This window comes from Burkholderia sp. LMU1-1-1.1 (assembly GCF_040675865.1).
In the GTDB taxonomy this organism is placed as follows: domain Bacteria; phylum Pseudomonadota; class Gammaproteobacteria; order Burkholderiales; family Burkholderiaceae_D; genus Rugamonas.
Map to the genome: position 1 here is coordinate 171,305 of NZ_JBEGHG010000067.1, position 57,671 is coordinate 228,975.

43 protein-coding genes and 1 pseudogene (2 of these 44 running past the window's edge) are annotated in these 57,671 nt (G+C 66.5%); 15 read left to right on the forward strand and 29 right to left on the reverse strand.

Annotated features, from left to right (window positions below; all coding sequences use genetic code 11):
* The 3 genes in view from MRBLMU1_RS28415 to MRBLMU1_RS28425 are tightly spaced (each overlapping or abutting the next) and all read left to right on the forward strand, a layout consistent with a single transcriptional unit that may run on beyond the window.
* Positions 1-763 carry the 3' portion of a formyltransferase gene (locus MRBLMU1_RS28415; RefSeq protein ID WP_363509105.1) on the forward strand. 191 nt of this gene lie to the left of the window's left edge, so 763 of the gene's 954 nt are visible here — the last part of the coding sequence; the start codon falls outside the window, past its left edge; it ends in the stop codon at positions 761-763.
* Positions 760-1,812: a bifunctional UDP-4-keto-pentose/UDP-xylose synthase gene (locus tag MRBLMU1_RS28420; RefSeq protein WP_363509108.1), complete on the forward strand. Its 1,053-nt coding sequence runs from the start codon at positions 760-762 to the stop codon at positions 1,810-1,812. Before MRBLMU1_RS28415 ends, MRBLMU1_RS28420 begins: the two co-directional genes overlap by 4 nt.
* Positions 1,812-2,774: a xylanase gene (locus tag MRBLMU1_RS28425; RefSeq protein ID WP_363509111.1), complete on the forward strand. Its 963-nt coding sequence runs from the start codon at positions 1,812-1,814 to the stop codon at positions 2,772-2,774. The genes MRBLMU1_RS28420 and MRBLMU1_RS28425 overlap by 1 nt, the downstream gene beginning before the upstream one ends.
* A 29-nt stretch (positions 2,775-2,803) precedes the next feature.
* Here the strand turns inward: MRBLMU1_RS28425 and MRBLMU1_RS28430 are convergent, their stop codons facing one another.
* Genes MRBLMU1_RS28430 through MRBLMU1_RS28440 form a run of 3 tightly spaced genes read right to left on the reverse strand, consistent with a single transcriptional unit; the run spans position 2,804 to position 5,656 of the window.
* Positions 2,804-4,189: a sensor histidine kinase gene (locus tag MRBLMU1_RS28430; RefSeq protein WP_363509113.1), complete on the reverse strand. Its 1,386-nt coding sequence runs from the start codon at positions 4,187-4,189 to the stop codon at positions 2,804-2,806.
* Entirely contained in the window at positions 4,158-4,844 is a 687-nt protein-coding gene (locus MRBLMU1_RS28435) for a response regulator transcription factor (protein ID WP_363509116.1), read from the reverse strand. The genes MRBLMU1_RS28430 and MRBLMU1_RS28435 overlap by 32 nt, the downstream gene beginning before the upstream one ends.
* Entirely contained in the window at positions 4,844-5,656 is an 813-nt protein-coding gene (locus MRBLMU1_RS28440; RefSeq protein WP_363509119.1) for a MipA/OmpV family protein, read from the reverse strand. The genes MRBLMU1_RS28435 and MRBLMU1_RS28440 overlap by 1 nt, the downstream gene beginning before the upstream one ends.
* 158 nt (positions 5,657-5,814) lie before the next feature.
* Here MRBLMU1_RS28440 and MRBLMU1_RS28445 point away from each other — a divergent pair, with 158 nt between their 5' ends.
* Genes MRBLMU1_RS28445 through MRBLMU1_RS28455 form a run of 3 tightly spaced genes read left to right on the forward strand, consistent with a single transcriptional unit; the run spans position 5,815 to position 11,608 of the window.
* A complete protein-coding gene (locus MRBLMU1_RS28445) occupies positions 5,815-7,326 on the forward strand; it encodes an efflux transporter outer membrane subunit (RefSeq protein WP_363509122.1) in 1,512 nt (503 codons plus the stop codon).
* Between the two features lie 15 nt (positions 7,327-7,341).
* The gene (locus tag MRBLMU1_RS28450) at positions 7,342-8,481 is read left to right on the forward strand and encodes an efflux RND transporter periplasmic adaptor subunit (protein WP_363509125.1); all 1,140 of its coding nucleotides are present in this window, start codon (positions 7,342-7,344) and stop codon (positions 8,479-8,481) included.
* A gap of 13 nt (positions 8,482-8,494) precedes the next feature.
* Complete coding sequence (locus MRBLMU1_RS28455; protein WP_363509128.1) at positions 8,495-11,608, forward strand: efflux RND transporter permease subunit; 3,114 nt, start codon at positions 8,495-8,497, stop codon at positions 11,606-11,608.
* Here the strand turns inward: MRBLMU1_RS28455 and MRBLMU1_RS28460 are convergent.
* From MRBLMU1_RS28460 to MRBLMU1_RS28470, 3 genes are all read right to left on the reverse strand, one after another.
* A complete protein-coding gene (locus tag MRBLMU1_RS28460; RefSeq protein WP_363509131.1) occupies positions 11,577-14,111 on the reverse strand; it encodes an ATP-binding protein in 2,535 nt (844 codons plus the stop codon). The genes MRBLMU1_RS28455 and MRBLMU1_RS28460 overlap by 32 nt on opposite strands.
* Positions 14,112-14,238: 127 nt before the next feature.
* Positions 14,239-14,466: a 4-oxalocrotonate tautomerase family protein gene (locus MRBLMU1_RS28465; protein WP_363509134.1), complete on the reverse strand. Its 228-nt coding sequence runs from the start codon at positions 14,464-14,466 to the stop codon at positions 14,239-14,241.
* Between the two features lie 34 nt (positions 14,467-14,500).
* Positions 14,501-15,241 (reverse strand): SDR family NAD(P)-dependent oxidoreductase, encoded by a 741-nt coding sequence (locus MRBLMU1_RS28470; RefSeq protein ID WP_363509137.1) that lies wholly within the window; start codon positions 15,239-15,241, stop codon positions 14,501-14,503.
* A 170-nt stretch (positions 15,242-15,411) separates the two neighbouring features.
* Here MRBLMU1_RS28470 and MRBLMU1_RS28475 point away from each other — a divergent pair, with 170 nt between their 5' ends.
* Positions 15,412-16,341 carry a LysR family transcriptional regulator gene (locus tag MRBLMU1_RS28475; protein WP_363509140.1) on the forward strand — a complete coding sequence of 310 codons (930 nt, stop codon included), beginning with the start codon at positions 15,412-15,414 and terminating at the stop codon, positions 16,339-16,341.
* A gap of 73 nt (positions 16,342-16,414) precedes the next feature.
* Here the strand turns inward: MRBLMU1_RS28475 and MRBLMU1_RS28480 are convergent, their stop codons facing one another.
* The 6 genes from MRBLMU1_RS28480 to MRBLMU1_RS28505 all read right to left on the reverse strand — a co-directional run bounded on the left by MRBLMU1_RS28480 (position 16,415) and on the right by MRBLMU1_RS28505 (position 25,999).
* Positions 16,415-17,260 carry an REP-associated tyrosine transposase gene (locus MRBLMU1_RS28480; protein WP_363509143.1) on the reverse strand — a complete coding sequence of 282 codons (846 nt, stop codon included), beginning with the start codon at positions 17,258-17,260 and terminating at the stop codon, positions 16,415-16,417.
* Between the two features lie 173 nt (positions 17,261-17,433).
* A complete protein-coding gene (locus MRBLMU1_RS28485) occupies positions 17,434-18,705 on the reverse strand; it encodes an aminotransferase class V-fold PLP-dependent enzyme (RefSeq protein WP_363509146.1) in 1,272 nt (423 codons plus the stop codon).
* Positions 18,706-18,759: 54 nt separating this feature from the next.
* Entirely contained in the window at positions 18,760-21,054 is a 2,295-nt protein-coding gene (locus MRBLMU1_RS28490; protein ID WP_363509149.1) for a TonB-dependent receptor, read from the reverse strand.
* A gap of 91 nt (positions 21,055-21,145) precedes the next feature.
* Positions 21,146-22,360, reverse strand: coding sequence for a phosphatidylinositol-specific phospholipase C1-like protein (locus MRBLMU1_RS28495; protein ID WP_363509152.1), 1,215 nt, complete (start codon positions 22,358-22,360; stop codon positions 21,146-21,148).
* Positions 22,361-22,369: 9 nt separating this feature from the next.
* Positions 22,370-24,634 (reverse strand): TonB-dependent receptor, encoded by a 2,265-nt coding sequence (locus MRBLMU1_RS28500; protein ID WP_363509155.1) that lies wholly within the window; start codon positions 24,632-24,634, stop codon positions 22,370-22,372.
* Between the two features lie 123 nt (positions 24,635-24,757).
* The gene (locus MRBLMU1_RS28505; RefSeq protein WP_363509158.1) at positions 24,758-25,999 is read right to left on the reverse strand and encodes a TetR family transcriptional regulator; all 1,242 of its coding nucleotides are present in this window, start codon (positions 25,997-25,999) and stop codon (positions 24,758-24,760) included.
* Between the two features lie 131 nt (positions 26,000-26,130).
* Here MRBLMU1_RS28505 and MRBLMU1_RS28510 point away from each other — a divergent pair, with 131 nt between their 5' ends.
* Positions 26,131-28,251 (forward strand): LamG-like jellyroll fold domain-containing protein, encoded by a 2,121-nt coding sequence (locus MRBLMU1_RS28510; RefSeq protein ID WP_363509161.1) that lies wholly within the window; start codon positions 26,131-26,133, stop codon positions 28,249-28,251.
* Positions 28,252-28,314: 63 nt separating this feature from the next.
* Here MRBLMU1_RS28510 and MRBLMU1_RS28515 read toward each other — a convergent pair.
* Positions 28,315-29,503: pseudogene (locus tag MRBLMU1_RS28515) on the reverse strand (cryptochrome/photolyase family protein).
* Positions 29,504-29,637: 134 nt separating this feature from the next.
* On the opposite strand from MRBLMU1_RS28515, the gene MRBLMU1_RS28520 reads away from it, so the two are divergent.
* Positions 29,638-29,859, forward strand: a complete 222-nt coding sequence (locus MRBLMU1_RS28520) for a TIGR02450 family Trp-rich protein (RefSeq protein ID WP_363509164.1) — start codon at positions 29,638-29,640, stop codon at positions 29,857-29,859.
* Positions 29,860-30,020: 161 nt separating this feature from the next.
* On the opposite strand, the gene MRBLMU1_RS28525 is transcribed toward MRBLMU1_RS28520, so the two are convergent.
* The 3 genes from MRBLMU1_RS28525 to MRBLMU1_RS28535 are packed head-to-tail and all read right to left on the reverse strand — an operon-like array spanning position 30,021 to position 32,193.
* Positions 30,021-30,446, reverse strand: coding sequence for a BLUF domain-containing protein (locus MRBLMU1_RS28525; protein ID WP_363509167.1), 426 nt, complete (start codon positions 30,444-30,446; stop codon positions 30,021-30,023).
* 19 nt (positions 30,447-30,465) lie between these two features.
* Positions 30,466-31,173 carry a GTP cyclohydrolase I gene (gene folE, locus MRBLMU1_RS28530; protein ID WP_090320107.1) on the reverse strand — a complete coding sequence of 236 codons (708 nt, stop codon included), beginning with the start codon at positions 31,171-31,173 and terminating at the stop codon, positions 30,466-30,468.
* 54 nt (positions 31,174-31,227) lie between these two features.
* Entirely contained in the window at positions 31,228-32,193 is a 966-nt protein-coding gene (locus MRBLMU1_RS28535; protein WP_363509171.1) for a MerR family transcriptional regulator, read from the reverse strand.
* A 154-nt stretch (positions 32,194-32,347) separates the two neighbouring features.
* Here MRBLMU1_RS28535 and MRBLMU1_RS28540 point away from each other — a divergent pair, with 154 nt between their 5' ends.
* The gene (locus MRBLMU1_RS28540; protein ID WP_363509174.1) at positions 32,348-33,340 is read left to right on the forward strand and encodes an NAD(P)/FAD-dependent oxidoreductase; all 993 of its coding nucleotides are present in this window, start codon (positions 32,348-32,350) and stop codon (positions 33,338-33,340) included.
* Here the strand turns inward: MRBLMU1_RS28540 and MRBLMU1_RS28545 are convergent.
* From MRBLMU1_RS28545 to MRBLMU1_RS28560, 4 genes are all read right to left on the reverse strand, one after another.
* Positions 33,318-35,480, reverse strand: a complete 2,163-nt coding sequence (locus MRBLMU1_RS28545; RefSeq protein ID WP_363509177.1) for a TonB-dependent receptor — start codon at positions 35,478-35,480, stop codon at positions 33,318-33,320. The two genes, MRBLMU1_RS28540 and MRBLMU1_RS28545, sit on opposite strands and share 23 nt — an antisense overlap.
* A 65-nt stretch (positions 35,481-35,545) precedes the next feature.
* Positions 35,546-36,850 carry a M20/M25/M40 family metallo-hydrolase gene (locus MRBLMU1_RS28550; protein ID WP_363509180.1) on the reverse strand — a complete coding sequence of 435 codons (1,305 nt, stop codon included), beginning with the start codon at positions 36,848-36,850 and terminating at the stop codon, positions 35,546-35,548.
* 18 nt (positions 36,851-36,868) lie between these two features.
* Positions 36,869-39,073 carry an ATP-binding protein gene (locus MRBLMU1_RS28555; RefSeq protein WP_363509183.1) on the reverse strand — a complete coding sequence of 735 codons (2,205 nt, stop codon included), beginning with the start codon at positions 39,071-39,073 and terminating at the stop codon, positions 36,869-36,871.
* Positions 39,074-39,079: 6 nt separating this feature from the next.
* Complete coding sequence (locus tag MRBLMU1_RS28560) at positions 39,080-40,231, reverse strand: pyridoxal phosphate-dependent aminotransferase (RefSeq protein ID WP_363509186.1); 1,152 nt, start codon at positions 40,229-40,231, stop codon at positions 39,080-39,082.
* Between the two features lie 123 nt (positions 40,232-40,354).
* Between MRBLMU1_RS28560 and MRBLMU1_RS28565 the strand changes: the two genes are divergently transcribed.
* The gene (locus tag MRBLMU1_RS28565; protein ID WP_363509189.1) at positions 40,355-41,533 is read left to right on the forward strand and encodes a branched-chain amino acid ABC transporter substrate-binding protein; all 1,179 of its coding nucleotides are present in this window, start codon (positions 40,355-40,357) and stop codon (positions 41,531-41,533) included.
* A 160-nt stretch (positions 41,534-41,693) separates the two neighbouring features.
* On the opposite strand, the gene MRBLMU1_RS28570 is transcribed toward MRBLMU1_RS28565, so the two are convergent.
* Positions 41,694-43,976, reverse strand: a complete 2,283-nt coding sequence (locus MRBLMU1_RS28570) for a TonB-dependent receptor domain-containing protein (RefSeq protein WP_363509192.1) — start codon at positions 43,974-43,976, stop codon at positions 41,694-41,696.
* A gap of 311 nt (positions 43,977-44,287) precedes the next feature.
* On the opposite strand from MRBLMU1_RS28570, the gene MRBLMU1_RS28575 reads away from it, so the two are divergent.
* The 4 genes from MRBLMU1_RS28575 to MRBLMU1_RS28590 all read left to right on the forward strand — a co-directional run bounded on the left by MRBLMU1_RS28575 (position 44,288) and on the right by MRBLMU1_RS28590 (position 48,358).
* Entirely contained in the window at positions 44,288-44,677 is a 390-nt protein-coding gene (locus tag MRBLMU1_RS28575) for an OsmC family protein (protein ID WP_363509195.1), read from the forward strand.
* 144 nt (positions 44,678-44,821) lie between these two features.
* On the forward strand, positions 44,822-45,253 hold the full coding sequence (locus tag MRBLMU1_RS28580; protein ID WP_363509198.1) for a post-PEP-CTERM-1 domain-containing protein: 432 nt from the start codon (positions 44,822-44,824) through the stop codon (positions 45,251-45,253).
* Complete coding sequence (locus MRBLMU1_RS28585) at positions 45,243-46,655, forward strand: PA domain-containing protein (RefSeq protein ID WP_363509201.1); 1,413 nt, start codon at positions 45,243-45,245, stop codon at positions 46,653-46,655. The genes MRBLMU1_RS28580 and MRBLMU1_RS28585 overlap by 11 nt, the downstream gene beginning before the upstream one ends.
* Positions 46,656-46,777: 122 nt before the next feature.
* Positions 46,778-48,358 (forward strand): RecQ family ATP-dependent DNA helicase, encoded by a 1,581-nt coding sequence (locus MRBLMU1_RS28590; RefSeq protein WP_363509204.1) that lies wholly within the window; start codon positions 46,778-46,780, stop codon positions 48,356-48,358.
* Here MRBLMU1_RS28590 and MRBLMU1_RS28595 read toward each other — a convergent pair.
* From MRBLMU1_RS28595 to MRBLMU1_RS28630, 8 genes are all read right to left on the reverse strand, one after another.
* Positions 48,324-49,490, reverse strand: coding sequence for an esterase-like activity of phytase family protein (locus MRBLMU1_RS28595; RefSeq protein WP_363509207.1), 1,167 nt, complete (start codon positions 49,488-49,490; stop codon positions 48,324-48,326). The two genes, MRBLMU1_RS28590 and MRBLMU1_RS28595, sit on opposite strands and share 35 nt — an antisense overlap.
* 47 nt (positions 49,491-49,537) lie before the next feature.
* Complete coding sequence (locus MRBLMU1_RS28600) at positions 49,538-51,031, reverse strand: DUF3526 domain-containing protein (protein ID WP_363509210.1); 1,494 nt, start codon at positions 51,029-51,031, stop codon at positions 49,538-49,540.
* Positions 51,028-52,539: a DUF3526 domain-containing protein gene (locus MRBLMU1_RS28605; protein ID WP_363509213.1), complete on the reverse strand. Its 1,512-nt coding sequence runs from the start codon at positions 52,537-52,539 to the stop codon at positions 51,028-51,030. The genes MRBLMU1_RS28600 and MRBLMU1_RS28605 overlap by 4 nt, the downstream gene beginning before the upstream one ends.
* Positions 52,487-53,191, reverse strand: coding sequence for an ABC transporter ATP-binding protein (locus MRBLMU1_RS28610; protein WP_363509216.1), 705 nt, complete (start codon positions 53,189-53,191; stop codon positions 52,487-52,489). Before MRBLMU1_RS28610 ends, MRBLMU1_RS28605 begins: the two co-directional genes overlap by 53 nt.
* 19 nt (positions 53,192-53,210) lie before the next feature.
* Positions 53,211-55,505, reverse strand: a complete 2,295-nt coding sequence (locus MRBLMU1_RS28615) for a TonB-dependent receptor (protein WP_363509219.1) — start codon at positions 55,503-55,505, stop codon at positions 53,211-53,213.
* Between the two features lie 21 nt (positions 55,506-55,526).
* Positions 55,527-56,798, reverse strand: a complete 1,272-nt coding sequence (locus MRBLMU1_RS28620) for a GTP-binding protein (RefSeq protein WP_363509222.1) — start codon at positions 56,796-56,798, stop codon at positions 55,527-55,529.
* Positions 56,799-56,915: 117 nt separating this feature from the next.
* Positions 56,916-57,347, reverse strand: coding sequence for a Fur family transcriptional regulator (locus MRBLMU1_RS28625; RefSeq protein ID WP_363509225.1), 432 nt, complete (start codon positions 57,345-57,347; stop codon positions 56,916-56,918).
* A 60-nt stretch (positions 57,348-57,407) separates the two neighbouring features.
* A protein-coding gene (locus MRBLMU1_RS28630) for an ABC transporter ATP-binding protein (RefSeq protein ID WP_363509228.1) crosses the window boundary here: on the reverse strand, positions 57,408-57,671 show its final stretch. It continues 477 nt past the right edge of the window; 264 of the gene's 741 nt are visible here — the last part of the coding sequence; its start codon lies off the right edge, out of view; it ends in the stop codon at positions 57,408-57,410.

Genomic DNA, 57,671 nt, shown 5'->3' on the forward strand with positions numbered 1-57,671 from the left:
CGTCCACCCCGATCCGGCCGATCCGGCGCTGCTGGCCGCCGTGCGCGCGGCCGCGCCGGATTTTCTGTTCAGTTTTTATTACCGTCACATGCTGCCGGCCGCCGTGCTGGAGGTGGCGCCGGCGTACAACATGCATGGTTCGCTGCTGCCGAAGTTTCGGGGCCGCGCGCCGGTCAACTGGGCCGTGCTGCATGGCGCCGACCGCACCGGCGCCACCTTGCACGAGATGACCGTCAAGCCGGACGCCGGCGCCATCGTGGCGCAGACGGCGGTGCCCATCCTGCCCGACGACACGGCCTTCGAGGTGTTCGCCAAGGTCACCGTGGCGGCCGAGCAGACCTTGTGGGGCGTGCTACCGGCGCTGCTGGCGGGCGACGCGCCGCGCCGCCACAACGACCTGCGGCAGGGCAGTTACTTCGGCGGGCGCACGCCGGCCGACGGCCGCATCGACTGGTGCGCCGACGCGCAGACGGTCTACAACCTTTACCGCGCGGTGGCGCCGCCGTATCCGGGCGCCCACACGCAGGTGGGCGGCGTGTCGCTGACGCTGGCGCGCGCGCGCCTGCTGCCGGGCTGTCTGGCGTCCGGCATGGCGCCCGGCCTGGCCGTGCTAGACGGCGGGATCGTCGGCGTGTGCGGCGACGGCCGCATGCTGGCCATCTCCTCGTTGCTGCACGGAGCGGCGGAAGTATCGCCACAACAGTTACAAACCATGCTGGCCAGTTCGGCGGCGCAGATCGACATCACCCGAGTACACCCATGAAAAAAGTCCTTATCCTTGGCGTCAACGGCTTTATCGGCCACCACCTGTCCAAGCGCATCCTCGAAACCACCGACTGGGAGGTGTTCGGCATGGACATGCACACCGACCGCATCACGGCCCTGCTGGAGAACCCGGCCTACAAGGCGCGCATGCATTTCTACGAGGGCGACATCACGATCAACAAGGAGTGGATCGAATACCACGTCAAGAAATGCGACGTGATCGTGCCGCTGGTGGCCATCGCCACGCCGTCGACCTACGTCAAGCAGCCGTTGCGCGTGTTCGAACTCGATTTCGAGGCCAACCTGCCGATCGTGCGTTCGGCCGCCAAATACGGCAAGCACCTGGTGTTCCCGTCGACGTCGGAGGTGTACGGCATGTGCCACGACGAGGAGTTCGATCCGGAACAGTCCGAACTGGTATGCGGGCCGATCAACAAGCCGCGCTGGATCTATTCCAACGCCAAGCAGTTGATGGACCGGGTGATCTGGGGCTACGGCATGGAGGGACTGAACTTCACGCTGTTCCGTCCCTTTAACTGGATCGGCGCCGGGCTCGACTCGATCCACACCGCCAAGGAGGGCTCGTCGCGCGTGGTGACGCAGTTCTTTGGCCACATCGTGCGCGGCGAGGCCATCTCGCTGGTCGACGGCGGCGCGCAAAAACGCGCCTTCACCTACATCGACGACGGCATCGACGCGCTGGTGCGCATCATCGCCAACGCCGGCGGCGTCGCCAGCGGCAAGATCTACAATATCGGCAATCCGGTCAACAATTACTCGATCCGCGAACTGGCCCACATGATGCTGGAGTTGGCCGCCGACTACCCGGAGTACGCGGAGGCGGTGCGGCGGGTGAGGATCGTCGAGACCACGTCAGGCGCCTATTACGGCGACGGCTACCAGGACGTGCAGAACCGCGTGCCGAAGATCACCAACACCAGCGCGGACCTGGGCTGGAAGCCGATCACCGGCATGGCCGACGCGCTGCGGCGCATCTTCGACGCCTATCGCGGCCAGGTCGCGCAGGCGCGGGCGCTGATCGACTGATGGCGGCGACATCACCGCTGCTGACGCTCAAGATCGACGTCGACACCTATCGCGGCACCCGGCTGGGTGTGGGCAACCTGGTGCGCATGCTGCGCGCGCACGGCGCCAACGCCACGTTCCTGTTTTCGCTCGGTCCGGACCACACCGGATGGGCCTTGCGGCGCGCGCTGCGGCCCGGTTTTTTCAGCAAGGTCGCGCGCACGTCGGTGTTGGAGCATTACGGCTTGAAGACGCTGATGTACGGCGCCTTGCTGCCCGGTCCCGACATCGGCCGTCGCTGCGCGTCAGAGCTGCGCGCGGTGCGCGACGCCGGCTTCGAATGCGGCATCCACACGTGGGACCACGTGCTGTGGCAGGACAAAGTGGCTGCGCGCGACGAGGCCTGGACGCGCGAGATGATGCGCAAGGCCGCGCGGCGCCATATCGCGGTGTTCGGCGTGGCGCCACACACCCATGGCGCGGCCGGCTGGCAGATGAATGCCGCCGCCTTCGCCGAGCACGACGCGGCCGGCTACCTCTACGCCTCGGACGGCCGCGTCCGGCTAGACGATCGGGGCGCGCTGATCGACCCGTCCAGCGGACCGCACCGGGTGGTGGCCGGCGGCCGCCTGATCGATTGCGTCCAGTTGCCCACCACGCTGCCCACGCTCGACGAACTGCTCGGGCGCGCGATCGACGGTACGACGATCACGGTGGACAACGTCGCGGCGCACCTGTTGTCGCTGACCGCCAGCGCCCCGCGCGACCATGTCTACACGCTGCACGCCGAACTGGAGGGACAAAAGCTGGCGCCAGTGTTCGAGCAGTTGCTGCTCGGCTGGCGCGCGCAGGGCTACCGGTTCGGCGCGATGGCGGACTACTACGACAAAGTCAGGCACGCGCCGCTGCCGACGTCGCCGTTGGGCTGGGGCGAGCTGCCCGGGCGTTCCGGGCGCGTGATCATGCAGGACGGGGCGCCGTAAGCAGGTGCCGGCCTTGCGCCGCACCGGTTTCAAGCATCCGGCGCCGGTCGGGTCGTCAGCCGGAACAGCAGACCCGGCTCCATCCGCTGCGCCGCCAGCGTCCAGCCATGCGCCCGCGCGATTTCCTGGCAGATCGAGAGGCCTAGTCCGGCGCCATGGTCGCGGCGATGCGCGCCACGCCAGAAGCGCTCGAACATTCGCGCCATCTGTTCCGGTGCCACCCCGGGGCCGCTGTCGCGCACCTGCAGCGCCTCGGCGCCGATCGTCACGCACACCTCGGTGCCTTCGGGGGCATGCTGGATGGCGTTTTCCAGCAGGTTTTTCAGCAAGGTGAACAGCGTCGCCGGGTCTGCCCGCCATGGCCGCACCGGACCGTCGTCGCGCAGCGTCAGGCGCACGTTCGCCGCGTCGGCCATGCGCCGCAGATAGCCGACCGCCTCGGCGCCGACGTCGCGCGGATCGACCACGGCGAAAATGTAATTCTGCTCCTCGCTCGCTTCGGCCAGCAGCAGCAACTGCTGCACCTGGCGCGTCATGTGCTGGATGTCGCTGAGCAGCGACTCGCGTTCACCGCCTTTTTCCGTCAGTTCGATTTGCGCGCGGATCAGGGCGAGCGGCGTCTTCAACTCATGCGCGGCCGTCGCCAGAAAACCTTGCTGGACGCGATAACCCTGTTCCAGGCGCTCCAGCACGCGGTTGAAACTGTCGACCAGCGGCGCGATCTCGGCCGGCACCGCGTTGACCCGCAGCCGCGCGTGCAGCGCGCGCGGGGAAATCGCCGCGGCCGACTCCGACACCTCGCGCAGCGGCTTGAGCGTGTAGCGCAGCGTGATGAGCGCGCAGGCGCCGAAGACGAACAACATGACCAGACTGAACAACACGATGCCGGCGCCCATGAACGGCAGCGCGAACTCGGTCTGGAACAGCTCGACTATCCGCTTGCTGGCGGCGAACTGCACATACCAGCGCTTGCCCTCATGCTCGACGGCGGCGGTGCCGGCGTACATCGGCACGCCGGCGAAATCGAAGGTGAAGGGGCCGGGGGTCAGCCGGCGCGTCGCCGGTGTCGACGGCCATGCCGTCCCGGGGCCGGTGGCGGACGCCAGCGCGACGTCGCCGGCCGCGTCCAGCACGCGGTACGAGATCTCGCGCCGGAGACTGTCGTACGTCCAGGGATGACTGTCTTCGCTGTCCAGGAAGCCGACCGGCCGTCCGGCGCTATCGAAGAGCAGCGCCTCGCCCATTTCCTCCGCGCGTTCCGCCACGTCCATGCTCGGCAAAATCTCGCTTCTCGTCGTGATGAGGTAAAAAACGGCCGCCAGCAGCAGGCCGATGCTGAGCACCATGCCGGCCACGTAGGCGAGCAGGACTTTGACGCCCAGGCTATTGAGCCACGTCGGTTGCGCGAAGCGCATAGCCCAGTCCCCTGACATTGACGATCCGTTGGCGCGAGCCGATGGCCAGCAGTTTGCGGCGTATCCGGTGCAGCGCCACGTCCAGCGCGTTCGGCGTGACGGCCTCGCTCAGCCCCCAGGCGGCGGCCTCCAGCGCGCTGCGGCGCACCACCTCGGCATGGCGGTGCACCAGCATCAGCATGATCTGCATCTCCGCCGGAGCGAGGCTGACGCTTTCCTCCGCGCAGCAGACCAGGCCCTCGCCGGGGCGCAGGGTCAGATCGTCGTGGCTGGGGTCGAGCGGACGGAAATCGGCGGGGCGGCGCAGCAAGGCCCGCACGCGTGCGACCATCTCGTCCATGGCGAACGGCTTGGGCAGATAGTCGTCGGCGCCGGCCTCCAGGCCCGCGACGCGGTCGTGCAGCGCGTCGCGCGCGGTCAGCACCAGGCAGGGCACGTGCAGCCCGGCGCCGCGCACGCGCTGCAACAGCGACAGCCCGTCGCCGTCCGGCAAGCCCCGATCGAGGATGATCGCCTGGTAGGGCAGTTGCCCGATGGCGGTCCACGCGGTGTCGATGCGGTCGATGACGTCGACCGCGATGCCGGCGGCCGCCAGCGCCTTGCACATCAGCTGGGCAAGGCGGTCGTGGTCTTCGATTAGTAGAATGCGATTCATCAGAAGCGGTACAGGTATCCCAGGCCGACGCGGCTCTCGGTCGCGCGGTCGACCAGAGGGCTATCCTTGATCTTTTTGGAAAGCTTGCTCACCCCCAGATCAAGAAACATGGAGTGGTGTGCATCGAAAACGTAGGTGCTGCGCAAGCCCAGTTCGGCGTTGACGCCGGATTTGCCCTCGTAAGCGGCCCGGCCGGCGCGCGCCTCGTCGGCGGCGACGCCATAGTAGTAATCGACGTATTTCTTGTCGACCCAGCTGGCGCCTGCGCGGGGTGTCAATATAACATGCTGGCCGATGCGCCAGTTCTTTTCCAGGCCGAGGTTGAAGCGGCGGCCCTTGCTGTTGCCCGAGGCGTCGGCCAGCAGTTCGGCGCTGACATCGACCACGCCGGTCTGCCATTTCACCTTGCCGCCCGCCCAGAAGCCGCTTTTGCGCTCGCGCATGCCGTTCAGGATGGTCGCGTCGCCGGCCTCATAGCCGCTGAAGTCGTATTTGCCGATCACGCGCAGGTCGAGGCGCTGACCACCGCCGAGGTCGAGGCTATACGCCTTGAATTCGGCGACCGGGCCGAACACGCGCACATACTGGTTCTCGTAGGAGATCAGCGGCAGCACACGGTTTTCCCGGTCGATGCCGGTGTAGGGCTGCTGCTCGGTGAACGCGGCGATGCCCAGGCCCCAGGAGGAAGCCCCGTCGCCCGGGGCGGCGCCGGCCACGCCAGAGGCGCCCAGCCCGAGTGCGAGGGCCGAGGTGACCGCCACGCGGTGGATTGCCGAAGGGGGGGGCGAGGTGAAGATGCGCGGAAACTGCATGGTGGTTTCTCCGAATGTTGAATGTGAAACCACATGGTCGGCGAAGTCGTCTTACTGAATACTTACCCGAAAAAAACATCAAAACCCGTCCTTCCCGGTAAGTATCCGGAAAGGCGCGCTACCCGATAGTGACGCTTTGTTAAAGCCAAGGGCATCGCATGCGTTCACCCGCCAACTTCCATTTACTCTTCCGCCGGCCGCTGTCGCGTGCGCCGTGGCTGGCCGCCGCCGTGTTATTGGCCGGCTGCGCGACGACCGTTCCCGGGCCGACACCCGGCGGTCCGGCGGCGCCGGTGGCCGCGCAATGGCACGCGCCGCTGCCGCACGGCGGCCAGCTTGCCGACCTGGGTCTCTGGTGGGGACGGTTCGACGATCCGCTGGTGCCGCGCCTGATCGCGGCCGGGCAGGACGCCAGCCCGACGCTGGCGGAGGCCGTGGCCCGCATCGCCGACGCCCGCGCGGCCAGCGTGTCCAGCGGCGCCGCCTTGATGCCGAACCTGGCCGCCAATGCCAGTGCCAGCCGTGCCCGCTCGGAGATCGCAGCGCCGGTCGGCAAGGCCGCGTCGCTCGGGCTGCGGGCCGGCTGGGAGTTGGACCTGTTCGGCGCCAACCGCGCCGGCGCCGACGCCGCCCAGGCGGTGTTGGAATCCAGCCAGGCCGGCTGGCATGTGGCGCGGGTGTCGCTGGCCGCCGAGATCGCCAATGCCTACCTTGGCTTGCGCGCCTGCGAGGCGCAATTGGTGCGGACCGAACTCGACGCCCGCTCGCGCGCCCGGACCTCCGAACTGACCACCCTGGCGGCGGGCGCCGGCTTCCGCGCGCCGGCCACGGCCGATCTGGCGCGCGCCAGCGCCGCGCAGGCGAACGCCGCCTTGATCCAGCAGCGCGCGCAATGCGATCTGTCGGTCAAGGCGCTGGTCGCGCTCACCGCGCTGGATGAGACGGCGCTGCGTGGCGAGCTCGCCGCCGGAAGCGCCCGTTTGCCGCAGCCGCCCGAACTGACCGTGGCCGCCGTGCCGGCCGCCGTCCTGGCGCAGCGGCCCGATATTTACGCCGCCGCGCGCGACGTCGTGGCCGCCAGCGCGCGAGCCGACCAGTCGCAGGCGCAACGCTGGCCGCGCGTCACGCTGGCCGGCAGCATCGGCGCCAACCGCGTGCGCGGCGGCGGCATCGGCACCAACGGCAGCGTCTGGAGCGTGGGGCCGGTCGCCGTGACCTTGCCGTTGTTCGACGGCGGCGCGCTGCGCGCCAACGCGCAGGCGGCGCGCGTGCGCTACGAGAGCGCCACCACCGTCTACGCGGCGCGCCTGCGCGAGGCGGTGCGCGACGTGGAAGCGGCGCTGGTCACGCTACAAAGCACGGCCGCGCGCGGCGCCGACACCGACGCGGCGGCAGCCGGATTCGAGCGCTCCTACCTTGCGACGGAAGCGAGCTACCAGGCCGGCACCGCCAGCCTGTTCGAACTGGAGGACGCCCGCCGCAGCATGCTCTCGGCGCAGGTCGCCGTGATCGAGCTGCGCCGCGAACGCGTGGCCGCCTGGATCGCCCTGTACCGCGAGCTCGGTGGCGGCTGGTCCGACGCCGGCGCGCCGGCGATGGCCTCGGCCGCCGTCGATGCGCCCGAACCACCCATCGCCAGCATCGGCCCGCGCGCCGCGCCGGCCCGCTAAGAACCAAGGAAACCAATGATGAAAAATATACGCCACCATCTCTTTTATCTCGCAGCGGCGCTGGCCGCCGCGCTGGCCTTCGGCACCATCGCAGTGGCCATGCCGGAGTCCGCCAAACCGCCGGCGGCCGCTCCCAGGAGCGCGCTGACGGTCGAGGTCGCGACGCCGCAACCGGCCGTGCTGCCGCTCCGGCTGGCCGCCAACGGCAATATCACGGCGTGGCAGGAAGCCAGCATCGGCGCCGAGGCCAACGGCTTACGCCTGGCCGAGGTCAAGGTCAACGTCGGTGACCTGGTCCGGCGCGGCCAGGTGCTGGCCACGTTCGCCTCCGCCACCGTGGGCGCCGAACTGGCCCAAAGCCGCGCCGCCGCCGCCGAGGCCGAGGCGGCGCTGGCCGAGGCCGACGCCAACGCACAGCGCGCCCGCCAACTGCAAACCACCGGCGCCTTGTCGGCCCAGCAAATCCAGCAATATCTGACCGCCGAGCGCACCGCGCAGGCCCGGCTGGACGCGTTGCGGGCCGCCGAAAACACCCAGCAACTGCGCATGGCGCAGACCCGCGTGCTGGCCCCGGACGATGGCGTGATCTCGGCGCGCGGCGCGACGGTCGGCGCGGTGCCGCCGGCAGGGCAGGAGCTATTCCGCCTGATCCTGCGCGGCCGGCTCGAATGGCGCGCCGAGGTCGCGGCATCCGACCTGTCCCAGCTGAAGCCCGGCCAGACAGCGCTGGTGACGCCGGTCGGCGGCAAACCGATCAAGGGCAGGCTGCGGATGGTCGCGCCGGTGGTCGACACGCTTTCGCGCAACGGGCTGGTGTACGTGGACTTGCCGCCGGACAGCCCGGCGCGCGCCGGCATGTTCGCGCGCGGCGAGTTCGACACCGGCAGTGCGCGGATGGTGACCTTGCCGCAAAGCGCGGTGCTGATGCGCGACGGCTTCAGCTACGTGCTGCGCGTGGGCGCCGATTCGCGCGTGGCGCGGACCAAGGTGACAGTGGGCCGGCGCGCGGGCGACAGGATAGAGATCGTCGACGGCATCGCCGCGCCGGCGCGGGTGGTGGTGGCCGGCGGCGCCTTCCTGGGCCACGGCGACTTGGTCTCGGTGGCCGGCACGGCACCGGCGGCGCCGGCCGCCGTCGTCGCCGATATCAATTAATCGAAAGAGCGCCATGCATTTCAATATATCCTCCTGGTCGATCCGCAATCCGACCCCGGCGATCCTGCTGTTCATCCTGCTGACGCTCGGTGGCCTGATGGGTTTTCGCGCGATGAAGGTGCAGAACTTTCCCGACATCGAGCTGCCGACGGTCATCGTCAGCGCCGAGTTGCCCGGCGCCTCGCCGGCGCAGCTGGAGACCGACGTCGCCCGCAAGATCGAGGACGCGCTGGCCACCGTGCAGGGCGTCAAGCACATCCGCAGCAGCCTGACCGATGGCAACGCCAACATCACGATCGAGTTCCACCTGGAAAAGCCGGCGCGGGAGGCCGTCGAGGACGTGCGCGACGCCGTCTCCCGCGTCCGCGCCGATCTGCCGGCCGACCTGCGCGACCCGGTGATCCGCAAGGTGGAACTGGCCGGCGCGCCCATCCTGACCTACACCGTCGCCTCCCGCCACATGGACGCCGAAGCGCTGTCCTGGTTCGTCGACAACGAGGTCGGCAAGACGCTGCTGGCGGTGCCGGGCGTGGGCGCGGTCACCCGGGTCGGCGGCGTGGACCGGGAGGTGCGCGTCGCGCTGGACCCGGCGCGGCTGCTGGCATTGAACACGACGGCGGCGGACCTGTCGCGCCAGCTGCGCCAGATCCAGCGCGAGTCGCCCGGCGGCCGGGTCCACCTGGGCGGCGCCGAGCAATCGGTGCGCACCATCGCCACCGTGCAATCGGCCGCCGAGGTGGCCACGCTGGAGGTGACGCTCGGCGATGGCCGGCGGGTCCGGCTCGACCGGGTGGCGACGGTCGGCGACACCGTCGCCGAACCGCGCTCGGCCGCGCTGCTGAACGGCGCGCCGGTGGTCGGCTTCGAGATCACGCGCGCGCGCGGCGCCGGCGAGATCGAGGTCGCCCAAGGCGTCCAAAACGCGCTGGAGCGCCTCAAGGCGATACATCCGGACATCGTCGTCACCGAGGCCTTCAACTTCGTCGACGCGGTGCGCGAGAACTACGACGGCTCGATGCGGCTGCTGTACGAGGGCGCGGCGCTGGCGGTGCTGGTGGTGTTCCTGTTCCTGCGCGACTGGCGCGCCACCCTGATCGCGGCGGTGGCGCTGCCGCTGTCGGCCATCCCGACCTTCGCGCTGATGCACTGGATGGGTTTCACGGTCAACACGGTCAGCCTGCTGTCGCTGTCGCTGGTGATCGGCGTGCTGGTCGACGACGCCATCGTCGAGATCGAAAACATCGAACGCCATCTGTTGATGGGCAAGACGCCGTTCCAGGCGGCGATGGAGGCGGCCGACGAGATCGGCCTGGCGGTGGTGTCCACCACTTTCACGCTGATCGCCGTGTTCCTGCCGACGGCCTTCATGGGCGGCACGGTCGGCAAGTTCTTCGTCCAGTTCGGCTGGACGGCGGCCATCGCGGTGTTTTTCTCGCTGGTGGTGGCGCGCATGCTCACGCCGATGATGTCGGCCTATCTGTTGCGCGCACCCAAGGCAAAGCCGCCGCCGGCGCCGCGCTGGCTGGACGCCTATCTGTCCTGCGCGCGCTGGTGCCTGCGCCACCGGGCGCCGACGGTTGCCGCCGCCGCCGCGTTCTTCGCCGGCGGGCTGATGCTCGCGGCCTCGCTGCCGGGCACCTTCGTCCCGCCCGACGACGACTGGCAGACCCAGGTGACGGTGACGCTGGCGCCCGGCGCCAGGCTGGGCGACACGCTCGCGCTGGCCGAACGCGCGCGCGGCATCGTCATGGGCAACCGGCATGTCAAGCTGGTGTATTCGGCGGTCGGCGGCGGCAGCGCCGGCGCCGACCCGGCCGGCTCGTCCGGTGGCGCCGTCGCCGACGTGCGCACCGCCGTGCTCACGCTCAACCTGACGCGCCGCGACGAGCGGCCGGGCCTGACCAAGCAGGGGATCGAGTCGCAGTTGCGGGCCGCGCTGGCCGCCTTGCCCGGCGCCCGCGTCAAGGTCGGCATGGGGGAGTCGGAAAACTACGTGCTGGTGCTCGCCGGCGAGGACGGCGCCGCGCTGGCCCGCCACGCGCTGCTGGTGGAAAACGAGCTGGGCGGCATCGCCGGCATCGGCGCGGTCACTTCCACGGCCAGTCTGCTGCGCCCCGAGCTGATCGTGCGGCCGGACTTCGACCGCGCGGCCGATCTGGGCGTGACCTCGGCGGACATCGCCGACACGCTGCGGGTGGCCACCACCGGCGACTACGACCAGGAACTGGCCAAGCTCAACCTGAGCGAGCGGCAGGTGCCGGTCGTCGTGCGGCTGGCCGACGACGCCCGCGATGACATCGGGACGCTCAAGCGCCTGCCGGTGCCCGGCGCGCGCGGGCCGGTGTCGCTGGAGAGCGTCGCCACGCTGTCGATCGGCAGCGGGCCGTCGGAGATAGCGCGCTACGACCGGCAGCGCAACGTCAACTTCGAGATCGAATTGAACGGCCAGCCGCTGGGCGACATCGAGACGGCCGTCCTGGCGTTGCCCAGCCTGCGAAGCATGCCGCCCGGCGTGACGCGCGCCTCGATCGGCGACGCCGAGTCGATGGACGAGCTGGCCTCCGGCTTCGCCATCGCCATGCTGACCGGCGTGCTGTGCATCTACATGGTGCTGGTGCTGTTGCTGAAGGACTTCCTGCAGCCGGTCACCATCCTGGCCGCGCTGGTGCTGTCGGCGCCGGGCGCCTTCCTGGCGCTGTTCCTGACCGGCACGGCCTTGTCGATGCCGTCGATGATAGGCTTGATCATGTTGATGGGTATCGCCACCAAGAACTCGATTCTGCTGATCGACTACATCATCCTGGCCCGGCGCGATCACGGACTGGAGCGCCGTGACGCCATCATCGACGCCTGCGGCAAGCGCGTGCGCCCGATCGTGATGACCACCATCGCGATGGGCGCGGGCATGCTGCCGATCGCGCTGGGGTGGGGCGCCGACCCGAGCTTTCGCGCGCCGATGGCGATCGTCGTCATCGGCGGGCTGATCACGTCAACGGTACTGAGTCTGCTGGTCATCCCGGTGGTGTTCACCTATGTCGACGACGCCGCGCAGTGGCTGGGCGCGCGCGTGCGCAAGACCGAGCGTCGGGCGGCAGCTAGCCTGCGAGAAGGGCCGGTTGCTCGATGATGGCCAGCAGCCGCGCCGGATCGACCGGTTTGATCAGGTGGATGTCGAAGCCGGCGTCGCCGCTGCGGGCGATGTCGGCCGGCTGGCCGTAGCCGGTCTGGGCGATCAGCCGGCACGCGTTGTGGCCCAGGATGGCTTGCAGCTTTTCGGCCAGCACATGGCCGCTCATTCCCGGCAGTCCGATATCGAGGATGGCGACGTCGGGACGGAAATTGTCGACCCTGGACAGCGCCTGTTCCGGGGAAAAGCAGATTTCCACCGCGTGCCCGCGCACCGCCAGCAGGGCGCCGATGGTCTCCGCCGCGTCGACATTGTCGTCGACGACGAGGATGTTGAGCGGTCGGTCGGTGGTCGCGGCGGTTTCGCGCGCACGGGCCGGCGCCGGCCCCGCCAGCGTGTCGGAGGCGGGCAAGTCCAAGGTGAACTCGCTGCCGAGCCCGGTTCCGGCGCTGTGGGCGGCGACCGCGCCGCCGTGCAGTTGCACCAGCCGCCGCACCAGCGACAGGCCGATGCCGAGGCCGCCATCGGCGCGGTCGATGCCGCGCTGTCCCTGGTAGAACAGATCGAAGACGTGCTGTTGCTCGGCCGCCGTCATGCCGCGCCCGTTGTCGGTCACGCCGATCCGTATACGTTCGTCATGGCGGCGCGCGCGCAGGCGTATCTCGCCGCCGTTCGGGGTGTACCGGGCGGCATTGGTCAACAGGTTCGCCAGCGCCTGCGCCAGCCGGACGGGGTCGGCCTTCAACACCAGGCCCGGCTCGGCTTCGACCGCCAGGCGGTGACCGCGCGCGCGGATGTCGGCGCTGGCCAGCTCGACCGCCTTCTCGATGATGCGGCCGACGTCGATATGTTCCGGCTTCAACACGATCTTGTCTTGGGTGACGCGCGCGACGTCGAGCAGGTCGTCGACCAGCCGCACCAGATGGTCGACCTGGCGCTTGACCAGGCTGCGCTCCTTGCTGGTCGAGTCGTCGCCGCGCCGTTCCATCAATTCGAGCGCCATGACGATGGGCGCCAGCGGGTTGCGCAGTTCGTGGCCCAGCATCGCCAGGAATTCGTCCTTGTTGCGGTTGGTCGCGGTTAGCTCCTCGACCAGCTTTTCGCGCTCGTCGTGCGCCTTTTTCAGCACCTGGCGCGAGCGGACGTGCTCGCTGATGTCGACCACGACCGCGATGATGCTTTCGACCTTGTTGTCGCCACCCAGCAACGGTTCGAGGCTGAGCTTGAAGTAGCGTTCGCCGGACGCCAGCGCGCCCTCGCGCAGGCATATTTCCTCCGCCGAAAAGGCCTCGCCGCTGGCGTAGACCTGCTGCAGCAGCTGATGGAACCTGCCTCCTATAAATTCCGGAAACGCCACGGCGTAGCTCAGGTCCTGAAGGTCGTTCCGGCCCATTAACTCCAGATAGCGGCGGTTGACCAGGTCGTGACGGAACCCGGGGCCGGCCAGCAGCGCGGCGGCCACCGGCGCCTGCAGCAACATCTGATCGCGCTGCTTGAGCGCCACGTCGCGTTCATGGCGCTCGCTGGCGTCGCGCGTGAAGCAGCGCGTATAGCGCAGATGGCCTTCCTCGAAGCAGCCGTTCGAACTGATCACCACGTGCTTGACGCTGCCGTCCTTGCAGCGCAGCCGCGCCGGCTGGTCGAGCAGGGTCAGGCCGCGCAGCAGCCGGTCCAGGATGCGGGCGATCACCGGCGCGTCGATGTGGAAGGTGGCGATATGCTGGCCGACGTATTCCTCCCAGCGGTAGCCCAGCATATCGAGCTCGGCCTTGTTGGCCCACAGGATGATGCCGTCGCGGCCGACGCGGTGGATGCCCTCGGCCGCGTTGTCGAGGAAGTCGGCCATGTCGTTGGCGCGGGCGGCGGCCGTCAGCTCGGCCCGTTTGCGCCGCTCGACCTCGACATCGAGGGCCAGCGCCTTGCGTTCTAACTCCAGCACCCTGAGCGACGAGCACGAGGAGGTGTCCACTTTCACCGGATGCTGGTCAGAGCAGGCGTGCGCGTGCTCGCGGCAAACCTGGCCGAAGGCTTCGGCCAGCTCGACGGTGGGGAACAGGTCCCACCTGTAGGCGCAAAACAAGGAGAATTCGACGGTCCGCGCGAGGTCGTTCCACAGCTTCTCCAGTTCGATCGCGGCGTCGTACAGGCCTTGCGCGCACAGCAGGGAGACCATCTCGCCAAAGGCGCGGACCTGGCCGGATTGTCGCGCGGCGGCGCGGACCAGGTCGCCAACGACGGCGTCGAACAGCACGGGATCGGGCCGGTCGTCGACCATGAAACGGCGCAGCGTCGCGGCGGCGTCGAGCGCGATCAGCCGGCCCTCCGGGAAGGGCCCCGCGTTGTCCAGCAGGGTTTGTACGGTTCGCAGCCGTTCCCGGGTGCCGATGAGGATGGCGGTGCCGTCATCCCGGGCCTGGGCCAGATACGCTCCCACCTCCGCGTTCAAGGCCGCTTCGTCGTCGGAGAAACGGACGAAATGGTTGGGATGGGGCTGACTATCCATAGCGTTGCTTGCGACCTTATAACCGAATGTCTGTAATTTACCATTGTATAGCCGCCTGCCGCGCTTGCTTGAAATCAGGAGGCGAGGCGAAGGCACGGCCCTCGCCCCGGGACGCTGGCGCGCGCGGTTAACCCGGCGCAGCCGCCTTCTCCGCGTTCTCCCGCCGGCGGCGGGTGGTGACGTTCTCGCGGTTCACGCCCCAGCTGTCGGTATCGACTTCGTCGATGATGACGAAGGTGGTGGCCGGGTCTTTGTCCAGGACGCGCGACAGCAGATCGGTGGCGCCCTCGATCAGCGCCAGTCTCTGGGCCGGCGTGGTGCCTTCTTTGGTAATGCGGATATTTACGTATGGCATGGCGGAGTTCCTTTTTGGTGAGAGGGGAGGCGGATTACCAAGTGCCGGCGGTCGAGCCGCCGTCCACCACCATCACCGTGCCGGTGGTGAAGGACGAGTTCGTCAGGTAGAGCACGGCATCCACCACATCGCGCGTGGTGCCGATCGCCCCGTTTGGCGCCAGCGTTTTGAGGAAGGCTTGCGTGCCCGCGTCCTTGCTGTGCAGCGGCGTATCGATGCTGCCCGGTGCCACCGCGTTCACGCGCACGTTGGACGCGGCCAGCTCGATCGCCAGGCCACGGGTGGCGTGGTTCAGTCCGCCTTTGATCAGCACCGGCAGCAACGCCGGCACCTTGACGTTGGGCTGCATCGCGATGCTTGCCGTGATGGTGATGATATGGCCGTCGCGGTTCGCGCTCATGTGCCGGGCCGCCGCCTGCGACGGATAGAAGAAGCCGTTCAGATTGGTGCTGACGATCGCGTCGACGTCGGCCTCGGTGTAATCGGCCACCGGCTTGGCGAGGAAGATGCCGGCGTTGTTGACCAGGACGTCGACCTTGCCGAAGGCGGCGATGGCCTGGTCGAACAGCGAGGTGGCCGTCGCGGGCAGGGCGATATCGCCGGCGACCGGCAGGAAATTGTCCGGATTGCCCAGTTTATCGGCGGCCAGTCGCAGCCGTTCGATGGTGCGCGCGTTGCCGACGACGTTGTAGCCGAGCTCCAGATACGCCTCGGCCAGAGCGAAGCCGATGCCGCTCGATGCGCCGGTGATGATGACAGTCTTGTTCGATTTCATGGTGTGACTCCAGTCCTAAGTAGTTGGGGTTTGTGCCGGCCAACGGAGTGTTGCGGCGGCATGTCATCAATATACTTGTGCCACTTGGGGCTATAAATGGCCTTGGCGGAAGATTACTTAATACATGGTGTAATATATTTGCTCGCCCCACGTGATCCAGGACGAGTACGATGAAACGCAACTTCGACGACATGCAGCTCGGCAGCATCGATCTATTCTACCAAGCCGCCGAGCTGAGCAGTTTTACGGCCGCCGCCAACGCGGCGGGTGTCACGCCGGCGGCGGTCAGCCGCTCGATCGCGCGCCTGGAGGAGCGGCTGGGCGTACGCCTCTTCGTCCGCACCACGCGGCAGATCCGGCTGACGGAGGGCGGCCTACGCTACTACAAGCAATGCCGCGAAGCGCTGTCGCAGTTGTTGGAGGCCGAGCGCGAGGTGACCGGCGAGCAGATCGCGCCGGCCGGCTCGTTGCGCATCAGCGCGCCGACGCCGTACGGGCATTACCGGCTGTTGCCGTTGCTGCCACGGTTTCGCGAGCTGTACCCGGACGTCAAGGTCGAGGTCCACCTCAGCAACCGCAATATCGATTTCGCCGAGGAGAGTTTCGACATGGCGATACGCGGGCGCGATCCAGCCGACTCCTCGCTCATCGCGCGCAAGCTGGAGGACGCCGAATTGGTGCTGGTCGCTGCGCCGTCGTACCTCAAGCGCATGGGAAAACCGGCGTCCATCGAGGCGCTGCAAACGCACGAATGCATCCAGTTCGACTTGCCGAGCACCGGACGCAAGATACCGTGGCCTTTCATGGTGGATGGCGAGCGGGTTGATGTGGTGACGACCGGTGGCTACACCTGCGCCGGAGATGTGCTCGGCATCGTCACCTTGGCGCGCAGCGGCGCCGGCATCGTGCAAACCTACCGCTACATCGTCGAGCGCGATCTGGCGGACGGCACGCTGGTGGAGTTATTGCCGCAGCACGGTGGCACCTCTCGGCCCTTCATCTTGCTGTATCCCCACGCGCGCCATTTATCGCTGCGGGTGCGCAGCTTCGTCGATTTCCTGGCGCAACAACTCGGCCCAAAGCGTGGGGGTCAAGTCTGACATTCGGACACGATCTCAAGCGTCGGGGTCAAGTCTGACATTCGGACACGATCTCATCCTGTCATGCCTTTTTTCAGCTATGTCCAGTCGTTTCGAAAGCCGCTACCGCGCGGCTCACTGTCTTGACTGATACGTCAAAATGCGCGGCAATCTGACTCATCGAAAACGCCGTCGATCGATAGGCTTGTGCCATCGCTAAATCTCGTGGGGGGAATTTCGACGCGTACTCATCAAGCGACATTGCAAGTGCGCGCCTCTGCGTTCTCGCGACTTCTACACACACATCCTCTGCGGAGTGTTTATGTTGTTCGATGAACGCTTGGTCTCCAAGAATGCATTGAAAGCAGGTGTCTCTTAGGGGGCTGTCGACGTCGATTCCCGCCATGACGAAGCGCCGATAGGCATCTTTGGCCGTCACCTGGTCTGCATCGAAGCAGGCGAGTAGCCAGTCAATCGCCATCCAGGAGGGCGCTGGTTTCTTGCCCAACATGTAGCGGTAGCTGCTCCATTCCCAATTTTCAGGCGTATCGACTATGCCGGCCCGGACGGGGTTCAAAACGATATATCGTGCCAGCTCGCGCAGGTAGGTCTCTTTCTGTACCAGGATAGCTTTGTAGCGGCCTTGCATCACATGCCCCACCAAGTCGTGGCGGCGATTGAAACGTTGAGAATAGGCGCTATTTAGTTGCCGCATGCCTTGTCCGAGATTCCCCTCGGGCGTCTCGACGAGCAGGTGAAAGTGGTTTGTCATCTGGCAAAACGCATGGACGATAAAATGAAACCGCTGGCAAACGCGCTCAGTTTCGACAAACCAGGCGAGACGATCCCGCCTGTCGCGAAAGATGAGCTCACGTCGGTTGCCTCGGCAAGTAACGTGATAGAGGGCACCGGGAAATTCTAGTCTGAGTGGTCTGGCCATCTCACCAATTTAACAGGCGATCACGTCGACGCGCTGATCAAGCACAGAAGTCGTTAGAGCCTGCTGGACCAAGATTTGGTTTGCGTATTCCCTACAAGCTGAGCTCGTGTCTGAATGTCAGACTTGACCCCATCGGTTGAGGTCGTGTCCGAATGCCAGACTTGACCCCATCGTTAGCTGGCGGCGACTTGCCCGATCGCGGCCACCAACTTGTCCAGCTGCGCCGGTTGCGTGAACACCCCCGGCGTGACCCGCACGCAACTGCCGCCCGCCGGTCCGTGTCGTACCACGGTGAAGATGCCGAACTGGTCCATCAGCCGCCGCGCCAGCGCGATGTTCTGCTCGCGCGTGCCTTGCCCCCGCAGCCGGAACGATGTCACCGCGCCGGACATGCCGTCCGCGTCCGGCGTCAGGATGTCGACGTTGCCGAGTGGTCGCACACGGCTGACCCAGTAGTCGCGCAGGTAGCGCAGGCGCGCGCCCTTGGCCGCCGTGCCCATCTCCTCGTGCGCCCGCAGCGCGGCCGGTATCGTCATGATGCTCGCGGAGTTGAGCGTGCCCGAGTGGACGCGCGAGCGGATATCGCCCTTGTCGTGGTCGCGGTCCCCCATGTGGACGCCGATGTCGGCCAGCCGCTCTTTGCGGATGTAAATGAAGCCCAGTCCCAGCGGCGCGCCTATCCATTTGTGCAGGTTGCCACCGATGAAATCGGCCTGCAAGTCGGGCAGGCGGTAGTCCAGCTGGCCCCACGATTGCGCGACATCGACGATGACGTCGACGCCGCGCCGCTTGGCCATGCGCGTGATGTCGGCGACCGGAAACACCAGGCCGGTGCGATGGCTGATATGTGTCAGCAGCAGTAACTTGGCGCGCGGGTTGGCGCGCAGCGCCTGCTCGTAGGCGTCCAGCACGCCCTGGCGCGTGGCGGGCTCCGGCACGCGTATGAGGCCGACCCGCGCGCCGCGTCGCTCGGCCAGGTCGTTCATTGCGTATTGCATGGCGTCGTAATCGAGGTCGCCGTACAGGATCGTGTCGCCCTTGCGCAGCGGCTTGTAGTTGGAGATCAGGTTTTGCAACGATTCGGTGGCGCCGCGCGTGAGCGCGATTTCGTCCACCGGTACCCCGAGACGCCGCGCCAGTTGCAGCCGGATCGCTTCGGTGCCGTCGGCGTCGAAGCTTTGGCGCAGCAGGCGCGAGTTGTCGCGGTTGAGGATGTCGATGTTGCGCTTGAAGTCGTCCGAGACTTGCTTGCTCATGATGCCGTAGTAGGCGTTTTCCAGATTGATGAAGTCGCCGCTGACCTCGTAGTGGGCGGCGATCCCGCTCCAGTAGGCTTCGTCGTCGGCGGAGGGCGCCTTCACCTGCGCGCGCAGGTCGTGGGCGGCGGCGAGCGCAGCGATGGCGGAGCCGTGCAGGAAGGTTCGGCGGGTCAACGTGTCGGTCATGGTTGTATCCGGTAGGGGAGGTTGAATGATTTTAACCTCCCCACCCGCACAAGCTCAGAATTCGTACTTGACCCGCAGCCCGACGTAGCGCTGCGAATTGCGCGGCAGCGTCTGGGTCATCACGTGCGCGCCCCGGTAGAAGTTGAAGTTGTCGCCGATGAAGGTCGTGTAGCTTTTGTCGAACAGGTTGTTGACATACAAGGTGACCTTGAAGCCGCGCGCGGCGTCGTTCAGCGCGATGCTGCCGTTGACGACGCCATAGCTTTTCTGCACCGTCAGCGGATTGTTGCCGAGGTCGAAGTTGACCGCCGACTGGTGCTGGTAGTTGAGGTTGGCGATGCCGTTGTAACTGTCGAACAGCGGGAAGTTGTAGGTCGCCCCCAGGCCGATCTTCAGCTTGGGCGCGTTGGCCAGGCGCTTGCCGGCCAGGTCCTGCACCGAGGCGGTGCCTACTTGCCGGCAGCCCTCGGCCGGCGTCTGCCCGGGATAGCAGTTCGCCAGCGGGAATTCCTTGACGATGGCGTCGACCCAGGCGAGCGAACCCTCCAGCAGCAGTGTGTTGATCGGCTTGCCGGCTAGCTCCAGTTCCACGCCGCGCGTGCGCAGCGCGCCGACGTTCATGACGGCGTTTTGCGTCAGGTTGGTCACCGGATCGATGCGGTTGGATTGCGCCTGGAAATCATCGTAATCGGTGTGGAAGGCGGTGGCGTTGACTTGCAGGCGGTTTTGCAGGAAGCGGCTTTTCAGGCCGAGCTCGTAGGCTTTCGACGTTTCCGGCGCGACCGGCAGGCGCACCCTGGACTGGTCGAAGCCGGTTGAGATGTCGTAGCCGGCGCCCTTGTAGCCGGTGGCGTAGGAGCCGTACACCATCACGTTTTTGGCGACGTCGTGTTGCAGCGCCAGTTTGCCGGTGACGACGCTGTCGGTGTTCTTGCCGGTGAAGTGCGTCGGCGTGGCCGGGGTGCGGTTGGTGAAATCGACGTCGATGGTTTCGCGGTTGTAGCGCAAGCCGGCGTTGAGCCGCGTGGATGGCGTGAGCTTGTAGTCGGCCTGGGTGAAGGCGGCCAGCGTGCGGTTGCCGGCGTTGGCCTCCCAGCGCGCCGGCGATAAGGTCGGCGCGCGGTTGAAGGAGCGGTCGTTGTCGGAATCGGAGAAGTACAGGCCGCCGAGATAGTTGAAGCGGCCGTCGCCGTTGGACGTGAGGCGCAGCTCCTGCGTCAGCATCCTCGAACGGTAGGGCCCGCCTTGCGTGACGCCGCCGTGGCTGGCGCCGCGTGTGAGGGCGCCAACCAGATCGGTTTCGCTGCCGTCGTAGTCGGCGAGGAATTCATATTTCCAGTCCTGCCAGGTGGTCACCGAGGTCAAGGTGTGCAGGTCGCGCTTCCAGCTCAGCGTGCCGCTGACGCTGGCGTTGCGGTTGTCCGCGTAGCCTGGGTCGTCCATGCGCACATTGCGGTTCTCCGGTCCCGGTGTCACACCGGAAAGGGCCGGGGCCAGCGGCGCGACGTTCTGCTGGCTGGCACCCGGCGGCACGGCGCGCAAGGTGGTCACCGGTCCCTCGATCCGGCGGGTGTTGTAGTCGGCGATGAGTTTGCCCTCGAGGCCGTCCGCGCCCTTGAAGTCCAGCCGCACGCGCAGTCCTTTGGCGCGGTCGCCGTTGAGGTCGGTGCCGTAGGTCAGGTTGTGGATGTCGCCGTCGCGTTGCGCGGTGTAGGCGTTCAGGCGGAAGCCGAGGCGCCCGCCGAGCGGGCCGGAGATGCCGGCGTCGATCCGCCGCTCGTGGTCGCTGGTGATGGCGATCTGCCCATGCCCCTCGAGTATCTCGGCCGATGGCTTGGTGACGACGTTGATGACGCCGGCCGACGAGTTCTTGCCGAACAGCGTGCCCTGCGGCCCGCGCAGCACTTCGATGCGTTCGATATCGCTGAGGTTGGAGAACGCCTGCGCCTGCTGGATGACGGGCACGTCGTCGACGATGACGGAGACCGCCGATTCGATGCCGATGCTGTAGGCGAAGGTGCCGATGCCGCGCAGGGCGATCGTGCTGTTGTTCGGATTCTGGTTCAGCGTCATCGACGGCGCCACCCGGGTCAGGTCGCTGAAGTCGACGATTTGCTGGTTTTCGATGGCGCGCGCGTCGACCGTGTTGACCGCGACCGGCACGTCCTGCATCGATTGCGGACGTTTTTGGGCGGTGACCACCACGCTTTGCAACCCTTCTTCCGGCTTGGCGGCGCCATTCTGCGCCAGCGCCGGAGTGGCGTGCAGTGCGGCCAGCGCACACAGGGATGCCGCACGGGCGAGCGCGGTGAGCGGCGGCAGGCGGGCGCCGCTGACGGGGGAAGTCATGTTTTGTCTCCTGATATTTTTGTGATGTTCTAATATATCAGTTGATTCCCCCGTCAAACTCTCAACATGTTGATTGATCGCGGCCCGGTGGTCAGCGCCGCGCCGGTTGGCAGGCGTCGGCCGCGTGGGGCCGGCAACGCGCCGTCCCGCCGCCGGGCAGCCGCACGACATAGCTGGTCCCGTAGCCGTTGCCGGGCGCCTCGAAATCGGTGGAGACCATCTGCGCGCCGCTGGCGAAGGCGGCGTCGGCGCGCTCCAGGCTATTTATCTTGGCCTCGTAGGTTTCGATGTCGGTGCGGGTGCGTATCAGGTAGCCTTGCTGCACGTACCGCTTGATTTCGGCCGCACGCATCAGCGCGTTGTCGAACATCAGGAAGGCGGCGTGGTCCTCGCCGGGTTGGGCGCGCAGGAAGGCCATGCGGCCGCGCAAAGAGGGATGGTCTTTCAGATAGTCGGCGGTCGTGCCGGGGCCGTTGGCGGTCAGTATCAGGAACAGCACCTTGCCGCGCGCCGCGTCCAGTGTCGGCCAGCCACCGGCGCGGATGGCCTGGTTCAACGTCGGGTGCTTGCCCCGGACATCGTCGGGCGTGATGATGCGCTCCCGGCCCATGGCCTCGACCAGTTCGCGGTCGAGGTCGTCGAATAGCGCCGGCGTGAACGGCACGGTGCGCGTGGCGCCTGGCAGGATGGGCATACCCTGGTTCTTCGCTTCGATGAGCAGGAACAGCGGCACGTGGCGCGGATGCGCATCCGACCACGCGCGCACCTGTTGCAGGCACAACCGCAGGGTGGGGCAGCTGCTGCGGAAATCGATGTCGGGAATGTGCAGCACCTTGAAGCCCGGCTTGTCCAGGCCGTTGTCGTCGAACGGCAGCAGGTCGGTCACGCCGCGTTCGCGCAGCATGCGATAGGCGACCGGCGACGCGTAGAGGCCGCCCGCGGGATCGGGATTGATGTCGATCTCGAGGCTTCGCACGCCCATGTCGAGCTGGGCGGCCAAGCCTGGGTGCGCGTATTTCAACATCTCCCCGGGGACCATGGGATTGGGATGTTCCTCCTTGAACAGTTCGCGCGCGGACGGCGACATGCGGTCGATGGCAGTGTCCAGGGTCTTGCCCAGCCTTTCCTCGAACAGCGTCGAGACGTGTGGGTCCAGTCCCTGGCTGTAGCTGTTGTGGGTCCCGAGCACCTGGATCTCGTTGATGCGCAGCGACGGCGGTAGTTCCGGTGCGTCGATGGGGGCGGCGACCACACCACCGCCCAGCACGCATAGTAGCGCGGCGAGACCCAATAGTTTCGTGTTCATGTACGCTCCTTAGAAGTTGTATTTGGCGAACACGCCAACCGTGCGGTAGGCGTTCGGTGTGGTGTAGTGCAGCAGCCCGAGGGGGCCGTATTGCTGCCAGCCGGTCGAGTAGTAGCGGTTGAACAGGTTGCGCGCGTAGACGCCGTACTCGATGGCGGTGTCGTCCGGCGACAGCGTGACGCGCGCGTTGGCCAGCGCGTAGCCCGGCACGCGGGAGTAGGCCGGCTGGCCCACGACCGTCCACAGCTGGCTGCGGACGGACAAGTCCATGTGCGCCTTGAGCAGCATCCTGGCGCCGACGGCGGTCTGGTAGTCGAGCCCAAGGTTGCCCGCCCAGCGCGGCGAGTTGCTCAGGCGGCTGCCGGTGTAGCTGGTCTTGGCGTCGTAGACGTAGTCGGTGTATTTGCCGTTGGTGTAGTTCAGCGAGCCGTTCAGGGTCAGCGCCGGGGCGGCGCGCCAGGTTACGCCGACTTCCGCGCCGCTGCTGCGCAGGGCGCCGGCGTTTCCGATCACCGCCTGCAGGGTCGGATTCCCCGGAATCATCGTCATCAATGTGGTCTGGAAGTCGGTGAACCTCTCCACGAACACGTTGGCGTTGAGCCTCAGCGTACGGCCCAGCAACTCCGATTTGACGCCCACCTCGAAGCTCTTGACCGTCTCGTCGCGGTAGGGATTGTATTTGTTGCCGACGAACGCGACGCCGCCCGGTTTGTAGCCGGTGGTGTAGTTGGCGTAGACCATCACATCTTTAGACAGCTTGTATTGCGGCGACAGGCGGTAAGAGAAATTATTGCCGCTGACCGTGCCCTGCGGGTAAAGCGGTGGCGCGCTGGTGGCGGCGAAGGTGTTCTTGACGCCGGTGATCGGTTCGCTTGGCACCTCGATATAGCTGAGGGACTGGCTGTTGCGGTCGCGCGTGTAGCGCGCGCCGACGCCAATGCCGGCCTGTGGCGTGACGTTGAACTTCAACTGGCCGAAGGCCGCCGTGGTGACGTTGCGCGCGTCGAACAGCGAGGCGTTGCCGTTCCTGCCGATGGCGCCGGTCAGCGTGTACAGCTGGGTCAGTGGCACGCCGGCAGGGGAGATCAGCGGCGCGCCCAGTGTGGCCCATTGCAACTGGGTCTGTTCGGCGTCGAGCTTGTTGTAGAACAGGCCGCCGACGTACTCGATGAAGCGGTCGCCGCCCGACGCCAGGCGGATCTCCTGGCTGTACTTGGAGGTGTCCAGCGCGCCCCGGTTGTAGGGCACATAGGCGTAGATATCGTGCGGCACCAGATTGGCCGGGGTGTCGCTGTCGTAGGTCGAGCCGCGATAGGCGGTGATCGAGGTCAGCGTCGCGTCGCCGAGCTTGTAGCGCAGCCGCAGCGACGTGCCCCATTCCTCGGTGGTGAGCTGCCCGAACGAAGTGTCGGCGTTGTCGGCGTTGCGCGGGCCTGGCGTGACGCCGGCGACAAGCTGGGCGTCGGTGACCGCTGCCGGGGCGCCGGAGACGGCGGTGCGGATGTTGCTGTCCCAGTGGCGTTGGTAGTCGTTCGACAGGATCACTTCCAGATCGCGGGTGGGGTTGAACAGCAGCCGGGCGCGGTAGCCGTGCTCCTTGACCTCGCCCAGCTTGCGGCGCAACGTGGTGTAGGTGCCATAGCCGTCCTGTCCTAGGTCGAAGGCCGAGATGCGCAGCGCCGCGTTGTCGCCCAGCGGGGCGTTGACGGTGGCGTTGTACAGGTGGTCGCGGCGCTGGCCGTAGCTGACGCCGGCGTTGGCGGACCAGCGCTTGAGCTCTGGTTTTTCGGTCGTCACCGAGATCACGCCGGAAGTGGCGTTCTTGCCGAACAAGGTTCCTTGTGGACCCATCAGCACATCGACGCGCTGGATGTCCACCAGGCCGATCAGGCCGTTGGCGCGCTGCGCGTCCATCACCACATCGTCGACCACCACGCTCACCGACTTGGCGTTGGAGAAGTCGAACGATTGGCTGCCGACGCCACGGATCTGGAACGCCGCGCCCTGTGTCGGATCGTATTGCAGGCCGGGCACCAGATACTGCAGGTCGGTGACGGATTGGTAGCCGGAGTCCTCCAGCGCCTTGCCGCTGACGGCGGTCACGGCGATCGGCACGGCTTGCAGGTTTTCGCTGCGGCGTTGCGCGGTGACGATCACCGGCGCCAGTTCGGCCGACGGGGCGGGGCGGTCGGATTCGGTCTCGGCCGCGTAGGCGCCGCCGCAAGCGGCGGCGCACAGCAGCATCGCGCCGCGATAAGAGGAGGTCGTAGTCATGCTTTCCCTGGAGGTATAGGTGTGTGAAAGGCATGACTGTAACAGCCGATTGTGACGACTAAATTACAACTGGTCGAATAAAATATTCGTTAATACGCTTTAAAAATACAATTGGTCGAAACTCTATCGTTTTTCGAGATAGCTCAGCAACTCGCGATACACAGGGACGAATCCGTTTTTTTCCGCCAGGGGCAGCGTGCAGGTGTAGCCGATCAAGCCGACTGATGCAATCTGGGCGGCAAGCATGTCGATGCCGGGCAGGGCCGGCGACACGCGGCGCAGGATTTTGAGCAGGTTGATGCCCCGGCGGCGGCGCATGTCGGCAGCGCCCGGCGCCAGCCTGGGCATGCGCGCCGCAGCGATGGCCAGCGCGAACGTCGCGCGGCCGACATCGAGGCCATGGTCGCTAACACTATTCATGCGGCCGGGGGCGGCGGTCAGATCGCCTGACGGCTCGCCTTCGTCGACCGCGCGCAGCACGTGCGAAATGATGAATTCCAGTCCGGCGACAACCAGGTCCTGCTGGGTGGCGAAGCGGTAGATCAGCGTGGTGTGCGGCACCCCGGCCTCGGCGGCGATCGCGCGGTGGGTCAGGGCGCTGACGCCGCGTTCGGTGAGGGCGATGGCGCAGGCGCGCGCGGCGCGGCCCGGCCAGTCGCTGGACACCTCGACACCGTGACCGACGGCGATCTCGCCTTCGTGGTAGTCCAATTGCTCGAACAGGGCCGCAAACACGGCCTCGTCTTCGGCGGCGGTGGCCGCCAGCGCGGAAACGCCGGAGAACAGGCGACGCAGACACAGGCGCCGCAGCATCCGATAAGCCGGCTGATGGCCTAGGCCGATGCTGAAGGCGAGTTCGTCGACAAAGTAACCGCCTAGCCAACCGCTGTCGGTCAGCGCCGGCGGCAGGCCCGCGCGCGCGCCAAGCTGCGCCCAGAAGCGCATGCGCTCGTCCAGCCATGGCGAGAAGGCGGCGCGCAGCGGTTCGTCCCAGCCGGCACTCTGGAGTATCTCCATGAACAGCAGCGAGAAGTCGCGGTGGCGCACCGCCAGTTCCTGCAGGATGGTATCGGCCAGGTCTGCCGCCAGTGCCGGACTCAATGTATCCAGCTTTGCCAGCGTGGTGCGCCAGCCTTCGAAAATACGCTGTTCCTCGCCGTGGGCGGCGCGGCACACGGCCGCGACGACATCGGCGCGCGTACCGTAGTGGTTGCTCAGGACGGTGACTGAGACGTCCAGGCTTTCCGCCAGTGGCCGCAGCGCCATCCCGGCCCAGCCATTTTGCGCGGCGATGCCGCATGCGGCCGCCAGCAGATCGCTATCCTTGGGCGCCTTGCCACGCTTGCTTACAGTTGGTGCTGTCAATTCATTTCCCGGGTGTTGATGGTGACGAGTAAGTGTCGATCATAACTGATCGGGGCGTCGCGCTTGGTCATCAGGCCGTCATTCTTCGACCCTAGACTTAGCGCTCCACAATTTTTTTGAGCACCAGTCAAATGAAGAAACCAGGCGAAACCACCCTTCCGACAACCTCCATCGAACAGGGCGTCGCACCCCGGCCGCAGCGCCGCACCTTGCTGAAAATGGGCCTGGCGTCGGCTTCCGGCTTGTCCGTCGGCGGATTGCTGTCCGGCTGCGGCGGCGGCAACAGCGAGATCGGCAACTCCGGCAACGGCGGTGGCACCGCCCCCGTCGTCACCCCGCCGAGCACGCTGATTTCCAGCTTCGCCCTGGCCGTCTTGCCGGATACCCAGTTCTACGCCCGCTACGCGACTTCATCGGAAAGCAATCAATACCAGCGCCACTACGGCAACGAACCGTTCGCCGCGCAGACCAATTGGGTGGCGCGCAACGCCGCCGCGTTGAACATACCGTTCCTGATCCATCTGGGCGACGTGGTCGACCAGGTCGGCAAGCCGGAGCAGTGGAAGGTGGCCGACAGCGCCATGCAGGTGCTGGAGGTGAACAAAGTGCCGTACTCCATCCTGGCCGGCAACCACGACGTTGTGAACGACCTCGACTACAACGGCGACCAGACCAAGGGCACCGACAGCCAGCGCGTGCTGGCCAACGAGCCGTATCTGCAATGGTTCGGCACCCGCCGCGCGCAGCGCCAGGCCACTTTTGGCGGGCGCGACGGCACCGGCTTCCACGAATACCACATCTTCACCGCGCAGGAACAGAAGTTCATGGTGCTGTCGCTGTCGTGGCGTATTTCCGACGCCGGCATCGCCTGGGCGCGCAAGGTCATGGCCGACAATCCGACCTTGCCGGTCATCCTGGTCAACCACCAGTTGCTGAACATCGCGGCCGACGCGCTCAGCCCGCTGGAGACCGATTACGGCAAGATGCTGTGGGAAAAACTGATCCGCGATAACGATCAGATCTTCATGACGTTGAACGGCCACCACCACGGCGCCGCGCGCCTGACCAAGACCAACAACTTCGGCAACGCGGTCGAGGAAATGGTGGTCGACTACCAGATGGACTACCAGGGCGGCAACGGTTTGATGCGCCTGTACGAATTCGACCTGACCAACAACCAGATCAAGGTGCTGTCGTTCTCACCGTGGGTGCCGATGAAGCCGGCCGACACCCTCAACGCCTTCGACCGCGCCGTGCTCACCGAGCCGAACGAGGCGTTTACCATCTCGATCAACTTCGCCAAGCGCTTCGCGCGCTTCAACGCCGCCTTCGGCACCGGCAAGGCGACGGTGGCGTCGTCGCTGGTCGACCAGGCCAAGGCGCTCGTCCTCAAGGGTTATACGGAGCCGGCCGTCGTCGTACCGGTCGCGCCGAAGGACGCAGACGATTATCCGAAAGTGGCGTCGACCGTGGCGCATTGGCGCTTCTACGGCGGCACCGAGGGCGCGGCCGTGGCGCCGGGCACCCGCATCGCCGACGTCACCGGTGCCAACCCGCTGACGCGGGACGCGCTCAACAAGGGCGGCATCGTCGGCGCCGAGGCGGGCGACATCGTCTGGAGCAGCGACCGCCACCGCCTGTCGTCGGCGCCGGGCTCGGTCAGCTTCATCAACACCGACAAGAACACGCCGCGCCTGAGCTATTTCGTCACCGACCCGTCCGCGGCGATCAACGCCCAGACCTTCGCCAAGACCGGTTACACGATCGAGGCCTTCGTCAAGATCAACCAGGCGTGGGACAAGTCCAAGCACGCGTGGATGAACATCATGACGCGCGACGGCAAGCGCGGCGACCTGGCCGGCTTCGACGGCGGCGATCCGGAATCGCCGCCGCTGCTGTTCGCGATCTCCAGCCTGCGCGAGGTGCAGTGGGAGGTGGTGCCGGACGTGGCCGGCGCGCGCGGCGGCCTGGCCAGCTGGTCGGGCGAGATCATCGCCGGCACCTGGGTGCATATCGCCATCGTCAACGACCCGGCCACGCACGACACGGTGATGTATGTGGAAGGCGCGCCGGTGCTGCGCAACAGCAGCAATGTGGTCGGGTTGGCGACGCTGTCGGCGACATCGCAATGGGTGGTGGGCGGCGGTTCGTGGGATGGCGCGCGCGCCGACGGCTTCTTCGGCAATATCGGCGAGGTGCGGGTGGCGGCGGCCGCGCTGCCGGCCGCGCAGTGGCTGACCGCGCGACGCTAAGCTAAGTTCTGAATCACGTAGGGCGGATTAGGCGGAACGCCGTAATCGGCCCTACGTGTTTTCTCACAAATCCGCCAGTGTGGCGCGCGTGTGCGCGGCCTGCTGCCGCAACGCCTCCAGCGCAGGCCCGTCCATGCGCTTGATCTGCAGATAAACCATGTTGAGCCGATTGTTCTTACCCAACGAGTCGCGGTTGCGCTCGAAAAAATCCCAGTACATCGCGTTGTAGGGACAAGCCCTGTCGCCAACACGCGCCTTCTTATCGTAGTGACAGCCCTTGCAATAGTCGCTCATGCGATCTATGTACGCCGCGCTGGATACATACGGCTTGGTGGCCAGCAAACCGCCATCCGCATACTGGCTCATGCCCAGCGTGTTGGGCAATTCCACCCACTCGAAGGCGTCGATGTAAACGCCCAGGTACCACTGATGCAGTTCGTATGGCGACAGCCCCGCCAACAGCGAGAAATTCCCGATCACCATCAGCCGGTTGATATGGTGGCTGTGCGCGTGCTCCAGCGACTGGCCGATGGCCGCCGCCATGCAGCGCATGCGCGTCTCGCCCGACCAGAACCAATGCGGCAGCGGCGTGTTGTGGTTGAAGGCGTTGAGCCGGTCGTAGCCGGGCATGCGGTGCCAGTACACGCCGCGCACGTATTCGCGCCAGCCGAGTATCTGGCGGATATAGCCCTCGGCCGACGCCAGCGGCACGGCGCCGTCGCGCCACGCCGCCTCGACCCGTTCGATCACCGTGCGCGGATCGAGCATCTTGCTGTTCATCGCGAACGACAGCAGCGAATGGAACAGGCGCCAGGCCTTGAAGCTCATCGCGTCCTGGAACTGGCCGAAGTGCGGCAGGGCATGTTTGACGAAGCGGTCGAGCTGCTCCAGCGCCTCGTCGCGGTTCAGCGGCCAGGCGCCATTCGTCCGGCGCCTGCCAGCGCAAGGCCGCCGCGCCGTAATGCTCGATCAGGTGATCCAGGTTGGCGGGAAGCGACTGACGGTTTTCGGGATCGTCGATGGTCAGGTAGTGCACGCGGTGGCCGTCCTCGCGCAGCCGCCGCGCCAGATCGCGCATGGCGGCGAAGATGGCGATGATTTTTTGCGCGTGGTGGAGGACGTAGTCGGTTTCCTGGCGCACTTCCATCATCACGAAGACCACGTCGTCGCGCGTTTCAGCGAACCAGCTGTGCTGGCAGTTGAGTTGGTCGCCCAGGATGAGCTTGAGTGTGGGTTGGCTGGTGCGGTTCATGCGGCCACCTTAGAGGAAGAAAAATCGTCCGTCCAGCGTGCGCATTGCGATCGGCCGTCAAAAATGGTTCAATGGCGGTTCAACCGGTTTTGACGAGGGTGATGATGAATGCGGTGATAACAAAGCCGGCGCCGATGCGGCGCTTGAGTCCTCAAAAACTCAGACTGAGCAAGTGGACGGCGGTCGCGCCCGTCAACAAGGAAAAGCATTTCATGGTGGTGGAGCTGGTCGAACCGGCGCAGCAGGGCGGGGCGGTGGAGCAGATCGTGCTGGAGGCGGTGCATTCGCGCCGCCGGCAAACCATGCCGTGGCGCGAGCTGGCCGATGCGGCCAAGTGGCGCCAAGGCTGGCAGTAAGGCGAAGGTGGGATATTCTGAGACACGTAGGGCGGATTAGGCGGAACGCCGTAATCGGCCAGCGATGCGCCGTCGGCGGCTCGCCGATGGCCGATTACGCTGCGCTAATCCGCCCTACGTGTCTCCGCGATCCGCGTCGGTCCCAGGCCCGAGTTCGCGCGTCAAGCGCGGCCCAGCACCGCCGCCGCCGCCATCAACTCATCGATCAACGCCAGCGAGCTTTTCCCCGACAACGAATGCGGGTCGAACTCCGCCGTCGCCGAGTAGCGCAGCAAGGTGCCCGGATTGAGCTTGTTCAAATTGGTCTGCCCCATGGTCCAGCCCGAGTAGCGGCGCTCGCAGATCTCCTCGTAATGCAGCAGCACCACGTCGGTGTGCCGCGTGTCGCGCAAAATCTTGCCGTACAGGCGGTTGACCTGGTCGCGCCCGCCCTCGATCACCTGCAGGTAGGAACGGTCGCTATGGCACAGCACGCCGGTGATGCCGTGCTTGGGATTGTAGGCGTGCGATTGCTGCATGATGGCCGTGACCGCGCCCACGTGGGTGTCGGCGGCGGCGCGGCTGGCGTACAAAAGTCGGACGAGCATTCGTATTTCTCCCGTGATATCAGCGTTTGATCAGCGACAGGAACTCGCGCCGCAGGGCCGGGTCCTTGAGGAAGGAGCCGTGCATGACGCTGTTGATCATGCGCGCGTCCATGTCCTTGACACCGCGCCACTGCATGCAAAAGTGGTCCGCCTCCATGATAACGGCCAAGCCGTCCGGCTGCATTTTCTCCTGCAGCAGATCGGCCAGCTGTACCACCGCCTCTTCCTGGATCTGCGGCCGGCTCATGATCCAGCTGGCCAGGCGCGCGTACTTGGACAGGCCGATCAGGTTCGAGTGCTGGTTCGGCATGACGCCGATCCATACCTTGCCGATGACCGGGCACAGATGGTGCGAGCAGGCGCTGCGCACCGTGATCGGGCCGATGATCATTAACTCGTTCAGGTTGGCGGCGTTGGGGAACTCGGTCACCGGCGGCATGTCGACGTAGCGCCCGCCGAACACCTCGTTCATGTACATCTTGGCGACGCGGCGCGCCGTGTCCTGCGTATTGTGGTCGCTGACGGTGTCGATGACCAGGCTTTCCAGCACCTTCTGCATATGGCCGCTGACTTCATCCAGCAGCTGGTCCAGCTCGCCGGGTTCGATGTAGGCGGCGATGTTGTCGTTGGCATGAAAGCGCGTGTTGCTGGCGATCAGGCGCGCGCGGATGCGCTCGGAGGCGGTGGTGGTGGCAGGGCGATATGCCGGAAGCTGCTCGGTGGTCATGCGGTAGTCCAATCAGAAATTCAAATAATGAGTACAACTGCGGGTGCGGCGGTGTTACGGCCTGTCGGGCAGGGGCAGGCCTTCGGCATACGCCAGCCGTTCCAGCGCCTGCTCCATCATCACGCGCGCGTGGCCGGCGCTGCGGCCCAGGTCCTCGTGCAGCGCCGCGTCGCTGGCGTTGCGATTTTGGCACTGGTAGCTATAGCGCTCGAAACTGGCCAGCATCATCAGTATATCCGCCAGATGGCGCGGGCACTCACAATTGATGCTGGAGGAAGCCGACGACAGCGCCGCCAGCGCCTGGTCGTCCAGGCGGCGCGGTGGTGGCGGCGTGCTCGGTCCCGCAGGCGGCCGCGCCGCGCCGGTCAGCGCCGTGCTGCATAAAACCGCCACCTCGGCGGGGTCGGACGGCGCGCGCGCCACCAGGCACCCGTGTTCGCGCAGGCGGCGCACGGTGGCGCTGTCGCAGAAGCGGTACAGCACCACCACGGTGCGCACCTGCATCGCGCGGCGCGCTGCCTGGATTTGCGGCAGCGCGTCGGCGCTCATCTCGGACGATTCGATCAGCAGCACGTCGGCCGATACGCCGGCCATGGCCTCGGCCGCGGCTTCGAACTGGAAGCAACTGGCGACGATATCGAGTTCCGGCGAGGTGCGGATCGCGCCAAGGCGTCGCGCCAGCGCGGCGCCGGCCACGGCGATCTTCAGCGTTTGCGTGGCGGCGCCCGGGGCGGCGGGCGAGGGCGCGGCGCCGGCCAGCGCGATCAATTCATCGGCCGCCAGCCGGGCCACGGTGCCGATCGCGTGCCCCTGGTCGACCACGCGTTTGAGCAGGCCAAGCCGGCGGACCTGGTCGGCCGAGTACAGGCGCTGGCCGTGCGGCGAGCGGTCGACATCCGAGACGCCATAGCGGCGCTCCCACACGCGCAGCGTTTCCACCGGCAGCCCCGCCAGCCGCGCGGCCACGCCGCTGCGATAGCCGGTGGGCTTCGGTTCTGGTTTTTCTTCCGCTTTCGACATGTCGCTCCTCTTTCATCTATTTTGCGCATTTTAGCAGTTTGCGGGTCATGGCGTCGAATGAACCGAAATTGAACCGCCGAAAGCCGGCGCGGCCTTTTTCCGGCGCGGTCTTCTCTTTATACTTTGGACTTTATAAAGAAGAGGATTCATCGCCATGCCTGGAAGACGTCTTAATGTGGCGGTGATCGGAGCCGGGTTGGCCGGGCTGTCATGCGGACGGCATTTGCAGAACGCGGGCTGCCGCGTCACCCTGTTCGAGAAAGCGCGCGGTCCCGGCGGGCGCATGAGCACCCGGCGCGCCGAAGGCTGGCAGTGTGATCACGGCGCCCAGTATTTCACGGTACGGGACAACGCTTTCCGCGAGGAGGTCGCGCGTTGGGAGGCGGCCGGCGTGGCCGCGCTGTGGGAGCCGAGGATCGCGGTCATCGGCGGCGGCAAGGCGGAGCCGGACAGCGTCGCGCGCTTCGTCGGCATGCCGCGCATGAACGCTCCGGCGGCGTGGCTTGCCGCCGGCTTGCAGGTGTGCAGCGGCTTCACCATCGACAAGATACACCACGAGGCGGAGGGATGGCGCCTGCATTCGAAGGAGCAGGGGGCGCACGCCGGGCGTTACGACGCGCTGGTGCTCGCGGTGCCGGCGCCGCAGGCGGCCGCGTTGCTGGAGCCGTTGCTGCCATTGACGGCGATGCAGGCCAGCGCCGTACCCATGCTCCCCAGCTGGACCCTGATGCTGCGTTTCGGGCGGCCCCACACGCCGGGCTACGACGCCGCCTTCATCAACGACGGGCCGCTGCGCTGGATCGCGCGCGACAGTTCAAAACCCGGCCGTGCCGGCAGCGAGGTGTGGGTGTTACAGGCCGGCGCCGAGTGGAGCACGGCTCATATCGAGGATGACGAGACGGTCGTGACGGCGCTGCTGCTTGACGCCTTCGCGAAGTTGGGCGGCCCGCGGCCGGAAGCCGTCACCGCGCACCGCTGGCGTTACGCCAAGGCCGGCGCGGCGTCGTCGCGGCAGGCCGTGTGGCTGCCGGCGGTGCGGGTCGGCCTGTGCGGCGACTGGCTCGGCGGCGGCCGGGTGGAGGACGCCTGGTTGAGCGGTCAGGCGCTGGCCGCCAAGCTGTTGGCTAGAACTCCGTGCTTGCCGTGAGCGCGAAGCTGCGGGGGGCGCCCAGCACCAGATAACCGGCGCCCTGCGAGCCTCCGGCCGAGGCCCAGTAGCTCTTGTCGGTGAGGTTGTCGACGCGTACGCGCAGCGTATAGCTGCGGCCATCCAGATCGAACTGGAAGCGCGCGCTAGCGTCCAGCCGGTTCCACGACGGCAGTTCCTGTGTATTGGCCGCGTTGACCGCTTGCGACGCCGTGTGCAAAGCGCGCGCCGACAGGCTCAAGCCCGGCACGCCCGACACATCCCAATCGACACCGATATTCACCTGGGACTTGGGCACGCCGATGACGTCCTTGCCGTCGGTCGCACCGCCGGCGGTGCGCTCCTGCGTGGCTTCGAGCAGGGTCAAGCCGCCCAGCACGCGCAGGCCGCGCAGCGGTTCGCCGAAGGCCGAGAATTCGGCGCCTCGGTTGCGCTGCTCGCCGTCGATGCCGAACACCTTGCTGGCCGGGTTCAACACGCCCTGCGGCTGGGTCGTGGTGAACAGCGCGACATTGGCGCCGAAGCGGCCGGCGTCGTACTTCGCGCCCACTTCCTTCTGGCGCGATTTGTACGGCGCGAAAATCTGGCCGACATTGATGGCGGTCGATCCGGCCACCGCACCTTGCTGCAGGCTTTCGATATAGTTCGCGTACAGCGACACCTGTTTCGACGCCTTGTAGACCAGCGCGGCGATCGGCGTGTTGGCGCTCTCGCTGTAATCGGCGTTCTGTTTGCCCGTGTTGTAGGCGTAGCCGGTCTGTTTGATGCGTTGATGGCGCACGCCGACGGTCAGCAGCACGCTGTCGTCGAGGAAGCCCATGCTGTCGGCCACCGCGCCGCTCACCAGCTTCACCTTGTTGGTGGTGCGCGGATCGGACAGCGGGTTGCCGAAGGTGGTCAGGAGCGGCAAGGCCATCACCGGCGGGTCGTAGAGCGACGTCGCCTGGTAGGCCGATGTCGCGTAGGCGTTGCGCGAGTCGAGCTCGAAGCCGGTCGTCGTCACCGCCAGCTTGTGGCTTACGGGGCCGGTGCGCAGCGCGGTGCGCAATCCCAGTTCGCCGGTGTGGATATGGTCTTCGCGGGCGTTGTCGAAGCGGCGCAGGTTGCCGGCTCCGGAGGTCGAGGTGATGTTCAGGGTGCTGGCCAGCCGGTTGAGTTCATGGCCGCGCCGCCCGCCGAACGAAGCCCACGCCACCACGTCCTTGGCCACGTCCCACTCGCCGCGCAGGGTGCCGAAGACATCGCGCTCGCTGGAGTAGTCCCATGGCTGGCCGAAGTTGGCGCCGCCGTCCGGCGCCGCTGGAACCGCCAGCCCGGCGGCGACGTTGACGGCCGGCCGGGCGGTGCTTAGCTTACTGTCCTGCCAGCCCAGATCCGCCGACAGCCGGAACCCACGTCCGCGGTAGTCGGCGCCCAGCGCCGCCAGTTGCAGCTCGCGGTGTTCGTCGTCGATGGCGGTGCCGCCTTTGCGCTGCACGGCGTTGAAGCGCAGGCCGATGCGGTTTTCGTCGCCGAAGCGGCGCGCGATGTCGGCCGCCAGGTGGGTTTGCCGGCCCGATTGCAGGCCGGCGCTGATCTCGGTGAGCGGTTGGTTGGGCGCGCGCTTGGGCAGCAGGTTGATGGCGCCGCCGATGCCGCCGCCGGAGGGCGAGGCGCCGTTGAGGAAGGTGTTGGCGCCCCTGAAGACTTCCACGCGTTCCAGCAGTTCGGCCGCGATGTACTGGCGCGGCAGCACGCCGTACAAGCCGTTGTAGGCCAGATCGTCCGAAGCGACCGGAAAGCCGCGAATGATGTACATCTCCTGGTAATTGCCGAAGCCGCGCGCCACGCGCACCGACGGGTCGCTTTGCAGCACGTCGGCCACGCTGCGCGCCTGCTGGTCCTCGATGAACTGCTGCGTGTAGTTGGTGCTGTTGAACGGCGTGTCCATGTTGTCCATGTTGCCGAGCATGCCGACGCGCCCGCCCTTGGCGACCTGGCCACCGGCGAAGGTCTTGGACAGGCCGGCGGCCGAGGCGTCGGCGCTGGCGCTGATGACGACCGTTTGCAGTTCGGGTTCGGTTTGGGCCTGCGCGGACGGCGCGAGGACGGAGAGGGCGGAGAGAACGCAGACGGTCGTGGTCTTCAATACAAGTGGCATGGGACTCGAGATAAATGGGAATGATTCCCATTATCACTGTCATGCGGCCCGCTGTACAGTCTTACTTAAGGGATAGCCGGCGGCGCGACGCCCTGGACGCCGGCCAGGCCGAGGATGGTCAGCATGACGTTTTGAGGCGCCGCGAAAGCGTTGGTAGGCGCCCACCACTCGTTTTTCTCCGAGTGGTAGCCGCCGGAGCTGCCGCCGGCCGGCATGGTGATGGCGGGGATGCCAAGGCTCATCGGCAGGTTGGCGTCGGTCGAATGGGGACCGTCGAGCAGCGCGGGCCGGCCTTGCGCGCTCGCCGCCGCCAGCGCCAGTTTGACGATCTTTGCATCCCTGGCCATCTGCCCGGCCGGGCGGTCGCCGATCAACGCGATGTCGGCGGTGATCGCCTTGCTGTTCCAGCGCTGGTTGGTCTCGTCCACGCCCTGCTGGATCGCGGCCTTGATGCGCCGCTCGGTCTCGGCCAGCAACGGCGCGTCGGCCGAGCGGATGTCGACCAGCATGCTTGCTTCGGCGGCGATGCTGTTGACCGATTGCCCGCCCTGGATCACGCCGACATTGAAGGTGACCTTGGGCTCGGCCGGCACGCGCAGATCGTCGATGCGGGCGATCGCGCGGCCGGCGGCGTGCACCGCCGACGGCAGGCCGAAGCCCTCGTAGCTATGCCCGCCCGGCCCGCGCACCGTCACCTTGAAGCGTCGGCTGCCGGTGCCGATGTGGGTCACCGGATCGCCGTCCGCGCCCAGTGCCGGTTCGAGGCCGACGAAGGCCTTGATATCCTTGCGTTGGCTGAACAGGTGCTTGACGCCTTTGAGGTCGCCCAGGCTTTCCTCGCCGACGTTGGCGACCACCAGGATGTCGCCCACCGGGGCGACGCCGGCGTCGCGCATGGCGCTGACGATCACCAGCACCGCCGCCAGCGAGCGGGCGTTGTCGGCGATGCCGGGCGAGTAGAAGCGGCCATCCTTTTCACGCACCGCCAGGTCGGTGCCGGCCGGGTAGACCGTGTCGAGGTGGGCGGCCAACACGATGGTCGGCCCTTTGCCGGCGCCGCGGTAGGTGCCCAGCACATTGCCCGCCTCGTCCAGGTGCACTTCGTGCAGGCCTGCAGTCTTCATGCGCCCGGCGTAGTCGGCCGCGCGCGCCGACTCGGCGAACGTCGGCGCCGGGATCGCGTTGATCGCCAGCGTGTTGGCGGTGGTCGTCGGCTCGTTCTTTTCGATGTAGGCCAGCGCCCGTTTCACCGCCGGGTGCGCGGCGATGCGCGCCATGGTCCGCTGTTCATCCTGCGAATGGGCGAGGGCCGGATAGGCGGAAAGGCCGATGGCCAGGATGGCGCAGATGGCGCGGGGGATGCGGGGCATGGAGGTCCTATGGGTGGTTCAACGGAGTTTGGCGATCATCGCCAGCAGGGCGTCGACATCGATCGGCTTGACGAAATAATGATTGAAACCGGCGTCCTTGGCCAGCTCGCGGTCCTCGCGGCGTCCGTAGCCGGTCACCGCCGCCAGCGTGGCGTCGGCCGTCTGCGGCAGCTTGCGCAGGCCGCGCGCCAGCTCGTTTCCGCTGAGGTCAGGCAGGCCGATGTCGAGCAGGCACAGTTGCGGCGCGACCGCCTGCGCGATCTCCAATCCCGCATGCGCGGTGTGCGCGAGGAAGACCTCGTGTCCGACGGTCTCCAGCAGCAGCTGCAAGGTTTGCGCGGCGTCGATGTTGTCGTCGACCACCAGCACGCGCAGCCTCGTTTGCGGCGCGGCCGCCGGCTTGGCCGCCACCGGCGCCTGCGCGACCGCCGTGCCGGGCAGCTTGATGGTGAAGGTGCTGCCTTTCTGGTCGCCGCCGCTGTCGACGACCACCGTGCCGCCATGCAGCTCGACCAGCGTTTTGACCAGCGCCAGCCCCAGTCCCAGGCCGCCCTGCGAGCGGTCCGAATTGCGGTCGGCCTGCGCGAACAGCTCGAACACGCGGCCGCGCAGTTCGTCCGACATGCCGATGCCGTTGTCGCTGATGACCATCTTGACTTCGCCCGCCTCGGCGCGCACCAGCAGCCGGATGGCGCCGCCGGCCGGCGTGTACTTGGCCGCGTTGTTAAGCACATTGACCAGCACCTGCACCAGCCGTTTATGGTCGCCCATCACCTGCAGCGGCGTCTCCGGCAGCACCAGGTCGAAGCGGTGATGCTTGGCGCGCATCATCGGGTCCGCCTGTTCGACGGCGTCGGCGACGATGTCGGCCACGTTCAGCGGCACCCGCGTCAACGTCACCAGGCCGCGCGTCACGCGCGAGACGTCGAGCAGGTCGTCGACCAGCCGCGTCATGTGGGTGACCTGGCGCACGATGATGCCGGCGGTGCGTTCGACCGACTGCGGGCTGGCGTTGCCGCTCTGGAGCAGCTGGGCGCCGGCGCTGATCGGCGCCAGCGGATTGCGCAGCTCGTGCGCCAGCATCGCCAGGAATTCGTCCTTGCGCTGGTCGGCCTGGCGCAGCTGGGTCTCGGCCTGCAGGTGCTGCAGCTCCTTTTCCTGCAGCGCGGCGGCCATTGCGTCAAGCGCGCGCGCCAGTTCGCTGATCTCCTCGTTGCCGTAGGTGATGCCGCTGCGCGCGCCCAGGGTGCCGGAGGCGATGCTGTTGGCGGTGGTGGCCAGCCGCTTGACCCGGCGCAGCACCAGCACGTCGCCGACGAACCACGCCGCCAGCAGCGCCAGGATCAAGGTGACCGCCAACGCCATCAGGTCGAGCTTCTGGTCGCGGCGGGCGACGGCGGTGATCTCGTCGGCCGGGATGCCGATCGTGACCGTGTAGTCGGACAGGCCATTGTTGCCGACGCGGGCGAAGCGGTGCAGCCGTTCGACGCCGTCGGGGCCTGTCAGCAGCACCGGCTTTCCCGGCTCGCCGGCCATGGCCGCGCGCATCTCCGGCCATACCGGTTTGCCGTACCACTGCTCCGGATTGGGTTTGCGGGCGATGATCTTGCCGTCGGAATCGGCCGTCATCAGCAGGGAACCGGGCGGCAGCTGGATGTCGGCGACGAAGCGATCGAGCTTGGTCAGGTCCAGCGCCGCGAACAACACGGCCTGCACCTGTTGCCCCTCGTCGAGCAATGGATAGGTGAGGTTGACGGTGTGTTTCTGGATCACGCGGCCGAAGATGTAGCCGCCGGCGACGAAGCGGCGTAAATGGACGGCGCGGCGGAAATGCGTGCGGTCGCCCAGATTGACCGGCGTCTTGGACGGGATGGCGGTGCAGGTGACGTCGCCGTTCAGCTGGATCAGGCCAAGGTTGGCGTAGTCCGGATTCTGGTTCTGGATATTGGCCAGCAGCCGGCTGCAATGGGCCTGGTCGCCCATCAGATCGGGCACGCTGGCCAGGTCGCGCAGGATCTGGCGCGCGCTTTCGATCGATTGCGCCTCGTTGGCGGCGGCCAGGTTGGTCAGCTGTTGCAGGTTTTCCTCGGCCACGCGGATGGCGTGTTCGCGTTCGCGCACGCCGCTGACGACGGTCATCACCGCGATCGGCGCGATCGCCAGCGCCACCAGCAAAATCAGCCGGCTGCGCAGGCTATTGAGTTGGAAGAGGAGAAAGGCCACAGCGGGTCAGCGTGCGCGGTACAGTGCGTTGCCGAAGTCGACGATGGCCTTGACGCCGCGCCGCAGCGTGGCCACATCGTCGGAGATATAGCCGATGCGGATGTGGCCCGGCGCGCCGAGCGCCTCGCCCGGCATCACCGCCACCGAGCGCTCGGCCAGCAGCCGCTCGGACAACGCGGCGGTGTCCATCGTCAGCGGCGAGACGTCGGCCCACAGGTACGGCCCGGAGGCCGGGCAGCGCATCGTCAGCCACGGCAGGCCGGCGGTCAGGTCGAGCACCAGATCGCGGCGCGCGCGGTAGTCGGCCAGCATCGCGCGCGGTTCGCCCGATTCGAAGGCGGCGGCCAGCGCCAGTTGGATCAGCATTGGCGCGGCGGCGGTGATCGGGCCTTGCAGCGTCTCCATCGCCGAGACCAGATCGGGCGGCGCCACCGCGAAGCCGGCGCGCCAGCCCATCATGGCGTAGCTTTGCGAGGCCGAGAACAAGGTGACGACGCCGAGCTCGCGCCAGTCCGGGCGCGAGGCCAGGCTGATATGGGCGCCGTCGAAAATCAGCTTCTCGTAGCTCTCGTCGACGATGGCGCGGGTGCCGGTGCGTTGGAGCCAGGCGCCGATGCGGTCGATTTCGGCCGCTGTCAGCACCGCGCCGGTCGGGTTGTGCGGGTTGTTGATGATCAGGACCTTGGCCGGCGGCAGGCTGTCCAGAAGTTCGGCGGTGATCACGGCGGGCAGGTCGACCAGCACCGGTTCGAGTCCGAGCAGTTTGCTGGTCGCCACGTAGGCCGGCCAATGCGGCTTGAAGATGATCACGCGGTCGCCCGGATCGGCCATCACATACAAAGCTTGATACAGTGCCTGCTTGGCGCCATTGGTGACCAGGATGTCTGCCGGCGTGGCGGCTATGCCGTTCTCGTTGACGACCTTGGCGGCGAGCCGGGCGCGGATCGGGGCGTCGCCGACGACGGCGGTGTAGGCCAGCGATGGCTGGCGCAGGCCTTCGCGTGCCGCCTCGAGCACGGCCTCGGGCGCCTGCAAGTGGGAGATGGCGATGGAAAAATCGATCACGTCCTCGCCGCGCGCCTTCATGGCGTCGACACGGCCATGCATGGCCGTGGTGGCCAAAGGCTTTAAACGCGCGATGCGTTGGGAAATTGCCATATTGTTATCCCTGAGGCAAATGTTTCGATTGATTATTTTACTTCAGTTATACCAGTAGCAACGCACGGAATGCAGAGTCTGGTAGCGGATGGTATCCTTGCCAAGTTAACCACTGAGGATTGTATGAAGTTCCCAACAAAAGCAACCGTAGTAAAAACAACGACGATCGCCGGCGCCATCGCGCTGGCCCTGGCCTCTGGCGCGCCCGCCGCGCGGGCCGAGGACATCATTAAAATCGGCCATGTGGCGGCCACCTCGGGTCCGATCGCCCACCTGGGCAAGGACAACGAAAACGGCGCCCGCATGGCGGTCGATGAGCTCAACGCCAAGGGCGTGGTCATCGGCGGCAAGAAGTACAAGATCGTGCTGCAGGCGGAGGACGACGCCGCCGATCCGAAGCAGGCCACGGCCGCCGCGCAAAAACTGGTCGATGCCAGGGTGCAGGGCGTGATCGGGCACGAGACGTCCGGCACCTCGATCCCCGCTTCGCGGATTTACTACGACGCCGGCATCCCACAGATATCGCCGTCGGCCAGCAATCCGCAGTACACGCGCCAGCGTTACAACACCACCTTCCGCAATGTCGCCAACGACGAGCAGTTGGGCGCCGCGCTGGCCCGCTACGCCATGCAGCAGGTCAAGGCCAAGCGCATCGCCGTCATCGACGACCGCACGGCATACGGTAAGGGCCTGGCCGATGAATTCATCAAGAACGTCAAGCGTGGCGGGGCCGCATCCGGGTCCAGCATCGTGTCGACGCAGTTCACCAACGACAAGGCCACCGACTTCAGCGCCATCCTGACGGCGGTCAAGGCGACCAGGCCGGATATGATTTTCTTCGGCGGCATGGACGCCGTGGCCGGCCCGATGCTGCGCCAAATGAAGCAGCTGGCGATTCCGATCAAGTTCATGGGCGGGGATGGCATGTGCTCCGACTCGGTGCCGCGTCTGGCGGGCAACGCCATGAGCGACGGGCAGGTGATCTGCGCGGAGGCGGGCGGGGTGGAGCCGTCGCAGGAAAAGGGCATGGCCGATTTCCGTGTGGCGTACAAGAAGCGCTATGGGATCGAGGTGCAGACCTATGCGCCGTACACCTACGACGCGCTGATGACGATGGTGGCGGCGATGCGCAAGGCCGGCTCACCCGATCCGGCCAAGTATCTGCCGGAGCTGGCGAAGATCCAGTACAAGGGCGTGACCGGCAATATCGCGTTCGACGCGCGCGGTGATGTGAAGGATGGCGTGCTGACCATCTACACGTTCAAGAACGCCACGCGCGAGAAGCTGGCGGTGGTGAAGTAATCGGCACCGTGTCGCCTGAGTCACCCCGGAGATACGTGGGGCGGATTAGGCGAAGCCGTAATCGGCCATGCATGCTCCGTCGGCGGCGCATAGATGGCCGATTACGGCGTTCCGCCTAATCCGCCCTACGTGTCTTAGAACGTATCGGCCTTCCGGGGTCTTAGGCGCCTGGCGGGCCGCCGCCGGGGCCAGGTCCTCCCGGTCCGCCCGGTCCCATGCGCGGTCCGAAGCCGCCGCCTTCGCGCTCCGACGACGAGTTGCCGGGGCCGCCGAAGCGGTACGACAACCCCACATAAAACACGCGCCCGTCGAACCGCCTGGTGCTGGTCTCGCGCAGCGTGCTGCTGTTGATGATCGTTTCCATCTTGTTCTTATCCAGCACGTCGGTGACATTGGCCACCAGGCTCAGTTGCGACGTCAGCGCGTGGCGGGCGCTCAGATTGAGCGTACGGTTCGGCGAGCGGTAGCCCTGGCCCGACAAGGTTTTGCCCATCATCTGCAACGCCATCTGCATCTGCGTGGCGGCGCTGTACTGGTAGTTCAGCCGCAAACGGCCGCTCAGCGAATTGGCGGTGCGCGTGCTGTAGACGCCCGTGTCGTCCTGCGAACGCTGCTGGCTGCGCGCCAGGTTGCCGCTGGTGTTGATCGTCAGATTAGGCAGCAGCTTGCCGCTGACGGTGAATTCCAGGCCGCTCGAGTGGCTGCCTTCGCCGTTTTGCTTGGTCGTCAGCAGCACGTTGTTGGCGATGAAGTAGCGGTAGTCGACGATGGCGTCCGAATCCTCGCGGTAGTAGGCGCGCAGGTTGGTCTCCAGGCCGGCGACCTTGGTCTCGTAGCCCACCTCGAACGAATCGGTCTTGGTCGGCATCAGCCGTGGGTTACCGGCGGAGACGTTGAATTCATCGCGGTAGACCTGGTAGGGATTGAGGTCGTTGGCGCCGGGCCGGCGGATGCGGCGCGCGTAGGCGAAGCGCATATTGGCCGTGTCGTTAACCTTGTAGGTCGCGAACAGGCTCGGAATGAAGTTCACGTAGCTGTTCTTGTCTTCCGTGCCGCTGGTGATCTGGCGGATGTCCATGTCGGTGTATTCGGTGCGCAGGCCGGCCAGCGCGCCCCAGTTCTCGCTCAGGCGCATCTGGTAGGAGCCGTACAACGCCAGCACCGTCTCGTCGACTTCGAAGCGGTTGGTGCGTGCCGGGTTGACGATGGCGGCCGACGTCAGCGGATCGATATCGGTGTACAGGGTGTCGAACGTGCTTTTGGTGCTGGCCGCCTTGTAGCCGGCTTTGGCCGAGCCGCCCCACAGCGGCCGCTCGTAGTCGCCGGTGAAGTCGACCACCTTGATGGTGGTGTCGCTGTGCTGGAAGGCGCGCGTGTCGGCGAAGCCCGCCGTGGCGTAATCGTTGGCGTAGTTGCTGTCGTTGTCGTTGTCCGACGAGGACACGCGCAGGTCGATCTTCAGCGATTCGCCCGGCAGTTCGCCTTTGTGGTCGTAGCGTCCGCCCCAGCTGTAGTTCTTGCTGTCGCCTTCGCGCACGGTCGAGCGCACGTACTCGTTGGCCGGGCTGAACGCGGTGGCGCCGTTGACGTAGCGGTCGGTGCCGCGCTGGTCGTTGGTGCGGCCGTTGTACGAGGCGCTGGCGGTCAGCGTGTCGGTCTGGTTGAGGTTGTAGCTGACGGTGCCGTTGGCGCCGACCATGTCGTTGAGGCCTTTGCCGACCGACGACTGGCTGCTGTGGACGAACTGGCCGGTGGACCGGTCGAGGCGGTCGCGGCTGACTTCGGCGGTGGAGTTACGGCCGTCGTGGCGTACGTTGAGGCCGCCCTGGAAACCCCAGGCCCCCTCGTTGTAGCTGCCGTTGACGGCGCTGTTGTAGCGGCCGTCCTTGCCGGCGTTGGCGTTGACGGTGCCGAAGCCGCCCGGTTTGCGGTTGCGGCGCATCACCAGATTGAGGATGGGGCCGCCGCCGCCCTCGTTGCCGAACTGCGCGCCCGGGTTGTTGATGACCTCGACCGACTCGATATCGTCGGCGCCCATGGCCTGCAGCGCGGCGCCGCGGTTCTCGCCCTGCAGCATGGCCGACGGCTTGCCGTCGACCAGGATTTGCACATTGCTGCTGCCGCGCAAGGTGACGGTGCCGTCAGGATCGACGGCCACCGACGGCACGTTGTTGAGCGCGTCGGCGGCGGTGCCGTTGGTGCTGGAAACATCGGATTTGACGTCGTAGACCTGGCGGTCGATGCGGTTGGTCGGGCGCTCGCCGGCGACGGTGACGGACGGCACCACGGCCGCGTCCTTCGCGGGCGTGGCCGTGGTGGTGGGCTTTGCGACAGGTTTTTCGGCAGTGGTTTGGGCCAGGGCGCCGAGGGGCGCGGCCAACAGCACGCCGAGCGAGCCGCCGGTCAGGCAGTGGGACAAGAGTTTCTTTTGCTTCTTTTGCATGAGGCTGGCGGGCCGTCGGTCGGCGCCGTCTTATCTGATGTGGGAAGTCTGCTATTTTACAGAAGGCCCATGCCAATTATTGCCTTTTACAAATCTTTACCAACATGAAGCTTGCGGAAACAAGCAAAGCGTTGTTTCCCGGAGCTCGGGGGGGCAGTGCCGACATTCGGACACGGGCTGGTCCATCGAGTGCTGTTTTGGATGGGGTCGTGTCCGAATGTCGGCACTGACCCCGCTCTGTCTTTTGGCGGAGCCGAATCGTGCCGCCGGCGCGGGGCGGGCACGCTAAAATAGCGCCAAGGAGAATGATCATGGCACAAGGCGTCGCACGCATCGGCAGGGATATTTATAAGACATCGATCGAGGTCGGCGGCCACGCACTGACCGGCGACGAGCCGCCGCGCAACGGCGGCGCCAACGCCGGGCCGGCGCCGTATGACTTCATTCTGGCCGGACTCGGCTCGTGCACGGCGATCACCTTGCGCATGTACGCCGACCGCAAGCAGTGGCCGATGGAGGCGGTCGACGTGGCCCTGCACCTGGCGCCGGCAGCCGACGGCGCCTTACAGATCAAGCGCGTGCTGACCTTCCAAGGCCCGCTCGACGCCGATCAAAAAGCCCGCCTGGCCGAAATCGCCGAGAAGACCCCCGTGACGCTGACGCTCAAAGGCGGCGTGCGTATCGATACCAGCGTCGCCTGACGTCCCGTCCACCTATTGAACTAGATCAGGAAATCCGTCCGGCCTGAAGTGGAACCAAGTCGAGCTGTGCCGCGTCTAACTGTGGCAAGTTGAACCATACCCATGGTTTTTGTTCGATTCGATGTTCTTACCAAAGGGCTTGATATGAACCTGACTAAACTTCTGGCGGGACTGGTCGGCGTCGCCGCCGGTTCCAGTGCCATCGCCTCGCCGCCAGCCGCCAACGGCGTCATGGAATTTCCCAATGTAAGTGTTGTCGCGCAGGCGCCGCGAGAGACGGCGCGAACCGTGCCGGAGCCGGCGCGAGCGGCGCCGCAAGCCGATGGCATGATGGCCTATAAGGACCCGGTGACCGGCAAGCTGACCGCGCCGACACCGCAGCAGGCGACCGCGTTGACCGGCCCGCCCCGTGGCGCCATGCCCGCACCGTCGATCACCCTGCCGCCGCATGGAGGCATCGCCGTCATGCTGGATGAGCGGCATGAGCGCTACGCCCGCGCGCGCAAGGACGCCGACGGCAAGCTCAGCGAAACATGCGAACCGGAAAGCACGGTGGGAGAACATCATGAGAAATAAACTGATCGCCATGTGCGCCACGCTGGCCATGCTGTTCTCTTCCGCCAGTTGGGCGGCCGCCACCATCGTCATCGTCAACGGCGACCCCGCCGGCGTCGGGTTCAACGACCCCAGGCCGGTGGCGCCCGTCGGCGGCAACACCGGCACCACACTCGGGGCGCAGCGCATCAACGCCTTCCAGGCCGCCGCCAGCATCTGGGGTTCGACGCTCGACAGCGTCGAGCCGATCCGCGTGCTGGCGACGTGGCCGGCGTTGAATTGCAGCGATAACTCCGCCGTATTGGGTTCCGCCGGCGCATTGCAGGTGTTCGCGAATTTCCCCGGCGCGCCGCAAACCAACGCCTGGTACGGCGAGGCCGAGACCAACAGGCTGATCGGGTTCGACGCCGACCCGGAGATGCCCGAGATCCGCGCCCGCTTCAACGTCAATCTGGGCGAGCCGGGTTGCCTTACCGGTGCGCCTTTCTATCTGGGGCTGGACAACAACCACGGCCCGTACATCGATCTGGTGTCGGTGCTGCTGCACGAGTTCGCGCACGGCCTGGGCTTCCAGACCTACACCGACGACGCCACCGGCGAGCTGCTGGCCGGCATCCCCAGCATCTGGGACTATTTCCTGCTGGATACCGCGACCAACAAGCTGTGGAAGGACATGACCGACGCGGAGCGCGCCGCGTCGGCCCGGCGCGCCGGCCGGCTGGTCTGGAACGGCCCCATCGTGACCGAGGCGGCGCAGATCGTGTTGCGTCCGGGCACGCCGGTGCTGACGGTCCTGTCGCCGTCCCGCGTGGCCGGCATCCAGCGGGTCGGCGTGGCGGAATTCGGGCCACCGCTGGGCAGTCCCGGCGTGACCGGCGAGGTGATGCCGGTCATCGATACGCCGCCCAATGCCGGCCTGGCATGCACGCCGTTGTCGGAGCCCAACGCCCGCGCCGTCCAGGGCAAGATCGCGCTGATCGACCGCGGCGTGTGTACGTTCGTGACGAAGGTCAAGAACGTGCAGAACGCCGGCGCCATCGGCGTCATCATCGTCGACAACGCGCCCGGATCGCCGCCGCCGGACCTGGGCGGCAGCGATCCGACCATCGTTATTCCGGCGGTGCGGATTTCGCTGGAGGATGGCACCGCGCTGAAGGCGGTGCTGGCGACGCGGTCGCGGGCCAGTTCGGGCCTGATCGCCAACCTTGGCGTCAATCTGGCGGTGCGCGCCGGAACCGATCTGGCGGGCAGGGTGCTGATGTACGCGACCGATCCCAATCTGCCCGGATCGTCCGTGTCGCATTACGACACCAGCGCCATCCCCAACCAGTTGATGGAGCCGTCGATCAACGACGACCTGTCGCACGAGGTCAGGCCGCCGCGCGATTTGACGTATCCGTTGCTCAGGGACATAGGCTGGTAACCGGGCGCCGCGACGCCAGCACACCGCCCCGGCCAACACGCGCGGGCGGTGTGCTGGCGTACATACCGGAACGGCGTCCTTGTCTAATCTTTCTCCAGTCCCGCTGAATAGAAAGAATGTCCATGGCCGCCCCCAAGAACAAGCAAATCAACGACCTTCTGCGTAAGGTCTTCGGCATCGAAGCGCTGCGCGACGGCCAGCGACATGTCATCGACAGCGTGCTGGCCGGCCAGGACACGCTGGCCGTCATGCCCACCGGCAGCGGCAAGTCGCTGTGCTACCAGCTGCCGGCGCGCCTGCTGAAGGGCGTGACGGTGGTGGTGTCGCCGCTGATTTCGCTGATGAAGGACCAAGCCGAGAAGCTGGAGGAGGCGGGCATCGCCAGCGCCGCCCAGATCAACAGCAGCCTGTCGCGCGGCGACGAACTCGCCGCGCTGGAGGGCATCGAAAGCGCCGACAAGGACATCGTCTTCTGTACCCCGGAACGGCTGGTGACGCCGGAATTCCTGGCGCTGCTGAAGAACAGCGAGATCGCACTGATGGTCATCGACGAGGCCCATTGCATCTCGCAGTGGGGTCACGATTTCCGTCCGGCCTACCTGGAGATCGGCGCCGCGCTCAATGCGCTGGGGCGTCCCCCGGTGCTGGCGCTGACCGCGACTGCCACCGACGGCGTGATCGCCGACATCCGCGCCCAATTGGGCAGGCCGCGCATGGCGGTCGTCAACACCGGCATCTACCGCCCCAATCTGCATTACCGCGTGCGCCAGGTGACCAATCCCGGCGAAAAGGACGCGCAGGCGCTGCGACTGGTGCGCGAGACCGCCGGCGTGGGCATTATCTACGCCGCCACCGTCAAGGCGGCGGAGGAAATGTACGAAATGCTGCGCAACGCCGGCGAGAGCGTGACGCTCTATCACGGCAAGTTGAAGGCGGCCGAGCGCAGCGAAAACCAGAATCTGTTCATGAGCGGGGAGCGGCGCGTGATGGTGGCGACCAACGCCTTCGGCATGGGCATCGACAAGAGCGACACGCGCTTTGTCATCCACCTGCAGGTGCCCGCAAACCTGGAGGCCTACTATCAGGAGTCCGGCCGCGCCGGGCGCGATGGCCTCGATGCGGAGTGCACGCTGCTGTACTACCACGCGGACAAGCGGCTGCAGCAGTTCTTCCTGATCAAACACTACCCATCGGCCGAGGAACTGAGAGCGGTGTACGAGGCGGCGGTGGCGTCTGGACAGATGACCTTCACCGAGGCGGACCTGAAACCCCGCCTGGAGCAGCTGCCCGCGAGCCAGCTGAAGATCTGCCTGAAGATGCTCAAGGACGGCAAGCTGCTGAAGCGGAACAGCAAGCTGGCCTACCTGTTGGCGAAACAGCCGAAGGGACCACCCAAGATGGCGGAGTTCGAGCGCATGGCGCAAGTCTACGTGGACAAGCATGAGCGCGACCGGGAGGGGCTGGAGCAGATGGTGGGGTATGCGCAGAGCGGCTACTGCCGCTGGAAGCTGCTGCTCGATTACTTCGGCGACCTGTCGCCGGGCTTCGAGCGGTGCTGCAAGTGCGACAACTGCCTGTCGCCGCCGTCGATACAAGACGGCGGGCCGCTGCTGGCGGTCGACAGCGATCCTACGCCGCCGATACCGCCGCTCCCGGCGCAGTTGAACACTACGGGATCAGCTCAAACAGCAGCAGTTGGGTGACCTGGTCCTTGCCGAAGTTGTCGTCCGAGATCAGCACCAGGCTGGCGTGGCCGTTCGCCAGCACCGGACCTAGCGAGATGCCTTCCAGGTTGTCCACCCGTGGCAGCGGGAGCTGGTTCACGTCCAGCACCAGGCGCTTTTTCAGTAGCGTGTAGGTGGCGCCGTCGAGCGTGGCCAGGTTCTGGATATCGCTGGCGCCATCGGTGGTGATCTCGTAGATGCGGACGAAATCTTGATAGGTGCCATCGTCGGCCTGGACGCCCGAACGTTCCATCACCAGCACCCGGGTGTCGCTGAGGGCGAGTATTTCGGAAATGCCGTTGTCGGCGAACTTGCCCTTGCCCGGGGAGGCGGGAATCGCATCGAGCGGGTAGGCGAATTGTCCGAGCACCTTGCCGTCGCGGTCGAAGTGCGTGATGCGGTTGACGGCGCCGGTGCGCGGGTCCGGCAACGCGCCATCCTGGATCATCGGCCCCTCCATCGACACCCACAGCGAATTGCCGTTTGGCGCAAAACTCAACCCCTCGAAGCTCTGGTTGTTGCGCGGTCCTGACTTGCCGTCGGCCGGGACGCTGAACATGGCCGGCAAGGGCAGCTCCGACAGGAAGGCGCCATCGGCTTTGGCGCGGCGCACGAACGGCGGCAGGCCGGCGGGCACGTCGCCTTCGCTGGTGTACCAGATCGTGCCGTCGCGCGGATCGACGCGGATCGACTCCAGGTCGGGCACCACGCCGCCATGCCGCTTGAAGTTTTCCTTCGACGGATAGGCTTTCCCGTCCGGCTGCAGCAGCGTCACGACGCTGGTCAGTTCGACGGATTTGAACGATTTTTCGTCGTACGCGAGCCGGCCGCGATAGTAGCGCGCCGGATTGTGCTCCGAGCGGTCGTCGGAGATCATCACCCAGTCGCCACGGGCGGCGTCGTAGTCGATGCCGGACAGGCCGCCCACCATCGTGCCATGGAACTGCACCCGCCACGGCAGCCGCTGCTCGCCGATGAAGCGCATCGAGGAGACGGTATCGGGCGTGGTTTTAGCCGTCGGCAGCTGGGCGCAGCCGCCCAATGCCAGAAGCAGGGAGAGCGCCCCGGCGAGGTTCCGGCGGGACCGGTGCGATAAATTCTTAACCTTCATATTCTCTTGTCGTGAGCAGCAAACCCAGCAGTATAACGGAGCCGAGGCTACCCCCGCCGAATGCGCATCATCAGGGCGGCCGCGAGGGCCAGCAGCACGGCGATCCACAGCGGCAGCGCCGCCAGTCGCGGCGGACCGGAAGGCGCCTGCGCCAACGCCGTGGAGGCGCTGAAGCGCGGTACCTGGTCGAAGTCGCGGAAGCCGTAGCCGCCAAGGCAGGTGGCGGGGCAGGGCTTGCGCTCGTCGCCCAGCGCCGCCAGCTGGATCGCGCTTTGAAAGTAGTCGCGCAGCCGCATCTGGTGGCGCTGGACCTCCGCCATGAATCGCCGATGGCGCTCGCCGTCGTTGCCGGCGATGTCCGACAGCGTTTGATACACCAGCGTCACCGGACTGAATATGATGGTATGTTCGAACAGCTCTTGCTGGCGCATCCTCGCCTGTTCAAACTGGCGGTCGACACCGGCCATGACGCGTTCGAGTTCCTGGGCGCGCTGCAGCCGCGAAACGCTGGACGACACCTTGGAGAGCGGCGTGACGGACGGCTTCCATTCCGGATGGCTGTCGTAAAAGCGCGCCAGGCTACCCAGTTTGTCGGCGTTGACCTGGTCGCCGGCGTCGCGCAGCGCCTGAACATAGCGCTCCCGCACCGGCACCGGCGCCCCCATTTGGATCGCGGCCGTCATCGCGCCCGGCAGCAGCACCGCCAGCATCAACCACGCGCCGAAGCCGGCGAAAGCGGCTGTCATGCGGTTGCCGCACACGGCGCAGATCACGATGGTGACCGCCGCCCAGAACATCGAATACAGCAGCACCACGCCGGCCCACGACGCCAGGGCCGCCATGCCGGCGCCATCGGCCAGTATGATGCCGGCGGCGAGCGCCGCGACGCCGACGGTCAGCACCAGCACCATGCTGGCGGCCAGCGCGCGCGCCGTCACCTGCGCCGCCAGCATGCGGCCCAGGCGCACACCTTGCAACTGCAAGGCGCGCAGGCGGTGGCTCTCGCGGTCCTGCGTCAGCACGGAGGTGCATAGCGCGAGAAGGATCAACGGCCACAGATAGACCACGAAGAACATCAGATCGAAACGGCCGACGGCCAGGCGCCCCGGATGTTCGATCTCCAGCGCGGTGCGCGCCAGTTCCATCGATTCCGCGCGCACGCGGACGTAGGCCGGCAAAAGGTCGGCCTGGCCTATCGCCAGCGCGGCGCCGGGGAGCACCGGCTTGCCGGCGAAGCCGACATGCGCGCGGAAGGCGTAGCCGCGCACGTCGACCGGCGTCTTGTACCATTGCAGGGCGCTGAATTCGGGCGCCGCCGGATCGGCGAAGTAGCGACGCGCCAGCGCGTTGGCTTCGGCGCGCGCCGCGACTTCCTGGGCGGCCGCGTCGGCCACCGCCCGCCGCTGGTCGCGTTCAAAGCGCGCGCCTTCGAACAGGCCGAATCCCGCCAGCGCCAGGGCGACCAGCATCAGGGCGATGGTACCGCGCTCGCGCAACTGGCTGCGCAAGTCGTAGGCGATCAATGTGAACATCTGTTTCATTGTAAGTTTCCGCTACGTAGATGGCGCAAGCCGGCGCCGCACAGCAGCAGGCTTGCGGTGAAGAGGGCGAGCAGGGGCAGGCCCTGGCGCAGCGCCAGCGCCTTCAGGTCGAGCGCCTCGAAAGTGAATTTGAATGGCGGTATCCTGTCCCATAGCGCCTGGTCGCCGTCGTGGCGGACGCCGTCTTGCTCCGGGTGATCGGTGATCGCCTGGTTCAATACCTGCTGCATGCGGCGCCGCTGCTGCTCGGCGCCATCGATGAACTGCAGATGGTGGTGGGTGTCGCTGCCGGCCGCCGCGCTGGACAGCCCGGCCATCGCGACCGCCGGCGACAGCCATCCGGCCAGCGCCGAGGCGTCGCTTTGGCGCCGCATCGCGTCGAACAGGCGGCCATAATGTTGGTCGAAAATGCGGTCGCCATGCTGCTCGCCGCGTTGCAGGCTGATGCCGGCCCAGTTGACCGGCAGGTCCTTGACGTCCTTGACGCCGTATTCGCGCAGCAGTTGCTGCTTGTCGCGCTCCGCCTGTTCGGGATCGTCCGGCATGCCGAGCGCCGCGTCCAGGCTGGCGCGGAACTGCTGCATGGTGGGCAGCGGCGCCGCCATCCGCGACAGCTCCACCGCCACGCGCGGAACCACCAGCGTGGTCGCGGCCCACAACCCGATCAGCACCGCCAGGCTTGCGCGCAGTGTGGGCGCGCGCGCCGACACCGCCGCGATCAATGCGGCCCAGGTGCACAGGTAGACCAGGTAGCCGGCGCCGAACAGCAATGCGCGCGGCAAGCCGTCGCTGAACGGACTGCGCGCCTGCAGCGTCCATTCCAGCACGCCGACCGCGATGCAGGCCGGGAGGACCAGCACCATCGCCAGGCAAAGCAGCACCGCGCCGCGTGCCAGCGCCAGGGCGCCGAGAGGTGCGGCGTTGATGCGCAGCGCGGCCAGCGTGCCGCGCTCGCGCTCCGCCGCGAACATGCCGAAGCCGAGAAAGATCATCGCCATCGGCGCCAGCACCTGCAGTACGAAGGCTGGGTTCAGCCGGAATTGGCGGGTCACCCCCGGTTCGTCGTTGGCGGGACGGTACACCAGTTCATTCTGTTTGTGCGCCTCCAGCCATACGCTGGCGCCGACGTAGTGTTCGACGCCCGGGTCGAGCGCGGCCAGCGCCGACAGCGGCTTGAAGACGTAGACGCCGTAATGGGCCGCCGAGTGCGGGTATTTTTTTCCCTGTTGCGACCAGCGCTGTTGCTCCGCCTGCTGGGCGATGGCGCGGCCTTCCAGCGTGGCGCGCAGCTCCATCGAGGACAGCAGCGCCGCACACGCGGCCAGCGCGAGTCCGACGCCGACCACCAGCCATACGCGCCAGTCGCGCCGGCGCTCGCGCCAGTCGGCCTGCCAGGCGCCGTGCAGCGCCCGCAGCCACCGGCGCCAGTCCGGCACGCCGTCCCGGTCGCGCGCCTCAGGCGCGGCCGGCGAGGATGCCAAGGTAGTTGCGTTCGAGTTCGCCTGCATTCAAATCTCCCAATTTCCATTCACCGGCCAGACGGCCTCCCACCAGCATGCCGCAGCGGTCCGCCAGCTCCTGCGCGCGAAACAGATCGTGCGTCGCCATCAGGACGGCGGCGCCGCCGTCGGCCAGCGCCCGCACCAGTTCACCGAAGGTCACGCTGGCCTCCGGATCGAGACCGGAGGTCGGCTCGTCGAGCACCAGGACCTGCGCCCCTTTGGCAAGCGCCATCACGATGCCGACTTTTTGACGCATGCCTTTCGAATAGCCGGAGGCCATGCGGTGCCACGCGTGCTCCGGCAGCCCGGCGCGGTCCAGTAGCGCCTCGATCTCGTCGCGGCGCGGCTTTCGGCCCAACAGGCGCATAAAGAATTCGACGTTCTCGACGCCGGTGAGGCGTTCGTAGAGCGCGACGTTCTCCGCGATGTAGGCGGCATGCCGGACCGCAGAGCGCGCCGGTGGCAGGTTGGAACCGGCCAGACGGATGCTGCCGGCGTCGGCGTCGACGAATCCCAGCAGACAGCCGATGGTGGTGGATTTTCCGGCGCCGTTGGGCCCGAGCAGCGCGTAGATCTCGCCCCCTTGCACGTGCAGGTCGAGGCCATCGACCACGGTCCTGCCCTCGTAGCTTTTGCTTAGTTTTTCAATATGTATCATCCGTGCTCCTCGAAGTATCCTAGAAGGCGTAACGCATTTCGGCGAACAAGGTGCGGCCCGGGTAGGGATGCATCTGGTAGGCGTGATCGTTATTGAGGTTGTCGATGCCGACGGCCAGTTCGGTGCCGCCGACGGGCTTGAACAGCAGTCGCATATCCACCTGGCTGACGCGTGAGATGGCGCCGTAGACATCGGTGTTGTAGTCGGAGTTGTTCATCTCGTTGAATTGGCGGCCGGAATAGCGGTAGGTCGCGGAGGCGCTCCATTTGACGCCGGGAGCGTAGGTCAGGGTGGTGGCGCCGCGCACACGCGGCACGCGGGTCCAGTTCTTGCCCACGGAGGGCTGATAATTGGCGTTTTCCAGTATCGTCGATTTGCCGAAGGCGATGTTGGCATCCGCGCTGAGCCCCCGCACGCCCAGTTGCTCGATTTGCGCCACCAGCTCCAGCCCGCGCGTGCGCACCCGGCCCACGTTCTGCACATTGGTCACGTTGGGGAAAACGTTCAGATTGAGCTGGCTCCAGATGGCGTCCCGCACGTCGTCCTGGAACAGCGAGGCGCGCAGGGTGCCGAAGGACTGGCGCTGTTCGGCCATCAGCTCGATCGCGTTGGAGCGTTCCGGCTTCAGATTTGGATCGTTGACGACGATGGCGCTGCCCACCGCCGTGCCCTGGAACAGCTCCGCGACGGTGGCGAAGCGCGTGCCACGACCGGCCGACAGGCGCAGGGTGGTATCGGCCGTCGCGTCCCATCCCAGCGACAACTTGGGCGACCAGGCCTGGTCGCTGCGGCCCGGGTAGTTTTGGGCAGCGCCGGGGATGCGTTGCGCGCCGTTTTTGGCTTCCCAGGATTCGGCGCGCAGGCCGAACGTGGCCTGCCATTGCGGCGCGAAGCGCCACGCGTCCTGGGCGTACAGCGCCACGATGCGGGTCTCTCCGCCGATGAACTGCGTTTCGGGCCCGTCTGCGTTGCGCCAGTCCGCCGTGGCGCGGGTGCTTTGTTTGAGCTTGTAGTCGTCGGCGTGCAGACCGAAGGTCAGCGCGTGGGCGCCGGCGCTCCCCGGGGAATAGGTGGTCTGCAGATCGAGCGAATTGAAGCCGCTGCCGTCCCGTATCACCGCGTTGCCGGCGCCGCCGCTTGCGGCGAACGGATCGGCGCTGCCGGCGTTGCGCTGCACGTCCGTCAGGATGCGGTAGGCGCTGGCCGATACGCTGGCGTTCCAGCCGGCGCCGTCGCGGGTCTTGACCGTCACGCCGGTCTGCGCGTGGCGCTCATCGCGCGTGTACGGGGCGAAGGCGGCAACCGGGATCACAAAGACATTGGCCCCATCGCCGACCCGCCCGGACCAGATGGTGTTGCCGGCGGCGTCACGCAGGAAGCTTTGGTTGCGCGTCACGCTTTCGTTGCTCCACCAGGCGACGAAGCCCTCGGCGCTCACGGTGCGATTGAAGTCGTAGCCGAAGCTGGCCTTGACGGTGTTCTGCTTCGTGTGGTCGATGGCGCCGGTGTTGGCGCCGAAAATCGCCCGTGTCGTGCCGAACGGACCGGTGTCGTAGCGGATGCCGGTGACCGGGGTCGCGGCGCCGGCGCCGCTTGGCGCCGCGAAGACGCCGGCGGCGTTGGCGGTCGCCGTGTAGTAGCCCATGGGCTGGCTGGTCGAGTCCTGGTGGTTGACCATCAGCTTGTACCACAGGCCCGACGCCAGCCTGTCGCCGATCAGCGCCGAACCCTGGTAGTTGCGGTAGTGGTCCTTGAGGCCGTACTGGTCGAAGGACTGGTCCTGCGCCGCCACCCGCACAGAGCCCTCGAATCTGGTCGGACGGCTGGTGGTGACGGTGATCGTGGTGCCGATGGAGTTGCCGGGATAGAGCGCCGAGAAGGGGCCGTACAGCACATCGACCCTCGTCATTTCCTCCGGCGCGATCATGTTCCAGCGGGGCGCGTCGAAGCGGCCGAGGAAGTTCGACAGCAGGTAGCCGTCCATCGTCACCAGCGCGCGCGGCGCTTGCGTGGTCGAGAAACTGCGTCCCCCGACCAGCGCGTTGCGGTCGCCGCTATAGCGTTTGCGGATGGTCATGCTGGGCATATTGCGCAGCGCGTCCTCGGGATTGAAGATGTTCTGCTGCTGGCGCAGTTCTTCCTGGGTCTTGGTGACGCTGGTGGTCGGCAGGTCGGGATCGAGCGTGCCGCGCGCGCTGTTGATAGTCACCGTCGGCATGACGGCGTCGGCCAAGGTGTCCTCCGCGTAGGCGCAGGAACCGGTGGAAAGGGCGAGCGAAATGGCCGCTGCCAGCGGCCGTATTGTTGTTTTCATTGAGCGGGAGGGTAAAAGGAATCAGGCGTGCGCGGGTTCAGCTTGTTCTTCGTCTTCGCGGCTCCAGTCCGGGAAGGGATCGCGGTAGCCGCGCCACGTCGCCATGCCGGCGGCGAATTCGACGTCGGTCAGCACGCAGGCGTTGAAGGCGGCTTCGATCGCCGCGCGGTCCATGCCGCGGCCGATGAACACCAACTCGTTGAGGCGGTCGCCGTACGGTTCCTCCCAGATCGCATCGATCGCCTGCCGGTCCGGATCGCCGGGCGACGGCCATTGCGCCTTGTCGCTGGCGGCCCACCATTGTCCGACCGGTTCCACGGCTGCGATGCGGCCGGCGCGCGAATAGGCGACCGCCCAATCGGGGCGGCTGGCGAGCCAGATGTAGCCCTTGGCGCGGATCAGGCCTGGCAGCGCCTCGTCGAGGAAGCTGTTGAAGCGGTCCGGATGCAGCGGCTTGCGGTAACGCAGCACGAAGCTGTCGATGCCGTATTCCTCGGTCTCCGGCATGTGATCGCCGGCCAGTTCGCGCGCCCAGCCGGCCATCCGGCTGGCCTGTTCCAGGTCGAATTTGCCGGTGCCCAGTATCGTATGCAGAGGCACGTTGCCTTTTTCGGCATGGACGATGGTGGCCGTTGGATTGAGCGCCTTGACGACGGCGCGCACCTCGGCCAGCTGCGCGGGGCTGACCAGGTCCGATTTGCTGACGACGATCACGTTGGCGAATTCGATCTGTTCGGACAGCAGCGCCGCCAAGGTGCGGTCGTCGCCTTCGCCGGCGCTCTCGCCGCGCTGGGCCAGGAAATCGGTGCTGTGGTAGTCCTTCAGCAGGTTGAACGCGTCGACCACGGTGACCATCGTATCGATGCGGGAGACGTGGTTCAGCGAGTCGCCGTTTTCGTCTTCAAAGTCGAAGGTCGCCGCCACCGGCATCGGTTCGCCGACGCCGGTCGATTCGATCAGCAGATAGTCGAAGCGGTTTTCGGCGGCCAGCTTGCGCACCTCCAGCAGCAGATCCTCGCGCAGGGTGCAGCAGATGCAGCCGTTGCTCATCTCGACCATTTTCTCCTCGGTGCGGGATAGCGCGGCGCCGGCGTTCTGCGCGCCCTTGCGCAGCAGGGACGCGTCGATATTCACCTCGCTCATGTCGTTGACGATCACCGCCACGCGCAGACCCTCGCGGTTGGCCAGCACGTGATTGAGCAGGGTGGTTTTGCCGGCGCCGAGGAAGCCGGAAAGCACGGTGACGGGAAGCCGATAGTCCGGATGGGCGGAGGGATGCGAAGCGATAGGCATGGGGACGACTCACTGAAAGGGCGCGGACGCGCAGGATTTATTAATGCAATTGAGTTGCATCATAAGTCCGTTTGCCCGTTAATGCAACTATGTTGCGTTAACTATTTTGTCGTCTTGTTACTTTTTCGGTGCGCAGTGCGGGCAGGTGCCCTTGATCAGGAAGTCGATTTCCTGGCTTTGGAAGCCTTCCGGCAGCTTGATTTTGCGGGGCAGGGCGACATCGGTGAAGCACGTCACTTCTTCGCATTTGGTGCACTGGAAGTGCGCGTGCTCGTGCGAATGGTTGCCCGCGCCGGCGCTGAAGCGCCATACCTGGTCGGCGCCGGCGATGCGGTGCACCAGTTCATTTTCGGTCAGCCATTCGAGCACGCGGTACAGCGTGACCGAATCGAGCGCCTCGTCCGACAGATGGTCCTGGATTTCATGGTGGGTCAGCGACTTTCCCTGGCCCAGCAAGAAGTCGAGCACCGTCACACGCTGCCGCGTGACGCGCGCGCCGGTGGCGCGTATCAGCGTTTCTGCCTGGTCTGTGGTGGAGGTTTGCATCATGAACGGGATTTTACCAGTTCTGACAACGCGCCGCACATCCGGCGCAAGTGGACTTTTTGATCAGATGGCGTGCACCGCGTGCAATCGATCGATAATCGACGACTTCAACGCGGCCACCGCGACATCGCCGCGCCCGCGCGGTCGCGGCGGCGGATGAAACTCCGTCACGGCCGGCGACCCCACGCCGTCGAGCAGAATAATCCTGTCGCTCAGATACAGCGCCTCGTCGATATCGTGCGTCACCAGCAGCACGGTCAGTTCGCGCTGGCGGGCCACCTTGAGCAGCAGATCCTGCAGCTTCATGCGCGTAAAGGCGTCGACGGC

Coding starts and splice junctions, on each gene's coding strand:
- MRBLMU1_RS28420 (WP_363509108.1), top strand. CDS start 760: ATGAAAAAAGTCCTTATCCTTGGCGTCAACGGCTTTATCGGCCACCAC.
- MRBLMU1_RS28425 (WP_363509111.1), top strand. CDS start 1,812: ATGGCGGCGACATCACCGCTGCTGACGCTCAAGATCGACGTCGACACC.
- MRBLMU1_RS28430 (WP_363509113.1), bottom strand. CDS start 4,189: ATGCGCTTCGCGCAACCGACGTGGCTCAATAGCCTGGGCGTCAAAGTC.
- MRBLMU1_RS28435 (WP_363509116.1), bottom strand. CDS start 4,844: ATGAATCGCATTCTACTAATCGAAGACCACGACCGCCTTGCCCAGCTG.
- MRBLMU1_RS28440 (WP_363509119.1), bottom strand. CDS start 5,656: ATGCAGTTTCCGCGCATCTTCACCTCGCCCCCCCCTTCGGCAATCCAC.
- MRBLMU1_RS28445 (WP_363509122.1), top strand. CDS start 5,815: ATGCGTTCACCCGCCAACTTCCATTTACTCTTCCGCCGGCCGCTGTCG.
- MRBLMU1_RS28450 (WP_363509125.1), top strand. CDS start 7,342: ATGATGAAAAATATACGCCACCATCTCTTTTATCTCGCAGCGGCGCTG.
- MRBLMU1_RS28455 (WP_363509128.1), top strand. CDS start 8,495: ATGCATTTCAATATATCCTCCTGGTCGATCCGCAATCCGACCCCGGCG.
- MRBLMU1_RS28460 (WP_363509131.1), bottom strand. CDS start 14,111: ATGGATAGTCAGCCCCATCCCAACCATTTCGTCCGTTTCTCCGACGAC.
- MRBLMU1_RS28465 (WP_363509134.1), bottom strand. CDS start 14,466: ATGCCATACGTAAATATCCGCATTACCAAAGAAGGCACCACGCCGGCC.
- MRBLMU1_RS28470 (WP_363509137.1), bottom strand. CDS start 15,241: ATGAAATCGAACAAGACTGTCATCATCACCGGCGCATCGAGCGGCATC.
- MRBLMU1_RS28475 (WP_363509140.1), top strand. CDS start 15,412: ATGAAACGCAACTTCGACGACATGCAGCTCGGCAGCATCGATCTATTC.
- MRBLMU1_RS28480 (WP_363509143.1), bottom strand. CDS start 17,260: ATGGCCAGACCACTCAGACTAGAATTTCCCGGTGCCCTCTATCACGTT.
- MRBLMU1_RS28485 (WP_363509146.1), bottom strand. CDS start 18,705: ATGACCGACACGTTGACCCGCCGAACCTTCCTGCACGGCTCCGCCATC.
- MRBLMU1_RS28490 (WP_363509149.1), bottom strand. CDS start 21,054: ATGACTTCCCCCGTCAGCGGCGCCCGCCTGCCGCCGCTCACCGCGCTC.
- MRBLMU1_RS28495 (WP_363509152.1), bottom strand. CDS start 22,360: ATGAACACGAAACTATTGGGTCTCGCCGCGCTACTATGCGTGCTGGGC.
- MRBLMU1_RS28500 (WP_363509155.1), bottom strand. CDS start 24,634: ATGACTACGACCTCCTCTTATCGCGGCGCGATGCTGCTGTGCGCCGCC.
- MRBLMU1_RS28510 (WP_363509161.1), top strand. CDS start 26,131: ATGAAGAAACCAGGCGAAACCACCCTTCCGACAACCTCCATCGAACAG.
- MRBLMU1_RS28520 (WP_363509164.1), top strand. CDS start 29,638: ATGCGGCGCTTGAGTCCTCAAAAACTCAGACTGAGCAAGTGGACGGCG.
- MRBLMU1_RS28525 (WP_363509167.1), bottom strand. CDS start 30,446: ATGCTCGTCCGACTTTTGTACGCCAGCCGCGCCGCCGCCGACACCCAC.
- folE (WP_090320107.1), bottom strand. CDS start 31,173: ATGACCACCGAGCAGCTTCCGGCATATCGCCCTGCCACCACCACCGCC.
- MRBLMU1_RS28535 (WP_363509171.1), bottom strand. CDS start 32,193: ATGTCGAAAGCGGAAGAAAAACCAGAACCGAAGCCCACCGGCTATCGC.
- MRBLMU1_RS28540 (WP_363509174.1), top strand. CDS start 32,348: ATGCCTGGAAGACGTCTTAATGTGGCGGTGATCGGAGCCGGGTTGGCC.
- MRBLMU1_RS28545 (WP_363509177.1), bottom strand. CDS start 35,480: ATGCCACTTGTATTGAAGACCACGACCGTCTGCGTTCTCTCCGCCCTC.
- MRBLMU1_RS28550 (WP_363509180.1), bottom strand. CDS start 36,850: ATGCCCCGCATCCCCCGCGCCATCTGCGCCATCCTGGCCATCGGCCTT.
- MRBLMU1_RS28560 (WP_363509186.1), bottom strand. CDS start 40,231: ATGGCAATTTCCCAACGCATCGCGCGTTTAAAGCCTTTGGCCACCACG.
- MRBLMU1_RS28565 (WP_363509189.1), top strand. CDS start 40,355: ATGAAGTTCCCAACAAAAGCAACCGTAGTAAAAACAACGACGATCGCC.
- MRBLMU1_RS28570 (WP_363509192.1), bottom strand. CDS start 43,976: ATGCAAAAGAAGCAAAAGAAACTCTTGTCCCACTGCCTGACCGGCGGC.
- MRBLMU1_RS28575 (WP_363509195.1), top strand. CDS start 44,288: ATGGCACAAGGCGTCGCACGCATCGGCAGGGATATTTATAAGACATCG.
- MRBLMU1_RS28580 (WP_363509198.1), top strand. CDS start 44,822: ATGAACCTGACTAAACTTCTGGCGGGACTGGTCGGCGTCGCCGCCGGT.
- MRBLMU1_RS28585 (WP_363509201.1), top strand. CDS start 45,243: ATGAGAAATAAACTGATCGCCATGTGCGCCACGCTGGCCATGCTGTTC.
- MRBLMU1_RS28590 (WP_363509204.1), top strand. CDS start 46,778: ATGGCCGCCCCCAAGAACAAGCAAATCAACGACCTTCTGCGTAAGGTC.
- MRBLMU1_RS28595 (WP_363509207.1), bottom strand. CDS start 49,490: ATGAAGGTTAAGAATTTATCGCACCGGTCCCGCCGGAACCTCGCCGGG.
- MRBLMU1_RS28600 (WP_363509210.1), bottom strand. CDS start 51,031: ATGAAACAGATGTTCACATTGATCGCCTACGACTTGCGCAGCCAGTTG.
- MRBLMU1_RS28605 (WP_363509213.1), bottom strand. CDS start 52,539: ATGCAGGCGAACTCGAACGCAACTACCTTGGCATCCTCGCCGGCCGCG.
- MRBLMU1_RS28610 (WP_363509216.1), bottom strand. CDS start 53,191: ATGATACATATTGAAAAACTAAGCAAAAGCTACGAGGGCAGGACCGTG.
- MRBLMU1_RS28615 (WP_363509219.1), bottom strand. CDS start 55,505: ATGAAAACAACAATACGGCCGCTGGCAGCGGCCATTTCGCTCGCCCTT.
- MRBLMU1_RS28620 (WP_363509222.1), bottom strand. CDS start 56,798: ATGCCTATCGCTTCGCATCCCTCCGCCCATCCGGACTATCGGCTTCCC.
- MRBLMU1_RS28625 (WP_363509225.1), bottom strand. CDS start 57,347: ATGATGCAAACCTCCACCACAGACCAGGCAGAAACGCTGATACGCGCC.